The sequence below is a fragment of the Gluconacetobacter asukensis genome, assembly GCF_014174375.1.
Taxonomy (GTDB): Bacteria; Pseudomonadota; Alphaproteobacteria; order Acetobacterales; family Acetobacteraceae; genus Gluconacetobacter; species Gluconacetobacter asukensis.
In genome coordinates, this window is sequence record NZ_JABEQE010000001.1 from 460,542 (window position 1) to 518,212 (window position 57,671).

General features: G+C 67.1%; 44 protein-coding genes (2 of these 44 cut by a window edge). 17 read left to right on the forward strand and 27 right to left on the reverse strand.

Annotated features, from left to right (window positions below; genetic code table 11):
* Positions 1 to 1,403: the 5' portion of a glutamate--cysteine ligase gene (locus HLH35_RS02090; protein ID WP_182977528.1), read on the reverse strand. The gene continues 10 nt to the left of window position 1, outside the view; 1,403 of the gene's 1,413 nt are visible here — the first part of the coding sequence; its start codon is at positions 1,401 to 1,403; its stop codon lies off the left edge, out of view.
* 75 nt (positions 1,404 to 1,478) lie between these two features.
* Positions 1,479 to 2,231 carry a 16S rRNA (uracil(1498)-N(3))-methyltransferase gene (locus tag HLH35_RS02095; RefSeq protein ID WP_182977529.1) on the reverse strand — a complete coding sequence of 251 codons (753 nt, stop codon included), beginning with the start codon at positions 2,229 to 2,231 and terminating at the stop codon, positions 1,479 to 1,481.
* A 166-nt stretch (positions 2,232 to 2,397) separates the two neighbouring features.
* Here HLH35_RS02095 and ubiA point away from each other — a divergent pair, with 166 nt between their 5' ends.
* Both ubiA and HLH35_RS02105 read left to right on the forward strand, forming a co-directional pair.
* On the forward strand, positions 2,398 to 3,312 hold the full coding sequence (gene ubiA / locus HLH35_RS02100; RefSeq protein ID WP_182977530.1) for a 4-hydroxybenzoate octaprenyltransferase: 915 nt from the start codon (positions 2,398 to 2,400) through the stop codon (positions 3,310 to 3,312).
* The gene (locus HLH35_RS02105) at positions 3,309 to 3,959 is read left to right on the forward strand and encodes a class I SAM-dependent methyltransferase (RefSeq protein ID WP_182977531.1); all 651 of its coding nucleotides are present in this window, start codon (positions 3,309 to 3,311) and stop codon (positions 3,957 to 3,959) included. The genes ubiA and HLH35_RS02105 overlap by 4 nt, the downstream gene beginning before the upstream one ends.
* Before the next feature lie 375 nt (positions 3,960 to 4,334).
* Here HLH35_RS02105 and HLH35_RS20130 read toward each other — a convergent pair whose 3' ends face one another.
* The 4 genes from HLH35_RS20130 to HLH35_RS02125 form a co-directional block, all read right to left on the reverse strand.
* A complete protein-coding gene (locus HLH35_RS20130; protein WP_182977532.1) occupies positions 4,335 to 8,405 on the reverse strand; it encodes a GAF domain-containing protein in 4,071 nt (1,356 codons plus the stop codon).
* A gap of 243 nt (positions 8,406 to 8,648) precedes the next feature.
* The gene (locus HLH35_RS02115; protein ID WP_182977623.1) at positions 8,649 to 9,962 is read right to left on the reverse strand and encodes an MFS transporter; all 1,314 of its coding nucleotides are present in this window, start codon (positions 9,960 to 9,962) and stop codon (positions 8,649 to 8,651) included.
* A 66-nt stretch (positions 9,963 to 10,028) separates the two neighbouring features.
* The gene (locus HLH35_RS02120) at positions 10,029 to 10,775 is read right to left on the reverse strand and encodes a dienelactone hydrolase family protein (RefSeq protein ID WP_182977533.1); all 747 of its coding nucleotides are present in this window, start codon (positions 10,773 to 10,775) and stop codon (positions 10,029 to 10,031) included.
* A gap of 9 nt (positions 10,776 to 10,784) precedes the next feature.
* Positions 10,785 to 12,212 carry a sugar porter family MFS transporter gene (locus HLH35_RS02125; RefSeq protein WP_182977534.1) on the reverse strand — a complete coding sequence of 476 codons (1,428 nt, stop codon included), beginning with the start codon at positions 12,210 to 12,212 and terminating at the stop codon, positions 10,785 to 10,787.
* 307 nt (positions 12,213 to 12,519) lie between these two features.
* Between HLH35_RS02125 and HLH35_RS02130 the strand changes: the two genes are divergently transcribed.
* The 4 genes from HLH35_RS02130 to HLH35_RS02145 all read left to right on the forward strand — a co-directional run bounded on the left by HLH35_RS02130 (position 12,520) and on the right by HLH35_RS02145 (position 16,319).
* Complete coding sequence (locus HLH35_RS02130) at positions 12,520 to 13,863, forward strand: GntT/GntP/DsdX family permease (protein ID WP_182966875.1); 1,344 nt, start codon at positions 12,520 to 12,522, stop codon at positions 13,861 to 13,863.
* Positions 13,864 to 13,969: 106 nt separating this feature from the next.
* Positions 13,970 to 14,728: a MerR family transcriptional regulator gene (locus HLH35_RS02135; protein WP_182977535.1), complete on the forward strand. Its 759-nt coding sequence runs from the start codon at positions 13,970 to 13,972 to the stop codon at positions 14,726 to 14,728.
* A gap of 14 nt (positions 14,729 to 14,742) precedes the next feature.
* Positions 14,743 to 15,336 (forward strand): DUF3159 domain-containing protein, encoded by a 594-nt coding sequence (locus HLH35_RS02140; RefSeq protein WP_182977536.1) that lies wholly within the window; start codon positions 14,743 to 14,745, stop codon positions 15,334 to 15,336.
* A complete protein-coding gene (locus HLH35_RS02145) occupies positions 15,333 to 16,319 on the forward strand; it encodes an aromatic ring-hydroxylating dioxygenase subunit alpha (protein ID WP_182977537.1) in 987 nt (328 codons plus the stop codon). The genes HLH35_RS02140 and HLH35_RS02145 overlap by 4 nt, the downstream gene beginning before the upstream one ends.
* Positions 16,320 to 16,394: 75 nt before the next feature.
* Here the strand turns inward: HLH35_RS02145 and der are convergent, their stop codons facing one another.
* The 5 genes from der to HLH35_RS02170 all read right to left on the reverse strand — a co-directional run bounded on the left by der (position 16,395) and on the right by HLH35_RS02170 (position 22,001).
* Positions 16,395 to 17,813, reverse strand: a complete 1,419-nt coding sequence (der, locus tag HLH35_RS02150; RefSeq protein WP_182977538.1) for a ribosome biogenesis GTPase Der — start codon at positions 17,811 to 17,813, stop codon at positions 16,395 to 16,397.
* Positions 17,814 to 17,930: 117 nt separating this feature from the next.
* Entirely contained in the window at positions 17,931 to 19,301 is a 1,371-nt protein-coding gene (locus tag HLH35_RS02155) for a PQQ-binding-like beta-propeller repeat protein (RefSeq protein ID WP_182977539.1), read from the reverse strand.
* An 87-nt stretch (positions 19,302 to 19,388) separates the two neighbouring features.
* Positions 19,389 to 20,078, reverse strand: coding sequence for a tetratricopeptide repeat protein (locus HLH35_RS02160; protein WP_182977540.1), 690 nt, complete (start codon positions 20,076 to 20,078; stop codon positions 19,389 to 19,391).
* A 130-nt stretch (positions 20,079 to 20,208) separates the two neighbouring features.
* Positions 20,209 to 20,589: a hypothetical protein gene (locus tag HLH35_RS02165; protein WP_182977624.1), complete on the reverse strand. Its 381-nt coding sequence runs from the start codon at positions 20,587 to 20,589 to the stop codon at positions 20,209 to 20,211.
* Positions 20,590 to 20,681: 92 nt separating this feature from the next.
* On the reverse strand, positions 20,682 to 22,001 hold the full coding sequence (locus tag HLH35_RS02170) for a dihydroorotase (RefSeq protein WP_182977541.1): 1,320 nt from the start codon (positions 21,999 to 22,001) through the stop codon (positions 20,682 to 20,684).
* Between the two features lie 205 nt (positions 22,002 to 22,206).
* On the opposite strand from HLH35_RS02170, the gene HLH35_RS02175 reads away from it, so the two are divergent.
* Positions 22,207 to 23,100 carry a LysR family transcriptional regulator gene (locus tag HLH35_RS02175; RefSeq protein WP_182977542.1) on the forward strand — a complete coding sequence of 298 codons (894 nt, stop codon included), beginning with the start codon at positions 22,207 to 22,209 and terminating at the stop codon, positions 23,098 to 23,100.
* On the opposite strand, the gene HLH35_RS02180 is transcribed toward HLH35_RS02175, so the two are convergent.
* From HLH35_RS02180 to HLH35_RS02195, 4 genes are all read right to left on the reverse strand, one after another.
* A complete protein-coding gene (locus HLH35_RS02180) occupies positions 23,082 to 24,854 on the reverse strand; it encodes a gamma-glutamyltransferase family protein (protein ID WP_182977543.1) in 1,773 nt (590 codons plus the stop codon). The genes HLH35_RS02175 and HLH35_RS02180 overlap by 19 nt on opposite strands.
* Positions 24,851 to 26,140, reverse strand: coding sequence for an MFS transporter (locus HLH35_RS02185; protein ID WP_182977544.1), 1,290 nt, complete (start codon positions 26,138 to 26,140; stop codon positions 24,851 to 24,853). Before HLH35_RS02185 ends, HLH35_RS02180 begins: the two co-directional genes overlap by 4 nt.
* 10 nt (positions 26,141 to 26,150) lie before the next feature.
* Entirely contained in the window at positions 26,151 to 28,448 is a 2,298-nt protein-coding gene (locus tag HLH35_RS02190; protein WP_182977545.1) for a TonB-dependent receptor, read from the reverse strand.
* Between the two features lie 499 nt (positions 28,449 to 28,947).
* The gene (locus tag HLH35_RS02195; protein ID WP_246384765.1) at positions 28,948 to 30,330 is read right to left on the reverse strand and encodes an FAD-binding oxidoreductase; all 1,383 of its coding nucleotides are present in this window, start codon (positions 30,328 to 30,330) and stop codon (positions 28,948 to 28,950) included.
* Between the two features lie 369 nt (positions 30,331 to 30,699).
* Here HLH35_RS02195 and HLH35_RS02200 point away from each other — a divergent pair, with 369 nt between their 5' ends.
* Positions 30,700 to 31,725 (forward strand): MBL fold metallo-hydrolase, encoded by a 1,026-nt coding sequence (locus tag HLH35_RS02200; protein ID WP_182977547.1) that lies wholly within the window; start codon positions 30,700 to 30,702, stop codon positions 31,723 to 31,725.
* Positions 31,726 to 31,793: 68 nt separating this feature from the next.
* Here HLH35_RS02200 and HLH35_RS02205 read toward each other — a convergent pair whose 3' ends face one another.
* Complete coding sequence (locus tag HLH35_RS02205) at positions 31,794 to 32,888, reverse strand: glycosyltransferase (protein ID WP_182977548.1); 1,095 nt, start codon at positions 32,886 to 32,888, stop codon at positions 31,794 to 31,796.
* Positions 32,885 to 33,817: a glycosyltransferase family 9 protein gene (locus tag HLH35_RS02210; protein WP_182977549.1), complete on the reverse strand. Its 933-nt coding sequence runs from the start codon at positions 33,815 to 33,817 to the stop codon at positions 32,885 to 32,887. Before HLH35_RS02210 ends, HLH35_RS02205 begins: the two co-directional genes overlap by 4 nt.
* A gap of 297 nt (positions 33,818 to 34,114) precedes the next feature.
* Between HLH35_RS02210 and ygfZ the strand changes: the two genes are divergently transcribed.
* The 4 genes from ygfZ (at position 34,115) to HLH35_RS02230 (ending at position 36,137) form a co-directional block, all read left to right on the forward strand.
* Entirely contained in the window at positions 34,115 to 34,957 is an 843-nt protein-coding gene (ygfZ, locus tag HLH35_RS02215; RefSeq protein WP_182977550.1) for a CAF17-like 4Fe-4S cluster assembly/insertion protein YgfZ, read from the forward strand.
* A 55-nt stretch (positions 34,958 to 35,012) separates the two neighbouring features.
* Positions 35,013 to 35,438, forward strand: coding sequence for a phosphoribosyl-AMP cyclohydrolase (hisI, locus tag HLH35_RS02220; protein WP_182977551.1), 426 nt, complete (start codon positions 35,013 to 35,015; stop codon positions 35,436 to 35,438).
* Between the two features lie 36 nt (positions 35,439 to 35,474).
* Entirely contained in the window at positions 35,475 to 35,654 is a 180-nt protein-coding gene (locus HLH35_RS02225; RefSeq protein WP_182977552.1) for a hypothetical protein, read from the forward strand.
* Positions 35,655 to 35,828: 174 nt separating this feature from the next.
* Positions 35,829 to 36,137: a helix-turn-helix transcriptional regulator gene (locus HLH35_RS02230; RefSeq protein ID WP_246384766.1), complete on the forward strand. Its 309-nt coding sequence runs from the start codon at positions 35,829 to 35,831 to the stop codon at positions 36,135 to 36,137.
* 15 nt (positions 36,138 to 36,152) lie between these two features.
* On the opposite strand, the gene lpxB is transcribed toward HLH35_RS02230, so the two are convergent.
* From lpxB to rpmI, 5 genes are all read right to left on the reverse strand, one after another.
* Positions 36,153 to 37,325 (reverse strand): lipid-A-disaccharide synthase, encoded by a 1,173-nt coding sequence (lpxB, locus tag HLH35_RS02235; protein WP_182977553.1) that lies wholly within the window; start codon positions 37,323 to 37,325, stop codon positions 36,153 to 36,155.
* 5 nt (positions 37,326 to 37,330) lie between these two features.
* On the reverse strand, positions 37,331 to 39,808 hold the full coding sequence (gene pheT, locus HLH35_RS02240) for a phenylalanine--tRNA ligase subunit beta (RefSeq protein ID WP_182977554.1): 2,478 nt from the start codon (positions 39,806 to 39,808) through the stop codon (positions 37,331 to 37,333).
* Positions 39,809 to 39,811: 3 nt separating this feature from the next.
* Complete coding sequence (gene pheS, locus HLH35_RS02245) at positions 39,812 to 40,882, reverse strand: phenylalanine--tRNA ligase subunit alpha (RefSeq protein WP_182977555.1); 1,071 nt, start codon at positions 40,880 to 40,882, stop codon at positions 39,812 to 39,814.
* Between the two features lie 318 nt (positions 40,883 to 41,200).
* Positions 41,201 to 41,560, reverse strand: a complete 360-nt coding sequence (gene rplT / locus HLH35_RS02250; RefSeq protein WP_182977556.1) for a 50S ribosomal protein L20 — start codon at positions 41,558 to 41,560, stop codon at positions 41,201 to 41,203.
* Between the two features lie 14 nt (positions 41,561 to 41,574).
* Positions 41,575 to 41,778 carry a 50S ribosomal protein L35 gene (gene rpmI, locus HLH35_RS02255; protein WP_114729229.1) on the reverse strand — a complete coding sequence of 68 codons (204 nt, stop codon included), beginning with the start codon at positions 41,776 to 41,778 and terminating at the stop codon, positions 41,575 to 41,577.
* 236 nt (positions 41,779 to 42,014) lie between these two features.
* On the opposite strand from rpmI, the gene HLH35_RS02260 reads away from it, so the two are divergent.
* From HLH35_RS02260 to HLH35_RS02280, 5 genes are all read left to right on the forward strand, one after another.
* The gene (locus HLH35_RS02260; protein WP_182977557.1) at positions 42,015 to 43,505 is read left to right on the forward strand and encodes a mannitol dehydrogenase family protein; all 1,491 of its coding nucleotides are present in this window, start codon (positions 42,015 to 42,017) and stop codon (positions 43,503 to 43,505) included.
* A gap of 139 nt (positions 43,506 to 43,644) precedes the next feature.
* The gene (locus tag HLH35_RS02265; RefSeq protein ID WP_182977558.1) at positions 43,645 to 46,032 is read left to right on the forward strand and encodes a glucose/quinate/shikimate family membrane-bound PQQ-dependent dehydrogenase; all 2,388 of its coding nucleotides are present in this window, start codon (positions 43,645 to 43,647) and stop codon (positions 46,030 to 46,032) included.
* A 259-nt stretch (positions 46,033 to 46,291) separates the two neighbouring features.
* Positions 46,292 to 47,638: a c-type cytochrome gene (locus HLH35_RS02270; protein WP_182977559.1), complete on the forward strand. Its 1,347-nt coding sequence runs from the start codon at positions 46,292 to 46,294 to the stop codon at positions 47,636 to 47,638.
* A 28-nt stretch (positions 47,639 to 47,666) separates the two neighbouring features.
* Positions 47,667 to 48,140, forward strand: coding sequence for a (2Fe-2S)-binding protein (locus HLH35_RS02275; protein WP_182977560.1), 474 nt, complete (start codon positions 47,667 to 47,669; stop codon positions 48,138 to 48,140).
* Entirely contained in the window at positions 48,133 to 50,460 is a 2,328-nt protein-coding gene (locus HLH35_RS02280) for a xanthine dehydrogenase family protein molybdopterin-binding subunit (protein ID WP_182977561.1), read from the forward strand. The genes HLH35_RS02275 and HLH35_RS02280 overlap by 8 nt, the downstream gene beginning before the upstream one ends.
* An 83-nt stretch (positions 50,461 to 50,543) precedes the next feature.
* Here HLH35_RS02280 and HLH35_RS02285 read toward each other — a convergent pair whose 3' ends face one another.
* From HLH35_RS02285 to HLH35_RS02305, 5 genes are all read right to left on the reverse strand, one after another.
* Complete coding sequence (locus HLH35_RS02285) at positions 50,544 to 51,569, reverse strand: GNAT family N-acetyltransferase (protein ID WP_182977562.1); 1,026 nt, start codon at positions 51,567 to 51,569, stop codon at positions 50,544 to 50,546.
* A 463-nt stretch (positions 51,570 to 52,032) separates the two neighbouring features.
* Positions 52,033 to 52,524, reverse strand: a complete 492-nt coding sequence (locus HLH35_RS02290) for a hypothetical protein (protein ID WP_182977563.1) — start codon at positions 52,522 to 52,524, stop codon at positions 52,033 to 52,035.
* Entirely contained in the window at positions 52,521 to 54,719 is a 2,199-nt protein-coding gene (locus HLH35_RS02295; RefSeq protein WP_220790488.1) for a GH92 family glycosyl hydrolase, read from the reverse strand. Before HLH35_RS02295 ends, HLH35_RS02290 begins: the two co-directional genes overlap by 4 nt.
* Entirely contained in the window at positions 54,716 to 56,995 is a 2,280-nt protein-coding gene (locus HLH35_RS02300) for a Ca2+-dependent phosphoinositide-specific phospholipase C (protein WP_182977564.1), read from the reverse strand. The genes HLH35_RS02295 and HLH35_RS02300 overlap by 4 nt, the downstream gene beginning before the upstream one ends.
* Positions 56,995 to 57,671 carry the 3' end of a TonB-dependent receptor domain-containing protein gene (locus HLH35_RS02305; RefSeq protein WP_182977565.1) on the reverse strand. The gene runs 2,011 nt beyond the window's last position, so only the last 677 of its 2,688 coding nucleotides appear in the window; the start codon falls outside the window, past its right edge — the gene reads right to left on this strand; it ends in the stop codon at positions 56,995 to 56,997. Before HLH35_RS02305 ends, HLH35_RS02300 begins: the two co-directional genes overlap by 1 nt.

Genomic DNA, 57,671 nt, shown 5'->3' on the forward strand with positions numbered 1-57,671 from the left:
GCTTCGGCGAAGATCTTGCTCACATCGCCCTGCCAGACGCCATGATACCGCTCCAGCCAATACTCGGCCTGGGTCGGCGCGCCGGTCACGATCGCCTGCAACGGGGCCAGCAGATGGCTCTCATCCCGCCCATTATTATCCGTCACCGCGCGCGCCCGCAGCCCGTCGGTCGCAATCGCCACCATGCGGGCGGCCAGATCGCGCGCCGTCCCACCGGCCCACGGCGCATCCAGCCCCTGGCGCGGCACGGCGGCACGCAGCGCCACATACTCCGCCCAGTCCTGCTCGCGCACCAGCGCGTCGGCGGCCGTCAGCGCCGCATCGTCATACAGCAGCCCGACCCACAAGGCCGACTGCGCCAGCATCATCTCCGGCGACCCGGCATCCGCGCCCCGCATTTCCAGGAACCGCTTCAGCCGCACGTCGGTAAAGGCGGTGGTCAGATGGTCCTCGAAATCGCCGACGGTCGGCACCAGCCCGTCCAGCCCGTCCTGCCGCTCGCCCTTCATCCAGGCGCGAAACGACCGCCCGGCCACATCCAGGATCTGCCCGTCGCGCACGATGAAATACATCGGCACGTCCAGCAGCCATTCCACATAGGCCTCGAACCCGAAGGACGGATCGAAGAAGGCCAGCGGCATGCCCGACCGCACATTGTCGGTATCGGTCCAGACATGGGCACGGTTGGAGAGCAGCCCGTTCGGCTTCCCCTCGTAGAAGGGCGAATTGGCGAACAGCGCGGTCGCCACCGGCTGCAACGCCAGCGACACGCGCAACTTGCGCAGCATGTCGCTCTCGGAGGCGAAATCCAGATTGACCTGCACGGTGCAGGTCCGCGTCATCATGTCCAGCCCCAGCGTGCCGACCTTGGGCATGTAGTTGCGCATGATCGCATAGCGGCTCTTGGGCATCCACGGCATGTCCGCGCGGCGCGCCAGCGGGTGGAAGCCCAGCGGCGCGAAACCGATGCCCAGCGAGCGTGTAATGGGGCGGATCGCCTCGAAATGCCGGGCCATCTCATGGCCCGTATCGTGCAGGCTGGCCAGCGGCGCGCCCGACAGTTCGAACTGCCCCGCCGGCTCCAGCGACACCGAGCCACCGCGTTCGGAGCCGATTCCCTTCAGCCCGATCAGCTTGCCCTTGTCCTCGATCGCTTCCCATCTGCCCCCGCCATCCTGGCGGTTCAGGTCGGTCAGGATCTCGCCAATCCCGTCGGGCGCATAGGGCGGCGGCATCCAGGGCGCACGCTCCGGCCCGGCGGCAGCCGGCAGGACAAAACCGAATTTCTCATGCTCGGTGCCGATGCGCCACCGTTCGCGTGGCTTGCCCCCATCCGCCAGCAACCCGGCCAGTTGGCCGATCGATTCAATAGGGGTAATATCTTGCTCGCCGGGGTTCGACATCGTTTCTGAACAAGCCTTCAAACACAGAACGGATCGACGGATGGGTCCGTCGCAGCCATGCGACCGACCGGTCGGTCAGCGGGAATCTGCACCAGACGCGCGCCGGAAGCCAGCCCCCATCAGGGACAGGCCACATGCGGCGGCCGTATCCGCCCGCAGGATCAGTTTTCCCAGCGTGATCATCCTGATAAACGGCCGCGCACGCAACATCCGCCGCTCGGCATCGGAAAAGCCGCCCTCGGGGCCCACCAGCAGCCCGTCCCCGTCGGCAACGATGTCGATCTCCCCCACCCCGTCATCCGGCCCGCTGCGCTCGGCCGCCACAAACAGGGTGCGCCCGGCCGGCCACACCGCCAGATGCTCGGGCAGGCGCGCCGGTTCGCCGATCGCCGGCACATCCAGCCGCTCGCATTGTTCCGCCGCCTCGATGGCAATCGCTTCCAGCCGCGCGACATTCACCCGATGGGTATTGGTGCGCTCGGTCAGCACGGGCAGAAAGCGCGTCACCCCCAGCTCGGTGCCCATGCGCACCACCATGTCGGTGGCATCGCGCTTCAGCGGCGCGAACAGCAGCACCGGCCCACAGGCCGGTTCCGGCGCGCGACGGCGATGCAGCAGCCGCACCTGCGCGCGGTCGCGCCGCACCGCCACCAGGCTGGCCAGCCACTCCCCGTCCTGGGCATTGAACAGCGCGACTTCCGCCCCCGGCGCCATCCGCATCACGGTGCCGAGGTAATGGGCCTGACCCGGCTCCAGATCGCGCACCGCATCCGCCTCCATCGGCGGCCGGCCGGCCGGATCGGCGAACAGGCGGGGACAATCCTTCATGACGACATCACCTCCGACCGGCCGGCAACGCGCCCTCCCGCGTCCGGCCCTTGACCACGTCCCTCCCGCGCCCCATCACACGCGGGCATGAGAGGCTGTTTCAAAAGCCCTCTCAGCTGCACCCGATGCCTTTATTGTGCCCGTGTGTCCAGACGGAGACCCCAGCGTGACCCCGCTCCCCCATACCGACATCCGGACCACAGGCTGGATCAGCCACCTGCCGGCAGCCCTGCGCCCCTACGCGCTGCTGGCCCGGCTGGACCGCCCCATCGGCACCTGGCTGCTGTTCCTGCCCGGCCTGTGGGGCATCCTGCTCCCCGGCGGGGTCGAGGCCGGCGAGCGCCTGCGGCTGGCGCTGCTGTTCGCCATCGGCAGCGTGGTGATGCGGTCGGCCGGCTGCGTGGTCAACGATATGTGGGATCGCGACATCGACCGCATGGTGGCGCGCACGGCAGGCCGTCCGCTGGCCTCGGGCGCGCTGCGCATGCGCCAGGCCGCCTGGTTCCTCGCCCTGCTGCTGGCGATCGGGCTGATTATCCTGCTCCAGCTCAATCCGCTGTGCCGCGTGCTGGGCGTGGGGTCACTGCTGCTGGTGGGGCTGTATCCGCTGGCCAAGCGCTTCACCTGGTGGCCCCAGCTCGTCATGGGCTTCACCTTCGGCTTCGGCGCCCCGATGGGCTACGCGGCGGCGGCCGGGCGCATCGACGCCGCCTGGGCGGCACTCTATGCCGCCACCATCCTGTGGCAGCTCGGCTTCGACACGATCTACGGCTTCCAGGATATGGAGGACGACGCGCGCATCGGCGTCAAATCGACCTCGCGCCTGTGGGCGGGCCAGCCCCGGCTGTTCGTCGGCACGTGCTACGCGCTGGCGGTGCTGGCCCTGCTGCTGGCCGGCTGGCTGGCCGGCTGCACCATCGGCTTCTGGGTGGCGATGGCGCTGCCTTCCATCGCGCTGGGCTGGCAGGTCGCCCATCTCGACAGTACCGATCCGCGCCGCTGCCTGATGCTGTTCCGCTTCAACCGCGAGACGGGGCTGGCGGTCGCCCTGGCCATCCTGGCCGGACTGACCAGCCGATGAACACCCGCCCCGATCCCGAATCCTTCATCCTCGCCAACACCAGCCCCGCCCATGCCCCGCTGGTGCCCGAGATCACGCTGCACCTCGCCACCCAGATCACCCCGATCTGGCAGGCCAGCGAGGACTGGCTGACCCAACAGGATATCGAACCGCCCTTCTGGGCCTTCGCCTGGCCGGGCGGCCAGTTGCTGGCCCGCCATATCCTGGACAATCCCGCCCTGGTCGCCGGGCGCCGGGTACTGGATTTCGCAGCCGGCTGCGGCATCGCCGCCATCGCCTGCGCGCAGGCCGGCGCCAGCATGGTGGAAGCCGCCGAAATCGACCCCCTGGCCGTCGCCGCCATCACGCTCAACGCCCGTGCCAACGGCGTGGCGGTCACCGCCACCGGCGCGGACCTGGTCGGCACCACGCTGCGCTGGGACCTGATCCTGTGCGGCGACGTCTGCTACGAAAACCCGATGACCGAGCATATCCTGCCCTGGCTGCGCGACGCCGCGCGCACCGCCGAGGTCTGGATCGCCGATCCCGGCCGCGCCTACCTGCCCCGCGCCGGCCTGCACCCCATCCTCACCCGCGACGTCCCGACCACGCGCGAACTCGAGGATCGGGATATGCGCCGCACCACCCTCTACCGCATCACCCCCTGAGCCTGTCTGGAAATGCGCCCTGGTGGCGATCCGACGCGCGTTTCCTGCGCGTCGGTGCTCACGGCCATCAAGGCCGCTCCGCTCCGATGCTCAAAAACACACGCCGGGCGCGGCCCGTTCCGGTCCGCTCTCACTCACCAGCCCACATTTCCAGACAGGCTCTGATCAGGAATACGCGCCGATGACGCTCCGACGCGCGTTTCCTGCGCGTCGGTGCTCATGGCCATCAAGGCCGCTCCGCTCCGATGCTCAAAAACACACGCCGGGCGCGCCCCTCACGGGCCGCTCTCGCTCACCAGCCCACATTTCCAGACAGGCTCCGATCAGGAATACACGCCGATGGCGATCCGACGCGCATTCCCCGCCTGAATGGCGTCAGTCACGCCCGGCATTGACCACGCGCTCCACCAGCCAGTCCCGCAGATCCCGGGCCACCTCCTCCGACACGGCGCCAGCCGCCAGGATACGGTACCATCCCGCGGCATCGCCGTCATTCCGGCCGCGCTCTTCCAGCCATCGCGTCAGCAGCCCATCTTCGAAATGAAACCCGCCCTGCGGCGAATTGCCGCGCGTGGCCGTCCACAGACAGGCCAGCGCGCCCAGATCGCTATGGATGCCACTTTCCTGCTCCTGCGCCTGGCCCGAACAGGTGCGATACCAGTCCAGGAAGTCATCGGGGGGCATCGGCCGGGCAATGCCGAATCCCTGCCCGTAGCGACAGCCCAGATGACGCATGGCCTCGATCATGTCGGCATCTTCCAGCCCCTCCACCACCACCTGGCTGTGCATGTCGTTGCCCATTTCCTGCAGCGAGCGAATAACGCTGAAAATCTGCAAGGGCACGTCGCGAATATAATGTAACAGGCCCCGGTCGACCTTGATGCAGTCGAACGGCGTCGCAGACAGCCGCACCAGGTTGCTATGCCCCGACCCGAGATCGTCGATGGCCACCAGCACACCCATCGAACGGAAACTCTGCAGGACCGCCCCCTGCCTGTCCGGATCGAGGTCCTGCGTTTCCAGGACTTCCAGCGTCAACCGGCCGGGGGCAATATCGTGGCATTTCAGCATGTCGTCGACCACGCGCAGGATATTGGCGTTCGACAGGCAGGACGGCGGCAGATTGACCGACATCCCGGTGGAAAGACCCTTTCCGTCCCACGATTGCAGCCATTCCAGGCTCTGCTCAAGCCCCATCTGGAACAGCCGGTCGAGTTCGTCATGCCCCAGCAGCGTCAGGAAGGTCGCGGGCGAAAGGATCGCGCCGTCGGCATCCTTCAGCCTGGCCAGCGCCTCGACCTTCAGCACCTGGCCCGTGTACAAATCGACGATGGGCTGCATGAACATGCGCAGGCCGCCGGAGAACAGGCGCTCGCGCAGACGGGACGAACGCTCGTCGGACATGCCCTGCCCGTTCTGCCACAGCGTTTCCCATGTCGTCTGCAATCCGCCGGCAAATTCCCGCATGCTGGTGGATTCGAACTGGTTGGGGCAGGCCCCGAACAGGGTCAGCACCAGCGCCGTGGTCCCGTCCCGACGCAGGATCGGCACGCTCAGGGACGAATGGATTCGCAAATCCACCATCAGCGTATGCCAGGGTGCCATGCCCCTATCCAGTTCGATGGAGGGGCAGGTCTGCCGTTTGCCCGTGCGCCAGGCCTGGGCACCGACAAAGCCGCCATGGGGTGATCCGGCGGCAATCACGGGCCGCACCTCGCCGCGCAGCAGCGCCTCGTCCAGCGCCGCGGCGCACGGCCCCGCGACCGATTGCGCGACCAGCTCCCCTTTCGTGTTGGGGCGGACCAGAAAAGCGGCCTGGATACCGGGCAATTTCCCCAGGCCGGCCAGCGCCTCGGCACTGACCGGGCCCCACGCGCCGCTGGGCATATCCTCGGATACGGAAGCGGCATAGGCCTTGTGCACGCCCTGCCCGATCAGACGCCGCATCCTGCGATCGTCCCGATAGCGGGCCTCGATGATCTGCTGCACGCGATAGCGGTCGTCGCTGCCGATGCCGTGGGCCGCCATGTCCGCCAGCAGCAGGCGCAGATAGCCGCTCTGCTCGGCGACGAAGATGGCCTGCTCGACGCCGAACAGCGCATACATGACGCCCAACGTGCGCGCGGTCACAAGCACGTCCTTCCGGGTGGTCGCCGGGGCGGCCAGAAACTCCAGATGCCTCGCCTCGCGCTCATTCAGGCGGTCATGCTGTTCCGGCGTCAGATGGGCCAGCACGGTCACACCGCCGCTTTTCTGCCAGATCGCCGGGATCGCACCCTTGCGAATCCTCTCCCCGATCCGCGCGGTAGCCCCGACCGCGGGCGCCATGAACTCCGCAGCCGCCACCCCATAAGGGGAAATGGGAAACAGGTCCGCGCCGTCATCGTCCAGATCCTGCGCTTCCTCGATGGCGGCTGCGAAATGCCAGTTGCCCTCGCGCTTACCCTTGCCCTGCTTGGCCTGGTACATCGCATTGTCGGCCTGACGCAGCAATGCCTCCGGCCGGTCGCCATCCCGCGGAAAAAGCGCGACCCCCATGGCAAGGCCTACCCTGGCGGTGTTCCCGTCATCCAGGACAAACGGCTCCGCCACGACCGAGGACAGGCTGTCCAGCGCCGCCTCGACCTGGTCGTTCGCCATGTCCGTATCGAGGTTTTCCAGAACGACCACGAACTCGTCGCCCCCCAGCCGGGCAACATAACCATTCTCGCGCAGCGCTTCCCACAACCGCCGGCTCAGTTCGGTCAGCACCTTGTCGCCGGCGGCATGGCCGTATGTGTCGTTGACGGATTTGAACCCGTCCAGATCCATCAGCCCGACCGCCATGGACGTGCCGCGCTCGCGGGCCCGTTCCTGCGCCTTGGGCAGATATTCCTCCAGCGCCAGCCGGTTGGGCAGCGCGGTCAGCGCGTCGCGCCGGGCACGCCTTGCCTCCTCCTGCCGCAATTTTTCCATATTGCTGCTGGCATCCAGCCGGTCCAGATTCTGGCCCAGCAAGTCCGCCACCCGCCGGCACAGCGTAATACTCTTCTCGTCGAAACCGTCGGCCCGCTGCGTCGTGAAGGCCAGCACGGCCCAGATCTGCCCGCCCCGCACCACCGGCACCGACAGCACGCCGCGCCACCCCCGCTCCATCAACTGCCAATAGCCCGGGATTCCGGCAAGGTCGGTCGCCGGATCGTTCGTAAAGACCAGCTCCCCGTTCCGCCAGGCCCGCACCGTCATCGGCACGGCGGTGGCATTGGTGTCGACCCGCCAGTTCAACCCGGCGATCAGGTCCGCACCCTTGCCCGCCTGGGCCCGCACGCACATCCGGTCGGACAGATCGGGCTGCACCAGCCAGACGGCGCTGAACAGTGTATTGTCGACCAGCGCCTCGCACACCGCACGGCATTTTTCCGCCTCGTCCTCGGCGGCGAGCATGGCGGACACGGCATTGATCAGCGCGCGATACAGGCGCTGCGCCTCCTCACGCTCGGTCACGTCCTCGATGGTCCACACCGAATCCGTACCCGGCGAATCGTCCAGCATCACAGCGGACAGATCAGCGATCACATCGTGCCCGTCCGGCCGGGCCAGACGCACACCGGACAGCTTGGCCCGGCCGCTGGCGCGCAATTGCGCCTGCGCCTGCGCCAGTTGCACACCATGATCCCTGCCGGCCAGGAGCGTATCCGCCGGGACATTGTGCAGATCGCTCGGCGCGCAGCCCGCAAGGGTGGCAGCAAAGGCGTTCGCGCGCTGGATACGCATGTCGCGCACCAGCACGATTCCCACCTGCGACCGGTCGAGCAGCGCCACCTTCGACCGCCGGTCGTCATACATCCTCAACCCGCGCGAAACGCTGGCCGCCGCCTCCAGCAGGATGGTCCTGATCGCGGGGTCGAACGCATCCTCCCGCCTGTCATACACGCCGAACACAGCCCAGACCCTGCCGGCGCGCCACAGCGGCAGCACCGCGCAGGACCGCACGCCCAGCGCATGCATGCGCGCCTGCCAGGGCAGCAGATCGTCCTCACGCGCGATATCGGCACAAAAGACCGGCTGCCCGTCATGCCAGACGCGCCCGGCAGGGCCGTGCCGCGCCGGCCTGTCCGGCGCGGCCGAAAAGGCCGGATCGTGCAGTTGCGCAACCGGCCCGCTGCACGCCAGCAGCTGGAAATCCCCCGCCTCGTCCGGCCGGGCGACAAAGGCGGCGCGCAGGCGCGCGTTTCGGGTCGCGGCCTCGCACACCGCGTCCAGCAAGGCGCTTTCGCCCAGGGCGGGATCGAGCGCCATGCCGACACGTGCCAGAAACGCGTTGAATCGATTCAGCCGGTGCAACCGCCGGAACCGCTTGCGCACAAACTGGCGCTGCCCGCCTTCGCTCCCCCCGCCGTCCATCGCGGCTTCCGCCAGCGAGGTGAGGCGTCGGGAGGCAGGCAACAGAGAGCGCGGCAGACGCATCAGACAACCCCAGCCACCGGAATAGAGAGAAACATCTACTATAGCATTGGCTAAAAAATAAGCCCTGCACTAGGGTTATATTTATGATTTTATTGAGTAAAAGAATTATTTCTTACAAACATAAGCTTCTCTCAATTTTCCATAAACAGAATAAGAATATAATTTGTTTTCAAAAGAAATTTTCCCTATTCCGTCAGGTATACATTAAATAAAATTCTTTTTATCCAGAAGGGCACAAAATCATTACTCATGCCGCGCGCGCAGCAGTCTGCTGGAACTGATCAGCGCCGCCGCATAGGCACAGGCGGCCGCCAGTTCCAGGCAGCGCAGGGTCGGGTCATGGCGGACGAAGCCGAAGGTCAGGGCAACGAACATCGCCCCCATCGTCTGGCCCCACAGCCGCGCGACCGAGACCATGCCGCTGGCGCTGCCCGAGCGCCCGTGCGGCGCCGCCACCATCATCGCGCGATTGTTCGGCGGCTGGAAAATCCCGAACCCCATCCCCGCGATGGCGATGCGCCAGGCAATGTCCAGGTTCCCCGCATCGGGCGGCAGCAGGCACAGCAGCACGAATCCCGTCCCCGTCACGCACAGCCCGACCGAGGACAGGATACCCGCCGGCACCCGGTCCGCCAGCCGCCCCACCAGCGGCGAGATCGCGACGATGCCCACCGGCCACGGCGTGATCAGCAGCCCGGTCGCCACCGCCGAGCGATGCAGCACCGTCTCCAGCGTGAAGGGCATGGAGATGATGAAGAAATTCGACGCCACGAACGCCATGAACCCTACGCTGAACGCGATCAGGAAATCCGGCACCGCCAGCAGGTCGATCGGCAGCATCGGGTCCGACCGCCCGGTCTGCCGCCGCGCGAGCTGAAAGAACGCCGCTCCGCCGATCAGCAGCAGCCACACCGCCACCACCGGCCCGCTGCGATGCACCAGACTGTCCAGCCCGACCACCAGGCAGCCGATGGCCACCACGTTCAGGGCCGCGCTGGCCAGGTCGAACGAGGACGCGCTACGCGGCGTCGCCGGCAGATAGACCAGCGCCGCCACCATCGCCGCCCCGCCCAGCGGCAGGTTGATCAGGAAGATCCACGGCCAGTCCGCCACCGACAGCACGGCCGCGGCGATGGTCGGCCCCAGCGCCACGCCTGTCGCCACCACCACGCCGTTCAGTGCGATGCCCTTGCCGATTTCACCATGCGGGTAGATGAAGCGGACCAGCGCGATATTCACGCTCATGATGCACGCGCCGCCAATGCCCTGCAGCGCGCGGGCCAGCGCCAGTTCCAGCAGCGTATGCGACATCGCGCACAGCACCGAGGCCACGACGAAGGTCGCCAGCCCGATCCGGCACAGCCGCGCGAATCCCAGAAGCGACCCCAGCGAGGCCAGCGGCAGCAGCGTCGCCAGAGCCGCCATCTGATAGGCGTTGATCACCCAGATCGACGAGGACGGGCTGGCATGGATGTCCTGCGCGATGGTCGGCAGCGCGACATTGGCGATGGCATAATCCAGCACCGACAGCAGGACCGACAGCGCCACGGCAAACATCGCCAGCGCCCTGGGCAGCCCGTAAAGCCCGTCGCCCTCGCGCAGGACCGTCCCGGTCACGGCCGGTCAGCCCGCGCGCAGGGCACGGGCAAACAGCGCCTGGACCCACCCCATGGCCTGCAGGAACAGCGCCGGGTCGAACCGATGCCCCTCATCGCGGAGGAAGGCATGCTGGCCGTTGACCTCATACCATTCATGGCGCACCCTGGCCCCCTCCAGCGCCTCGCGGATCGTCTGGCGCCCGGCAAAGGGCACATGCGGGTCCTGCCGCCCCCAGACCATCATCGCCTCGCCGGAAATCTCGTCCAGCCGGCGCAGCGTATCGTCCGCCCGCCCCGCGCCCAGCGACGCGGAATGGACGTCGGTGGCATAGAAGCACGCCGCCGCCTGCACGGCAGGGTTCATCGCCGCCCGCAACGCCAGATGCCCGCCCAGGCACACGCCCATGGTGCCGATCCGCCCGGTGCAGGCCGGATGCGCCGCCAGCCACGCCACCGCCGCGCGCGCATCCTCGTCATAGGCCGCCAGGGGCTTGGCATATTTCAGTTCGTTGCCGCGATCGGTGCCCGGCGCATCATAGGCCAGCACGCATCCGGCGGGCTCGTATTCGTGATAGACTTCCGGCACCGCCACCACATGGCCCATCCCCGCGACCATCGCGGCCAGCCGGCGGATCGGCGCCGTCACCTGATAGATCTCCGAGAACAGCACCACACCGGGAAAGCGCCCTTCCGCCGCCGGGCGCAGCACATGCAGCCGCATCGGGCCGGTGGCCGTCGCGATATCCTGGGTTTCGTCGCCGCGCAGTATCATCGTCCCGCCCTACCGTCCCAGTTCCCGCAGCTTCCGGCCCGCCATCAGCCGCGCCTCGATCTCCTCCAGCGACACGCCCTTGGTTTCGGGCACGTAGGCGAGGGTGATCACGATGAACAATCCGTTCATGATGGCAAACAGCCAGAAGGTCCAGCTCTGGCCCAGCGCGGCCATGACGGTCAGGAACACGTTGCTGACCAGCCAGTTCGCCGCCCAGTTGGTGAAGGTGGAGCACGCAATGCCGAAATCACGGCCCCGCAGCGGCTGGATTTCCGAACACAGCGTCCACACCATCGGCCCCGCGCCGATGGCGAAGCCGGCAACGAACAGCAGCAGCGCCGCGACCATGCCGCCCAGGATCGGCGTCGAATCGCCACCGACCGCCGCCAGCCCGCCCGCCATCACCATCGCACCCGTCATGATCGCGCAGCTCAGGATCAGCAGCGGCCGCCGCCCCCAGCGGTCGATGAAGGCGATGGCAAAGCCGGTGGCGGCCATGTTGACCAGCCCGATCAGCGCCGTGGCCCAGGTCGCGGCCGACACGCCGAAATGGGCGGCCTGGAAGATCTTCGGCGCGTAATACATCAGCACGTTGATGCCGGTGACCTGCTGCATCACCTGCAACGCCACCCCCAGCAGCACCGACCGGCGGAAATTCGGGCTGCTGCGGAAGAACGCCAGCCCGCTGCCCCCCTCGCGCTTCAGCTCCTGCGCAATGTCGCGGATCTCGGCATCGGCCTCGGCCGGGCTGACGCGCAGCAGGCGCATCACCTGGCTGGCCCGGCTCCGCTCGCCGCGCATCATCAGCCAGCGCGGACTGTCAGGCAGGAACAGGCACGCGGCGCAGAACAGCGCCGCCGGCCCCGCCATCAGCCCCAGCATCCAGCGCCAGTGCCCGCCATAGGAGAGCAGGCTGTCGGTGACATAGGCCAGGAAGATGCCGAGCGTGACCATCAGCTGATAGAACGACACCATCGCCCCACGCACCGATTCCTGCGACACTTCCGAAATGTAGAGCGGTGCCGCAAACGCCGCGATCCCGACCGCAAGGCCCAGCAGGATCCGCCCGACGATCAACACGGCGACCGACGGCGCCAGCGCGCACAGCCCCGCCCCGGCGACGAACAGCAGCGACGCCGCCAGCAGCGCCCGGCGCCGCCCCAGCCGGAACGAGATGCGCCCGGCCACCAGCGAGCCCAGGGCGGCAGCGGCCATCATCGACGAGACGATCCATTCCTGCGTCCGCGCGGCGGCATGGAATTCATCGCCGATAAAGCCCAGCGCCCCGGCGATGACGCCGGTATCCAGCCCGAACATCAGCCCGGCCATCGCGGCCAGAATACCGACCACGACCGCCCGCGCGGCCGCGTGCGACCCGCCATGGGGTCCGGCGGGTCCGGCCGCCGCCTGGCTCGTCTTCGTCTGGTCCGCTGTCATGTCATGGATTCCCTATCCCGGATTCGGCACCCTGCGGCGGGGCGCCCGGGCAGCTTGTCTCCCGCCCCTGTCCTATCCTGTTGCGTTCCATGCAAGTCCGTTCCCGACACCGCGAACCGCGGAAACGGTTCGTTATGGGACCAAATCCCCCATTCTGGCCAGAGACCTTGGTGATCGGGCGCGCGAAGAAAAAAACGACCCGATAGCGAACCAACCCGCCTCTCCCGGATATGAGGCCCCGAGCCATTGACATTCGCGCGCCCGTTCCGCGCTGATACACGTTCCCATTCACTGCAGACGCGGTTCAATGTCCCCAATCCTGGCGATTTCCCTGGCAACCGCGGCGATTGGCGCCGTCGTGCTCCTCATCGGGCGCTACAAGCTCAATCCCTTCATTGTCCTGGTCTGCGTCTCCCTCCTGCTGGCCATCTGCGCCGGCATGCCGCCCGAAAAGGCCGTCGCCTCGTTCGAGGAGGGCGCGGGCCATGTGCTGGGCCATATCGCGACCGTGATCGCGCTGGGCACGATGCTGGGCAAGATGCTGGCCGAATCGGGTGGCGCGGACCAGATCGCCCTCACGATCACCCGCATCGCGGGGAAGAAACGCATCAGTTGGGCCATGATGGTCATCGGCCTGCTGATCGGCCTGCCGGTGTTCTTCGAGGTCGGGTTCGTGCTGCTGATCCCGCTGGCCTTCACGCTCGCGCGGCGCACCTCCACGCCCCTGCTGCTGCTGGCGCTGCCGATGGGGGCGGCGCTCTCCGTCACCCATGCGATGATCCCCCCGCACCCGGCCACCCTGCTGGCCCTGTCGGCGTACCATGCCGATACGGGCCGCACGATCTTCTGGGGCGTGATCATCGGCACCCCCATCGCCGCCCTCGCCGGCCCGGTCTATGCCCGCTTCATCACGCCGCATATCCACACGGAAGGAGAGGCCGCGCTGGCCGAACAGTTCGCCGGCAAGGACACGCCGACCGACATGCCGCCCTTCCTCACCACGGTGCTGACCATCCTCGCACCCGTGCTGCTGATGCTGGTGGGCTCGGCCGCCGACCTGGTCACCCGCCCCGGCGGCCTGCCGAACACCGTCCTGCATTTCATGGGCAATACCGACATCGCCCTGCTGCTGGCGACCGTGCTGTCCTTCTACGTCCTCGGCCTGGCGCGCGGCTTCTCGCGTGAGACGATCCTGCGCTTCACCACCGAATGCCTGGGCCCGACGGCACTGATCATGCTGCTGGTCGGCGCCGGCGGCGGCTTCGGGCGCGAACTGATCGACAGCGGCGTGTCCAAGACCATCACCGATGTCGCGGTGGGGGCGCATGTGCCGCTGCTGGTGCTGGCCTGGTTGCTGGCGGTGGTGGTCCGCGTCGCCGCCGGCTCGGCCACCGTGGCCATGAGCACCGCCTCGGGCATCGTGGGCCCGATCCTGCTGCACAGCCACGGCACGTCGCCCGAACTGATGGTGCTGGCCACCGGCGCCGGCTCGGTGGCGCTGGGCCCGATGAACGATGCCGGCTTCTGGCAGATCAAGGAATATCTGGGCCTCACCGTCGGCCAGGCGATCAAGACCTGGTCGGTCATCGAAACCCTGATCGCCGTCCTGGGCCTGGCCTTCTGTCTTTTAGCCTCACTCTTCATCCACTAAGCCGCCCGCCCGAAATCCCGGAACAAGCGACAACAATCGCAAGAAACAGCTTGCGTCATCCCCAGGGGATGACCTTACCACCGATCGCATGGCAAAAAATCGATCGATGGCTTCACCATTTCCAGACGGAGCGGCAGCTATCGCCCGCCGCTTCGGGGTGACGGTCAAAACCCTCCGTGTCTACGAGGAAGCCGGGCTGATCCGGCCGGTACGGAACGGTCATGGCTGGCGGACCTACGGTCAGGCCGAATGTGAGCGACTTCACCTCGTCCTGCTGCTGCGACGCTTCGGCCTTACGATTGCCCGCATTGCCGAAATGTTTGCCGCGGGGCAGCCGGATCTCGCAGCCATACTGGACCTCCAGGCCGAAGCCTTGGCAGAACAGCAGGCGCACATCACTGAAGCCTTGTCGCTGATCGGCCGCGCCCGCCGGCATCTGCGCGAGCATGGCAGCATCGACCGTGAGACGCTGGCAGCCTTCGCCCGGGCCGAACCGGCGCGGCTGCGCTGGACGCCAGCACTTCAGGCGCTTGCGGCGCGATGCTTCACGCCCGCCCAGCAGCGCCTGCTGGCGGGGGTCGCCCCGTCGATCGAAACGGAATGGGAAGCCGTCCATCAGGAACTGGCGTCAATCATCGACGGGCCACCCGACACGCCCCGCGCGCGCCTGCTGGGTGCGAAAACGGCCGAACTGATCAACCGCTTGACTGGTGGCGATCCCGCCATGCGCACCGCGCTTACACACTTTTGGCAAAACGGTTTTTCCGCCCCCGAAATCGCACGCTCATTGCCGATGGACGAGAAAGGCTGGCAATTCCTCGGCCAGGCCATGGCGGCGCACGCACGCGCGGAGAAAGCCCGATGAACCGGGTCCTGGCCATGCTCCGCAGCCTGTTCCACACCTTTGGCGGGCTGGTGCTCTACTGGGCTGTCCTTCTCGCGTTCGGGGTCAGGCCGGCCATCGCAGCGACCTTGCTGTTCATGCTGCTCGAAGGCGCGTGGCGGCTGCTGACGCATCGCGCATTCCCGCCGCTCTGGCTGCTCGCCAACGGCGCTGCCCTTGTCTTCGGATGCATCGACCTGTGGGCACGCACGCCTTTCATGATCCGCTATGAGGGGGCGATCATCAACCTCCTCACCGCTGCGGCCTTCGCGGTCGGAGCATCGGGCCGCGAACCGATCGTGATGACATTCGCCCGCCGAAGGCGTCCGGACATCCCCGTCGATCGTCCGGAGATCGTCCGCTTCTTTCGCGCCTTTACCTATGCCTGGGCGCTCTACTTCGTCGCACGAGCGGCGGCCTTCCTGTGGATCATGACCGCATTTCCCCTGGTTCAGGCGGCGGCGATCCGAACGGTGATCGCCTGGGCAAGCCTCGGCGCAATGCTGCTGGTCAGCATCAACGGACGGCACGTGTTCGCTCTATGCCAGCGGCTCGGCTTCTTCCACCCCGCGCAGGATTCCTCATCATGACAGAGCTGCCGACCAACACCGCCGCCGACCGTGTACCCCTGCCCCAGGAGGCATGGTATGTCGGCGCGGCCAGCTCGCGCCTCACGGATGCACCGGTCGCGATCGTGATCCACGGGCAGGCCATCGTCCTGTTCCGCGACAGCGAGGGTCGCGCACACGCCATGCACGACCGTTGCCCGCATCGCGGCGTCGCCCTGTCGCTCGGTACGGTCTCGGAGGGTCAGATCGCCTGTGCCTATCATGGCTGGCGGTTCGACGGCACGGGGCGCTGCCGGCACATCCCCTCCCTACGCCCCGAACAGCCGGTCAGGACAGCGCCGGTGCGCGCCTATCCCACCGTGGAGCGCGACTTCTATGTCTGGGTATGGACAGGCAAGGGCGAACCGAATGGACAACCGCTGCCGATCCACGGGTTCGATCGTTATGCCTGGCTGCAGGGCGCAACGGCGCTAGCCTGTGAAGCGATCATGCCGATCGAGAACAATCTCGATATCTGCCACGCGGCATTCACCCATCCGCACATGCACCCGCAATGGTTCCGCGCACAGGCAGCCGGCTTCCAGCCAACCCGGTACGAACTGGCGACCGATCCGGGAGGATTGACAGTGAGCGCGCCCGGCACGCTGCTGCGCTTCGACCTGCCCGACCGGGTGACGGTCGGAAGCAGCGAAACCTTCAGGCTCGTCCTTCACCACGTTCCCACCACGCCCGGCCGATGCATCCAGCATTGGTTGCTGCAACGGGAGCCGACACATGAACCGGCAGCGCCGATCTGGTCGGACAAGGAACCTGAAATACTGGCACAAGACCGCCATGTGCTCGAATCGGCGCAGCGTGCCTACGCGTATGAGGGAGACGCTTTCGAGCAAAGCGTGGAAGCGGACGCGACGACGCTTTCCGCCCGGCGCTCCATCCGCCTTGCATCGCAAGGGCGAATGGAAGAGGCATTTTCAGGCAACAGGAGCATATGCGTGCTGAGTTGAGCAAAGCTGCCTCGCCGCGCCTTACGGCAACAGCGAGACAGTCCCGAGCCCCGAAGCGTTCACCCCCGCCCGGCCCTACGACGAGGCCCCCTCCGCATACGGGTTGCGGGTGCCGCGCAGCAGCAGCCGGATCGGCGTGCCCGGCAGGTCGAATTCCTCGCGCAGGCCATTGACCAGATAACGCTGGTAATCCTCGGGCAGCAGCTCGGCACGGGTGCCGAACAGGATAAAGGTCGGCGGCCGGGCCTTGGCCTGGGTCATGTAGCGCAGCTTCAGCCGGCGTCCGCTCACCAGCGGCGGGCTGTGCCGTTCCAGCATCATCTCGAACCAGCGGTTCAGCGCCCCGGTCGGAATGCGCTTGTTCCACACTTCATGCGCACGCCGCACCACCGGCAGCAGCTTGTGCACGTTCGCCCCGGTCAGCGCCGAGAACGACACGACCGGAATCCCGCGCATCTGCGCCAGCGAGGTCTCGATCCGGTCCGAAATCGCCTGCCTGGTGGCAATCCGGTCCTCGACCGCGTCCCACTTGTTCAGCGCCAGCACGCAGCACCGCCCCTCGCGCTCGATCAGGCGGGCGATCTGCAGATCCTGCTCATGCACGCCCAGCGTGGCATCCAGCGCCAGCACCACCACTTCGGCCATCTTCAGCGCCTCGATGGTGGCCGAGGTCGACATCTTCTCCAGCCCGTCCTCGACCCGCGCCCGGCGGCGCAGGCCGGCCGTGTCCACAAGCTGGATCGGCCCCTGCTCGTCATGCAGCAGCACGGTGACGGAATCGCGGGTCAGGCCCGGCTCCGGGCCGGTAATCATCCGCTCCTCGCCCAGCAGGCGGTTCAGCAGGGTCGATTTCCCGGCATTGGGCCGGCCGACGATCGCCAGGCGCAGCGGCCCGGGCGGCCGCTCGTCCAGCTCTTCCCCGTCCTCGCCATATTCGACGGGCTCCACCGGCTCCGGCGGCGCCTCGGGCGGCATGCGGTCCGCAATCTCGCCCATCAGTTCCGACAGGCCCTCGCCATGCTCGGCCGAAATCGCCAGCGGCGTCCCCAGGCCCAGCGCGAACGCCTCCATGGCCGCGGCCGCACCCTGGCGGCCCTCGGCCTTGTTCGCCACCAGCAGCACCGGCCGCCCCTGGCGGCGGATCCAGGCGGCAAAATGCTCGTCGGCCGGGGTAATGCCCGCCCGCGCGTCGATGCAGAACACGACCAGATCCGCCTGCGCCACCGCCGATTCCGACGAGGCCCGCATCCGCCCGTACAGCGTATCGGGCGCGGCCTCTTCCAGCCCCGCGGTGTCGATCAGCCGCACCCGCCGCCCGCGCACGGTGGCTTCGGCTTCCTTGCGGTCGCGGGTCACGCCCGGCGTGTCGGCCACAAGCGCCTGCCGCCGCCCCACAAGGCGGTTGAACAGCGTCGACTTGCCGACATTCGGACGCCCGGCGATCACGACGATCGGCAGGTCATCCCCGGTCGGAACGGAAGGAAGCTTGGCCAAGGTAGAGATTATCCCTCGAACACGATGCGCTCGCCCATGCGGGCGCACCCTACTCTCTTATATCGTTTTGGAGACTGATTCACGCTTCGGGTCGCTGCGACCCGAAGCGATCAGGCCCTAGCTGTAAGCGTTCAGCCTGCCGTCGTCGGTCACGATCAGCAGCCGGCCATCCACCACGATCGGCGTCACCGTGGCAACCCCCGGCAGCTTTCCGACCGTCAGAAGCGCACCCGTCGCGGGGTCGACCGTGACATAGCCGGTCTCGGGCATGGTGCTGACGCAGACCAGCTTGCTCCCGGCCATGATCGGCCCGGTCCAGGTCACGCCATTCTTCTGCGCGTCGACCCGGCGATAGCGCCGCAGTTGGGTGATCCAGCGCACATGCCCGTTCACACGGTCGAGGCAGGCCAGCTGCTGGTCCAGCGACAGCACATACAGCCAGTTATCGATCACCAGCAGCGTATCCTGGCCGGCAACGGTCCGCTCCCACAGCCGGCGGCCCGACCGCAGGTCGATCGCCACCAGGACCGAGCCCGCACTGATGGCATAGACCGTCTGGTCCACGATCACCGGCATCCCGCGCACGCAGGAGAAATCGACCGTCGAATCCTGGCCGTTGGTGCTGCCCAGCGTGTCGCTCCACACCACCTCGCCACTGGCCGCCCGCAGCGCGACCAGATCGCCCGAACCGAACCCGGCCACCACCACATCCCCCACCACGGCGGGCGCGGGCTGGCCGAAGATCACGGTCACGGCCTCGGTGGCGGCATAGGTCCACAGCACGCGCCCCGTCGCCGCATCCAGCGCCAGCAGCCGCTCGTCGATGGTGCCGAAGAACAGCCTGCCATCCACCACCGTCGGCGCCGAGCGGCCCGGCGCCTCGGTATCGACCCGCCACTTCACCTTGCCGGTCGCGGCTTCCACCGCCAGGGCCTGTCCCACGCCGTCGACGATATACAGCGTGTCGCCGGCGATGCTGAACCCGCCGCCGAGATTGCTGGAGCGCATCTTCTTCGGCTTGGGCGTGAAGTGCCACAGCTCGCGCATGCGCGGCCATTCATAGGCCCGGATCACCCCCTGCGCGTCACTGACGAAGATCCGGCCATTCGCCACGATCGGCGTCGCCTGCAACACGCCGCGCCCGCTATCGCCCAGCGCGGCGTAGGACAGCAGCTCGGGCTCCGACACGCCGGCACCGATCCCGTGCGACCATTCGCGCCGCATCTGGCCGCCCCAGGCCATGTTGACCCCGCCATGGGTCGGCACGCGCCCCGGCTGCAGCCACTCGCCGATCGCGGTCTGGGCGGGAATGGCGATCGGCGCCTTGTCGTCAGGATCGACCATCAGGCCGGCACCCGTCGCCAGCACGTCGACACGCTTGCCCGCCAGCAACGGCTTTTCGTCATCATCGAACAGGCTGCATCCGGCCAGGACCGGCACCATCGCACCACCCAGGAGCGCATGCCGGCGGGTCAGAACTTTGTTCATGGAAATCCTGCGCTACGAAAGGAAAAACGGGGCCATTTCGGTTTCTGTACGCCCGACGGCACGAAAACACTGTCCGCCTGGCACTGCCTAGGACGGTGTGGCATTCAGGGTCTGGAGCATGCCGCCGGCCCGGCTGCGCAGCGCCTCCGGCACGTCGATCTGCGTCGTCAGCTGCCCCAGCCGCCGGCGCGCATCGGCCAGATGCCCCTGGCGCAGGTCCAGCATCGCCTCGCATTCCTCCGCCAGCCCGCGCCACGGCTTGCCCGCGCCGTCCAGCGTGGCCAGGCGCGAACGCAGCACCGCCGGATCGCCATTGTCGATCTGGTGCTGCACCCACAGCAGGCTGGCCAGCCCGCGCAGCAGCGCATCGGCGCCCTGATCGTCCGCTACCTGGCTCCACAGCGCCAGCGCGCCCTTGCTATCGCCGCTCGAGGCCAGCAGCGCCGCGCGTTCCAGCCGCGACAGCGTCCGCAATCCGGAGGGCACGCCGTCCAGCGTCGCCAGACGCGCCAGCGCGTCCTTCTGCTGGGGGGTCAGCGCACTGGTCTCGCCGGGGGCGATGTGGCTGGTATCGGCCGCGCGCAGCGCCGTGAAATAGGTCGTGCCCCAGGCCTGCGCGGCCTGTCGCCCTCGCCAGGCATGATATTGCCAGCCCCCCACGCCGGCAGCGGCCACCACCACCACCGCCACCGCCGCGCCGACATAGCGCCGGGCCATCAGCCGCAGACGCTCCATGCGCATGTCGTCGTCGACTTCCCTGAAGATGTCGTCAGCCACGTCTCAACCGCTCTCCGCATCCAGCCGCGACGGGCCCGGGCCCGTCATTCCAAGGGCGGACCATAGCCGTCCCGGCGCACGCGGGCAACAAACCCGCATGCGCCGGCCCGAAGCGAACCGGGGGAAGCGCTCAGTGGCGCGAGAAGCGCGCGGCCCCGGCCTTGAGGTCGGCGGTCAGCCGCGCGAAATGGCCGGCAATCCGCTGCTGCACGGCCACGCTGGCCTGATGGACCTGATCGATGCGGGCCTTGGCCTGGGCACTGATCGTATTCTCATCGTGCGCAGCGGCACCGGCGACGCAGGCATTATAGGCCCGCGCGGCCTTTTCATACGCCGTCGCGGCATCGACGCTGGCATTGTAGCGCGCGACGCTGCTGGAATCGACCGTGGGCGCGGCCGGCTCCTTTCCACAGGCGGGCGCGGACCACGTCACTTCCGCCGCGCGGGCGACCGTTACCCCCCCGGTCAGGGACAGGGCGGCGGCACAGGCCAGAAACCGGCCCGAGATCATGGCACCCAAGAGACATCCTTCCTTACTACGGTCCCGCCGTCACGATGACGGAGATCGCGGACGATGCCGCCTATGCCGACAAAATGTCGAAATCAGGGCGCAAAGCAGGCCAGCCGGCCGGCCGGTTCGCCCAGGATCGTATCCTCGCGCATCACCGCCCGCCCGCGCACGATGGTCGCCATCGGCCAGCCCGTCACCGCCATGCCGTCGAACGGCGTCCAGCCGGCCGGGGTGGCGATCCAGTCATTGGTGATCCGCCGCTGCGCCGCCATGTCGACCAGCGTGAAATCGGCGTCATAGCCCATGGCGATCCGCCCCTTGGCCTGCAGGCCATAGACCCGCGCGGGCCCGGCGGCCATCAGGTCCACCATCCGGCCCAGCGACAGGCGCCCGGCATTCACATGGTCCAGCATCACCGGCACCAGCGTCTGCACGCCCGTCAGCCCGGCGGGGGTGGCAGGCCAGGGCTTGGCCTTGGCCGCCAGCGAATGCGGCGCGTGGTCCGAGCCGATCGTGTCCACCATGCCGTTGCGCACCGCCTCCCACGAGGCCTCGTAATGCCGCCGGTCGCGGATCGGCGGATTCATCACCGCCAGCGCCCCCAGCGTCTCGTAACAGTCCGGCGCCACCTGGGTCAGATGGTTCACCAGCACCTCGACGGTGGCGACATCCCGATGCGCCGCCAGCCAGTCCAGCTCCTCGGCGGTGGACGTATGCAGGATATGCACCGGCCGCCGCGCCCGCCGCGCCAGCCCCACGATCCGCCGCGTGCCCAGGAAGGCGCATTCCTCATCGCGCCAGAACGGATGCCTGTCGTACGACATCTCCTCGGTCAGCAGCTTCTTGCGCTCCTGTAGCCGATATTCATCCTCGGAATGGAAGGCCACGCGCCGGTGCCCATGCTCCAGCACCTGGCGGATGCCCTCATCATCCTCGATCATCAGGTCGCCGGTCGAAGACCCGGCAAAGACCTTGATCGCACACACACCGTCAAACTGCTCATATTCGCCCAGCCGCGGCGTATTGCCCCGCGTGGCGCCGACATACATCGCAAAATCGACCCAGCTCTCGCGTGAGGCATATTCCTGCTTCCAGCGCAGCATGTCCCCATCGGTAATCGAGGGCGCGGTGTTGGGCATGTCGAACACGGTGGTCACGCCCCCCAGCGCCGCCGCCCGCGTGCCGGTCGGAATACTCTCCACGGTGGCATCGCCCGGATCGCGCAGATGCACATGCGGGTCGATCAGCCCCGGCAGCACATGCAGGCCGGCGGCATCGATCACCTCGTCCGCCTCGTCCGCCACGCCCACCGACAGGCTGGCAATCCGCCCCGCCCGCACGCCGATATCGGCCCGCGCCTCGCCCCACGGCAGAACGCAAATCCCGTTCCGGATGATCAGGTCGTAATGCATCGGTCCCTCGCAGCCTGTCGTTCCCCGCGACGTACTCCTTTCGGCCCACACGCGGCAAGACCGCACGATGGTCCCCGGCCCGGATCGCCTGCCGATATGAAGTCCGGGAACGAGTGTGCTACGGAAACCGTCCTGCGAACACGAATACACCGAATAGGCTGAAAGACGACTGCGTATGTCCCGCGACCACGACCTGGATCCTCAGTTGCTTCGGTCTTTCCTGGCTGTAGCGGACACGCTCCACTTCACGACGGCGGCCCATATGCGTGGGGTCAGCCAGTCCACGATCAGCCAGCACATCAACAGGCTGGAAAAGATCCTCGGCCGCTCCCTTCTGGAGCGGAGCACCAAGGACACGAGGTTGACCGAGGACGGGCAGATACTCGTTCCCCATGCCAAGCAGATCCTCGCCGCATGCGAGGCCGCATTTGACGAGTTCGAGCCGGACTTCCTCTCGGGCCATATCCGCTTCGGGGTATCGGACGACCTGGTCCTGTCCCACCTGCCCGAAGTCCTGCGGGAATTCCGCACCATGTATCCAAGCGTCCATGTCTCCATGGTCGTCGGGCTGAGTTCGGAACTGAACAGCCGCCTGCAGTCCGGGGAGCTGGACGTGGCCTGCACAAAGCGCTTCCTGCCGTCGAGCGAGGCATTCGAGGGAGAATGCGTGCTGTGGCGCGAACGGCTGCGGTGGCTGGGCGCCAGAGGGTTCAGCCTGCAGGCGGGAAAGCCCGTGCCGCTGGTGGCGTACGAGAAGGAAAGCCTGAACCGCCGCCGGACGATCGAGGCGCTGAACCAGGCGGGCCTGGCCTGGCAGCTCTCCTTCGTCAGTGACCATCTCAGTGCGCTGATAGCCGGCGTCAGGGCCGGCTACGGGGTCTTCATGCAGTCCGCGCTGCTGATCGACGACAGCATCGTTCCGGTGGAAGCGGCAGAGCTGCCACCGCTTCCGGACATGGAGTTCCTTCTGGTGCCCGGGCGCTCGACGCGGGCGGTCAAGGCCCTGATGCGCACGCTGGTGGAAAATGTTTCGCGGGTTGCGCCGCACGGGGGCGAGATCCCGGCGACGCTTGCCGCTCCTCAGCGGGCGACGGCATAGCCCTGCATGCCGCGCGGATTGGCACCCGCGTAAAGCCTGCCGTCCGCCTCGCGGCGGATGGCAGAGAGCCGCCCTTCGCTCCAGTCGCCGCCGACCACGACATCATGGCCACGGTTACGGAGATCCTCCACGACATCCGCGCCGAAACGGCCCTCGACGACGAGACGTGCGGGATGTGCGTCATGGGGCCAGAAACTGCCTGGCCAGTGTTCGCTATGAAAGCTCGGGGCCTCGATGGCCTGCTGGATGTTCATACCGAAGCGGGTCATGCGCATGTAGAAGGTGAACGACCATTGGTCCTGCTGGTCGCCGCCGGGGGTGCCAAAGGCCATCCAGGGCTTTCCGTCCTTGAGCGCGAAGCTGGGCGTCAGGGTGGTCCTGGGGCGTTTACGCGGCGCCAGCATATTCGGATGCCCCGCCCGCAGCGAGAACATCTGGGCGCGCGAGCCCAGGCCGAAACCAAGCTCCGGTATGACGGGCGCCGACTGCAGCCACCCGCCCGACGGCGTGGCACTGACCATGTTGCCCTCGGCATCGACGACATCGACGTGGCAGGTATCGCCTTTCGTGACGCCCATGTTCGAGACGGTCGGTTCGCCCACGCCGCTCGCAACGCGACCGTCCCCCTGGGCAGGAGGCAGGAATCCGGGCTCCGGCACCCTGCCGTCCGGCCGGCCGGGACGTAGCTCCAGCGAGGCCCGCTCTCCAACCAGGCTCCGCCTGGCATCGTTATAGGACGCAGACAGAAGCGTCGCGAGCGGAACGTCCGGCGTATCGCCGTAGAAGGCTTCACGGTCGGCATAGGCCAGCTTGGCGCATTCGGTGACGGTGTGGAGAAAATCGGCGCCACACGGGTCCATGCCGGCAACATCGAATCCCCGCATCAGGGCAAGCTGCTGGAGAAACACCGGCCCCTGGCTCCACGGGCCGCATTTCAGGACGGTATACCGGCCATCCTGCAACGAGACGGGATCTTCCAGGGTCGCCCGCCATGCGGCAAGGTCGGCCGATCTCAGCAACCCGGCATGGGGCGTTCCGCTACTGTCCATCATCGGAACCCGGCAGAAGCGGTCGATGGCTTCCGCGACGAAGCCGTCATACCACGCATGCCGCACGGCATCGATGCGGTCCTCGCGTGTCGCGCCGGCGGCGGCGTCCTTCAGGCGTTTCAGGGTCTCCGCCAGAACCGGCCGCCGCAGGAGCGTGCCCGCGGCCGGAACCACACCGTCGGGCATGAAGGTCTTCGCGTTCTCGGGCCAATGGTCGCGGAAGAGGCTCTCCACGCTGGCGATGGTCGCAACCATCTGGGGCATGACGGGCACACCCTGCACGGCATAGAAGATCGCATATTCGATGACATCGGCGAAATCCCATGTCCCGAAGTCGCGCAGCATCAGGCACCAGGCATCGAAGGCACCGGGCACGACGGCGGCCAGATGCCCGGTTCCGGGAATCTCATCCAGATCCAGGGCATGATAGGCGTCGATGCTCGCGCCGGCGGGCGAAACGCCCTGCCCGCAGATCACATGCTGCTTTCCAGTCCTGGCATGACTGACGATGATGGGGGCATCTCCGGCCGGCCCGTTCAAATGCGGCTCCGCAACCCAGAGGGTGAACCCGGCGGCGACGGCAGCGTCGAACGCATTCCCGCCCCGTTCCAGTACGGCTTGTCCGACGCCGCTGGCCAGCCAGTGCGTCGAGGCGACGGCACCAAAGGAGCCGCAGAGTTCCGGGCGTGTCAGGAAGGGAGTCATACTGCTCTTGCTTTCTTCTTGCTTGCAATGTGCACATTCGTGACGCGCTGCGCGGTCATGAGGATCACGGCGGAAAGGACGCAGATAGCGATAACGTATCCGATCCAGGACAATCTGCCGCCCGTCACGCCGATGATCCACGCAAAGACCAGTTGCGCGGTGGAACCGAACAGGGTGACGCCGATGGAATAGGACAGGCCGATGCCGAAGGCCCGCTGGTCCCTGGGGAACAGCGAGGCAAGGAACGCCATTCCGGCACCACCCGAGATGGCGTTTCCGATCATGAGGACGGCGCAGGCAAGGGTCAGACTCTCCAGGGAGGGCGCCTGGAGCATGAGCCAGAAAACGGGAAAATAGAGTGCGGCATTGACCAGTCGGGAGATGACGATCACCCGGCGCGCACCGTATCTGTCGGCAAGCAGCCCGCCGGCGACCGAACCCGCGAACCCGACAAGCCCATTGCTGATATTGATGAGCAGCGCCTTGCGGATCGGCATGTGCAGCGTATGGACGGCATAGGTGACGACGAACTGGAAGAAATATTGCTGGATCGTGCTTCCGGCCTCATAGACGATTCCGATGGGCAGGCGCCTGAACGCATGGCTGTGGAACTGCCGCAGGAAATCGGCAAACGACAGGCGCTCCTCTTCCGATGGCACGGTTTCTTCCAGCGTTTTCCGAAGATAGATCCCGACCGGGGCGATCAGCATCCCGAAGACGAAGGGGAGTCTCCACGCCCAGTCGCGGATCGTATGCTCGTCGAAACCAAGGAAGAGGATCAGCCCCAGAAGGCCGGAGATCAGCGCGCCGAGATGCTGCCCGGTGGTCTGCCAGCTTCCGGCAAGGCCCATCCGCTCTGCGCGGGCGCTTTCCACCAGGATCGACGTGGCGGCACCCAGTTCCCCACCCGCGGCAAACCCCTGCAACAACCGGGCGACAACAAGGGCGAGCGGGGCGAGGACGCCGATCGATGCGTATCCGGGCAGAAAGGCGATGATCGCACTGCCGGCGGCCATGACCCAGACAGTCAGGGTCATGGCGGCACGGCGGCCATACCGGTCCGCATAGGCACCGATGAGAAAGGCACCGAGAGGACGGACCAGGAAACCGATGCCGAAGGTAGCCAGCGTGAGCAGCAGCGCCGTATCGCTGTGCCCTGCGGGGAAGAAAATATGCGAAATGACGGTCGCGAACGTGGCATAGGCCGTGAAGTCGAACAGTTCAAAGGCGTTTCCGACGGCGGCGCCAACGATATTCCTGCGGGACGATGCGGATGTCGGGTTCATGCAGCCGGCCTCAATATGTCAGCGACATGCGGCCGCCGATGAAACGGGGTGGTCCGGGAATGTAGAAATAGGTGGTGGAGGCATTCCCGGCGGTGTCCGCATATTGCCGGTTGAGAATGTTGCTTGCATAGGCCGTGACCGACCACGGACCGTTTTTCGGCCGGAACGTGACATGGGCTCCGAGCAGGAAATAGGTCGGCAGGCGATAGACGCCGACGCCGCCAGGGGTGATGGCCTGGCTGTCGCGATACATCCAGTCCACGCCCCCTTCCATATTGTAGCGCGTGAAGACGTCGCTGCGATAATCGGCCTCGCCGTTCAGGGTCAGTTTGGGAATACCGGAATCGACACCGGCAAAGCTGTCGTAGAAACCCTGCCAGATCCCGGTCTTCGCGAAATAGGCATTGGTCTGCCCACGGTCGATATTGTTGAAGACCTGGTAGGTGCCGCGCTCCCAGCCGAGATTCTGCGTCAGGAAGACATGCGGAAGGGGGTGCGCCTCGATGGAGGTCTCGAAGCCCCAGATATCCGATTTCGGCGCATTGACGATCTGCGACAGCGGTCCGTAACTCGGCACCAGGAAGGTGCCGACGACCTGCTGCCCATGATAATCATCATAGAACGCAGCAGCATTCAGGCGCAGACGGTTGGGAATGAGGTCGCTCTTGAAACCCGCTTCGAACGCCAGGACGGTTTCAGGCTCGAACGGGGCGAGCTGTGCCTGCGATACGGTATTGTTGGCCGTGAAACCGCCCGGTTTGAACCCCTTGCTGGTCTTGAAGTAGAGCAATGTTCCCTTCGTCGCCTGCCACTGCACCCCCAGAACGCCCGAAACCTGCGCCGAGAGGGTCGATTCGTTGTTGAACTGCTTGTCGTTGATGCCGAAATGCCGGGTGCTGAGGCCAAGCAGGGCGCGCTGGTCCAATGTATGATTGAGCCCCCCGAACAGCGTAATATGATACGGCAGCCTGTAACTGACATGGCCGTATTCGGAAATGCTTTGCTGGGTGGACTGGAAGGCCGTCTCGCTGAGGTAACCGCGCTGCGGCAGATAGTCCGTAAAATCGAAATAATAGTTCTGCAGCATGCGCGTACGGTTATAGAACGCGCCGACATCCCATTGCAGGCGGTCGCCGGGGCTTGAATTGCGAAGCCGCACTTCCTGCGAGAAGACATTGGCGACGATATTGCGATAGGTATCGCCGGTCGAAAGCGCCGTCGCATCCTGATCCGTGTATTCTGCGACACGTTCCGTCTCATAGGCGCTGATGGTCGAGAGCGTCACCTTCCCGAAATCATGGCTCATGTTGAGGTCGGCGCCCCAGAGCGTATTGTGTTCGCTGGGCATCAGGCTGGCAGAACGCCCGATCATCTGCGCGAACTGGGGGCGGAGACTCCACTCGGCCTGCTGATATCCGAGCTGCGGAATGGGCTGGGACGCGACGAGGCCGAGCGCGGGGCGCCCGGTCACCACCTGATCGTCATCCTGCATCCAGTGGCCGGTCAGCTTGATGGTGGTGTGCTCGTCCGGCGTCCATTTCAGCTTGGCGCGCAGCGCGCCGTCATTGGCGTTCCCCAGATGGCTGCCGTTCTGCGGGTCATATTGCCACCCGCCACCATGAACGGTCTGGCCGGCAATACGGAACGACAGATTGCGGGCAATGGGTCCGGAAATGAACAGATCCGTCCTCGATCGGGCATAACTGGCGATATCTTCCGTGACGCCGCCATGCCAGTCGGGCGTGGGGTCGTTGGTATGGATCGAAACCTCGCCGCCCGTATCCGCCATGCCGTGGGTAAATCCGACCGGACCGGGTGTGACATCGACGTTGGAGAGGTCGAACATCTGGCCGCCCATCATGGTACTGAGCGGAAAGGCGACGTCATCGACGTAGGTCATCACCGAAGACATGTTGTTCTGCGTGAAATCGTTGAAGCCGATGCCACGGATGAAGAAGTTGGTGGTGCCGGTTCCGTTCATGCTCTGGATGGTGACGTTCGGCGCAACGCGCTGGAGGCCCTTGACGTCGAACACGCCCCTGTTGAGCAGCGTGTCGGCGGAAATATGGGTGACGGAATTCGCTTCGTGCTGGGCCTTCGAAAAACTGAAGGCGCGGCGCGCCGAGTTCACGGTGATGGCTTCCGCCTCGTCGCTACCGGCCTGACCGGCCGGGGCACGGGCCGCACCCTGCCTGGCACGCGGAGCATGGCCGTGGCTGCTGTTCCTGGGATGAGGCGCAGTGCCCTCCGCGCGGGCTCCGGACAAGGGTGCTCCAACGGTCAGCGTGATGCCAAGGGCAGACAGCATCAGGTGCAGCCTGCGCGTTTGCGCTGTGCGAGCAGTTCTATGACCGGCCATGCATCCCATCCTATTCGATTATTCAATATCGATATGACATGGATATTTCGATAGTCGATAAAATCCGGTCGTGCAATGAATTTTTTTGGCCTGGGAAATCGATAGGAATCATCAAATAATTGATTTTTATTGCTTTTATACCCACCCAGGAAGACGATCCCTGCTGCCCGGCGACGCGTGAACGCCATCCAGGCGCGATGCGAAGCGCAAGCGCGGATCGGTGTGGACAGACGGTATGGGAATGCCGGGCGCCAGTTCCGGGTCAGTATTCCGGCATCGGCCCTGTCGAAGGCGGCGCAACCTGCCTGCGGCGCGATCTCGCGCGCGGCGTGCTCACGCCCGCCATTTCGCGATCATGTTGGCGCCCCGAAGCATCGGCAGGCGCACATGACGAACGGTGAAAGGTCAAGACAAGCGAGGACGGAAGCCCCGGCCGGGGTCGCCGCGCCTATCGGCTCTCCCCCGGGAGCATCTTCCCCGGATTGAGAATCCCGTTCGGGTCCAGCGTGCGCTTGAGCACACGCATCACATCCAGCGCCACCGGATCATGCTCGTCGGTCAGGAATTCGCGCTTGCCCAGCCCGACCCCATGCTCGCCGCTGCACGACCCGCCCAGCGCCAGCGCGCGCCGGACGATCTTCCGGTCCAGCGCCCAGGCCCGCTCCAGCCCGTCCGGCGTGGGCGGCACGAGGATGATCGTATGGAAATTGCCGTCCCCCACATGCCCGACGATGGGCGCCGTCAGGCCGGACTCCGCAATATCCGCCTTCACCCCCACGATCAGCTCCCCCAGGGCCGAGATCGGCACGATCGCATCGGTCGTCATGGCGCTGTAACCCGGCCGGTAGGCCAGACACGCCCAATAGGCATGATGCCGCGCACGCCAGAGCGCCGCACGCTGGTTCGGATCGGTCTGCCAGTCGAAGCCCAGCCCGCCGCGATCCTCCACGATGCCCTCCACCACCCCGATCTGTTCGCGCACCGATTCCGGCCCGCCCACGAATTCCAGGAACAGCGTGGGCAGCGCCCGCAGCCCGCTCAGCAGGGAATAGCGGATGCTGGCATCCATCTGCACGTCGTCGAGCAGTTCCAGTCGCCCGATCGGCACGCCGAACTGCAGGATGTCGATGGCCGTCGCCACCGCCTCCGACAGGGTCTCGAACTGCACGACAGCCGCCGCAATGCTTTCGGGAATAGGGTGCAGCCGCAACTGGACTTCCGTAATCACCCCCAGCGTGCCTTCCGACCCGATCAGCAGATGCGTCAGATCATACCCGGTCGCGGATTTGCGCACCCGCCCGCCGGTGCGCATCACCCGCCCGTCGGCCAGCACCGCCGTCAGCCCCAGCACATTCTCGCGGATCGTGCCGTAGCGCACCGCCGCCGTGCCCGAGGCCCGCGTGGCGCACATGCCGCCGATGGTGGCCTCGCCACCCGGATCGACGGGGAAGAACAGCCCGGTATCGCGCAGCGTGTGGTTCAGAAGCTGCCGGGTAATGCCGGCCTGCACCCGGCAATCCATGTCCTTCGGATTGACCGACAGCACATCCGTCATCCGCGACAGATCGAGGCTGATCCCACCCTCCGGCGGATTGACATGCCCTTCCAGCGACGTCCCGGCACCGAAGGCGGCCAGCGGCACGCGATGCGCATTGCACAGCGCCAGGGTCTGCGCCACGTCATCCGTGCTCCGCGCGAACACCACCGCACCGGGCATGCTGGGCGCGTGATGGCCTTCGCCATGGCTGTGCTGCTCGCGCACGGCATCGGTGGTCGAAACCTGCTCCTCCCCCAGCCGCGCGCGCAGGGCCGCAATCAGGTCGATATCCATGCGTTCCGCTTCCCTTCGCATCCGTCCATCGGGTCAGGGCCCTGGTCGATCGCCCGAATATAACGGCATATTCAACGCTTATCTGTCATTACCCGTCACGCAATCGGCCCCGGATGGACAATTCAACAAACCGTACGCCTGCCTTCAGCCCGGCAGACGATCTCCTGGTTTCAGATTCGGACGGTCTATCGCGTATAATTGTCTTCACTGCTGAAGGGGCGACACGTGCCCGCCGCCACACCGGGCACCTTGAACGGTCATTCTTCATCGCGTCGGCATATTCTCCCCGATGATACGTCGCGCCCGGGCTCTCTGGCTGAAAGCACATCACGAATGGGCCGCATGCGTTACCCGTTGAAAGCCTCACCGATGACGTCAGGGATATTCTTCTTCCTTCTGCTCTCTGTCCTGCTTCTTTCGTACCCCTCCCCTGTGCCGGCAGCCACGGCACGCTCCGGATTCGTCATTACGGTGCTGGGTGCGCGTGGGGGCGTGCTGGACGGCAACCTCAGTGCCTACATGGTCCGACCCGCAGGCGACGACCGCGCGGTCCTGTGCGACGCCGGGACCGCGACAGCCGGGCTCGTGGCGGCCGATCGGGCCGGGGCGCTGGATGACATTTCGCTCCCCCCCGGCACCGGCCTGACCCGCCCGGGCTATGTGCTGACGCACACCATTCGCGCCTATCTGATCAGCCACGCGCATCTTGACCACGTCGCGGGCCTGGTCGTCGCCTCACCCGATGACAGCGCCAAGCCGATCTACGCACTGCCGGCCACTCTACATGATGTGTCGGAGCATCTGTTCAACTGGCGGATCTGGCCGAATTTCGGCGACGCGGGGCAGGCCCCCACGCTGGGAAAATACCACTATCGCGCCCTGGTACCGGGCCGGACGGCACCGCTGCCCGACACCGCGATGACCGTCACAGCCTGGCCGCTGAGCCATGGCGGCATCGAGTCGACCGCCTTCCTGATTGCGGCGAACGGGGCCTCGGTCCTGTATCTGGGGGATACCGGGCCCGATGCCGTCGAGGGTGGGCACCGCCTGGACGATCTGTGGCGTGCGGTCGGGCCGCTGGTCAGCGCGCACCGATTGAAGGCCATCGTCATCGAAGCCTCGTACGACGACACCCGACCGGACCGGCTGCTGTTCGGTCACATGACCCCGGCCTGGGTGGCGGGCACGCTGCGGGACCTGGCGCGCCGGGCTGGCGGTCCAAGCCCCCTGCGCGGGCTGACAGTGCTGATCAGCCACGTCAAAGCCAGCCTGGCCGAGGGTCCCGCGCCGCAGGAGGCCATCCGGCGGGACCTGCTCCGGGACGCAGCGCGCGACGGACTGCAGGACGTCCGCTTCGTCATCGCCGAACAAGGACTGCGCCTGAACCTGGACTGAGAACCCGCCCGCCTGGAAACACGCGCCGGATCTTCACAGCCCCAAACGCGGCTGATGTTCAGCGGCCCCTACAACAGCGACAGCAACCGCGCCTCCAGCCGGGCAGACTGTGCGGGCGCGCTGAGCGACTCCCGCACGACCTTCAGCGCGGCATCCGCCATCCCGTTCCGCGCACCGGGGGCCAGCATCGCCTGCATGGCATCCGCCAGCGCCACCGGGTCGGCGGCTGGCACCACCATCCCCGCCCCCGAGCGCCCCAGCACCCCGTCCAGTCCCGACTGGTCGGAGCCGATCACCGGCACCCCGCGCGCCAGCGCCTCCACCGCCACGCTGGGCAAGCCTTCCCGGTCGCCGCCCGCCGACACCACGCTGGGCACCAGCAGCGCGATCGCCCGGTCCACCCGCGCCGCCAGTTCCGCCGCCGCCAGCCACCCGGTGAAGCGCAGATTGTCCAGCCCCGCCGCATAATTCCGCATGGCGGGCAGCAGCGGCCCCTCCCCCGCCAGCACCACCGGCGGCGCCAGTCCCCGCCCCGCCAGCACCCGCAGCGCATCGATCAGGGTCGCCACCCCCTTCTTCTCCACAAACCGCCCGGCGAACACGAACTGCTCCGCCGGCCCGGCGGCAGGGGCCGCCGGCTCCACCCCGATCGGGATCACCTCCAGCAGGCCGGGCGCCACCCCCCGCTCCAGCAGCTTGTCCCGCACCCCTTCCGAGACACAGACGAACAGCGACGCATAATCCTGCAACGCCCGCCACCGCCGGCGAAAGATGGCAGGCGGCACCCCCCAGCGATAATGCCGGTCCTTGAAGGCATCGCCGCCATGAAACGTCACCACCAGCGGCACCCCCAGCGCGCGCGCCATCGGCAACGCCAGCGCCCCGCCCCGCCCGAACTGCGCATGCACCAGCACCGGCGACAGATCCGCGACATCCCGCGCCGCCCCCCAGCCGACCTGCCTGAACGCCGCCTGACGCAACGGCCGCAACGGCCCGCTGCCGCCTAGAAACCGCAGATCGCCCGGCAGATCGGGCGCCGACGCATCCCGCCGACACCCCACCCAGCAGGGGCGCAAGGTCTGGAACCCGATATATTGCCGCCGCATGAAGGCCTGCTCCGAAGCCGGCAGCAGCCGGTCGCGATAGACCAGCACGGTCTTCACGCGGGCACCCCCCGCCCGCCGCGCACGGCAGCCCCCCGCTCCAGCAGAGCGACCGCCGCCTCCACCACCGGCGCCACCTCCAGCCCCGCGATCGGGGCACTGCCTTCCGGCCCCGGCGCCGCGATGCCAAGCGCACAGCGCCCCACCGGCCCATATTCCGACATCCGGCTGGGCCCGAACAGCCCCAGAGTCGGCGTGCCGACCGCCGCCGACAGATGCATCAGCCCCGAATCATTGCCGACAAATCCCCCGCACCGCGCCAGCAGCGCCGCCACCTGCGGCAGGGCTAAGCCGCCGCCCGCATCGACGGCATCGGGCAGCGCTTCCAGCACCGGCGCGGCCATCAGGCGTTCCCCCTCGCCGGGGCCATACAGAATGACGGGGCGCATGCCCGGCCTTTGTGCCTTCAAGGCGCGGGCCAGCGCGATGAAACGCTCGGCCGGCCACACCTTGCCCGCCCAGTTCGCCGTCGGCGCCAGCGCCAGCCAGAACGGCCCGTCCGGCAGCATCGCCGCCGCCCGCGCCCGATCGGCCGGCGCCGTCCACATCACCGGCAAAGGCGGCGGCGACAGGCCCAGCACCTGGCCCAGATGCGCGATCCGCGCCCCCGGCCGCCGCCCGCCCCGCATGATCGCCCGCCGCCGCGCGGCCAGAAACAGCGTGACCGCCGAGCCCCGCAGGTCCACGCACAGATCCCACCGAATCCCGACGCACGCGCGCCACAATGCCAGCCAGTGCAGATCGTATTTCCGCTTCGTCACCACGATGGTGCGCTCGCGCCGGGGCATCGCTTCGAACAGCCCCGCCGCCACGGGCCCGCAGGCAATGGTAAAGCGCGCCTGCGGATAGCGGGCGAGCAGGACATCCAGCAATCCGGTGGACAGCACCGCATCGCCCAGGCGGGTGGAGGTAATGAACAGGATACGCATGCGGGCCGAGCCTACCCCATCGCCCGCCCCGGCGAAATCGCCGCCTCTCCCGCAACCGCATGACAGACCCCACATCAGCCCGATCGAACGCGATATATCCTTCGAAGGTCTCGGAGGCTGCTTCAAAAGCCTCGATGGAGAGCGGAAGCGCGGCACCAGCCGCGCATCTGGCGGTGATTTTCGAGCATCGGAGCGGAGCGGCCTTGATGGCCGTGAGCACCGAAGCGCAGAAAACCGCCGTCAGGCCGCCGCCAGCGGGGCTTTTGAAGCAGCCTCTCAGCTTGTAGGATCGGCACCATGGTTGACCCGACACACCTCGCCCATCTTCCGGACCGGTCCGTGCTGGCCCTCTCCGGCCTCGACCGGCACAGTTTCCTCCAGGGGCTGGTCTCCAACGACGTCACCGAAGTCGCCCCCGGCCACGCGGTCTGGGCCGCGCTGCTGACGGCGCAGGGGCGCTGGGTGGCCGATTTCTTCCTCTTCGCCGACCCGGACGGCGCGCGCCTGCTGCTGGATTGCGAGGCCGCACAGGCCGACATGCTGCGCCAGCGCCTGCTGCGCTACCGCCTGCGCTCCGACGTCTCGATCGACCAGACCGGCTTTGCCGTCCACGCCGCCTGGGGCGCGGTGCCGCCGATGATCGATTCCGCCATCGGCGCGCCCGACCCGCGCCTGGCCGAGGCCGGCTGGCGGCTGCTGCTGCCGCGTCCGGCGGAAGACGCGGCCGACCACGCCGCCTACGACGCCCACCGCCTGTCCCTGGGCCTGCCCGACGGCTCGCGCGACTGCGAGGACGGCAAGACCCTGCTTCTGGAAGCCAATTTCGAGGTCCTGAACGGCATTTCCTGGACCAAGGGCTGCTATATGGGCCAGGAACTCACCGCCCGCACCCGCTATCGCGGCCTGGTCAAGCGCAAGCTGCTGCCGGTCTCCGGCGCGGCCCTGCCGCCCCCTGGCACGCCCCTGCTCCAGGCGGGAAGGGAAGCCGGGCACATGGCCTCCTCCCGCGACGGCCACGGGCTGGCGATGGTGCGCCTGGCCCATCGCAGCGGCGAACTGACGACCGAAGCCGGCCATTCGGTGCAGGTCCACATCCCCGACTGGCTGGCCCTGCCGGAAGCCGACGCGCCGAAGGACTGAGCCTATCGCGCGGCACCTGCTGGACAGGTGCCGCGCCATGGAGTGTTGTGCCGCCATGACCGACACCACCTACACCGCCCCCGACGAGGCCGCCCGCGCCTCCATGCTCGACAGTGTGCGCTTCGACGGCGCGGGCCTGATCGCCGCCATCGCCCAGCAGCACGACACCGGCGAAATCCTGATGCTGGCGTGGATGAACCGCGAGGCGCTGGACGAGACGCTCCGCACCGGCCGCGTCTGCTACTATTCGCGCAGCCGTGGCGGCCTGTGGCGCAAGGGCGAGACCTCGGGCCAGGTGCAGCATCTGGTCGATGCCCGCCTGGATTGCGACCGCGACGCGGTGCTGCTGCTGGTCGACCAGACCGGGGTGGCCTGCCACACCGGCCGGCGAAGCTGCTTCTTCAACGCCATGCGCCCCGAAGGGCTGGTCGAAACCAGCACGCCGCTGATCGCGGCCGACACGCTGTACGGGCGCGGCTGACCGCCTCCGCCCGCCCCTCTCACGCAGGTTTACCCGATGACCAAGCCCGACCCCTCGCCCGCCGGCAAGCTCGCCTTTCTCGCCATCCTGCTCGCCATGACAATCGGGCTCGGCGTCTACACGATCCACTCGGCCTTCACGGCCCTGCACAGCACGGTCGAAGGCGGCACCCCCACCACCCCGCCCCCCGCACCGGCCGATTCGGCAAAACAGTAACGCGCGCACCTCATCTTGACGCGCCGCCCGGCCCGTCCGGTTCCGGACAGTCCGTCCGCAACCGGACAGGCAAAACCGACGCCCCATAAAAACCATTACTATACAACAAGATAACACCAGACCCGCATGGTCTAGACTTGTCTGCGCAGAAAAGCAGAACAGGGACAGCAGATCATGGACCGACCGATTTCGTCGCCCGCCCCAGCCGCGCGCCGTCATCGCCCGCATCCAACCCCATGCATGGGCATGTTCAACCGGATCGGCATGTTCAGGGCCGAACGGGGATGGACGCGCAAGGCCCTCGCGGAACGGGTGGAGGTCAATCCCCAGACGATCGGCTTCCTGGAACGGGGCGACTACACGCCCAGCCTGGAACTGGCGATGAAGATCGCCCGGGTCTTCGACGTCCCGATCGAAATCATCTTCTCTCTCGAACCGTTCGAAAACATCGCCACCATGCTGCATGCCAGGCAGAGGCGATGACGGAAGAGCCGTCTTCTACGCGGCGGAATGCCCGTCCAGTACCGCCATCAGCTCCGCCGCCGCCGCATCGTCCGGATCGCCCTTGGGCGCGGCCAGCTTCTCCATGACGGCGCGGAAGCCCGCGCGCTGCAACGCGGCGCTGTGCTCATCGGTCAGCAGCCGATGCACCGTCTCCGCCAGCAAGCCCGGCCGGCAGCGTTCCTGCAACAGCTCGGGCACCAGCCGATGCCCGGCCAGCAGATTGACCATCGCGACATACGGCACCCGGATCAGCCGCCGCGCCAGCGCCGCCGTAATCGGATTGACCCGATAGGTCACCGCCATCGGCACCCCGGCCAGCGCCAGTTCCAGCGTCGAGGTCCCCGATTTGGTCAGCGCCGCCCCCGCCGCGGCAAAGGCATCGTGCTTTTCCGCCAGATCGGTCACCACGATCGGCCGCACCGGCCAGTCGGCTACCCCACGCCGCACCACATCCGCCACCACGGGCGAGACCGGCACCACCGGCACGATACCGGGACAGGTCGCCATCAGGATGCGCAAGGTCCGCCCCAACACCGGCAACAGGCGCGGCGCCTCCGACCGGCGGCTGCCCGGCATCAGGATCAGCACGGGCGTGGTCGGCGCAATGCCATGCCGCGCCCGAAACGCCGCCCCATCCCCCCGATCGACCCCCGATTGCAGCACCGGATGCCCGACAAACCGCGCATCGAGTCCATGCCGACCGAAAAAATCGGGCTCGAACGGCAGCAGGCACAGCAGCCGGTCCCACAGGCCCGGAAACTCCCGCACCCGATGCTCCCGCCACGCCCAGACCTGCGGCGCGACATAATGCACGCGCGGAATGCCCAGCTCCGCGACGCGGCGCAGCAGCCGCAGCGCAAAACCGGGACTGTCGATGGTCACCACCAGATCGGGCCGCGTCGCCGCGATATCCGCCACCGCCTGGTCCAGCCGCCGCGACAGATGCCGCAGCCGGGGCAGCACTTCCACCAGCCCCATCACCGCCAGGTCGCGCAGCGGAAACAGGCTGCGCAATCCCGCCTCCTCCATCCGCGTGCCGCCGACCCCGGCAAAACGCAGCGTCGGGTCGCGTCGGCGCAGCGCCGCCATCAGGCGCGCCCCCAGCACATCGCCGCTGGCCTCGCCGGCCAGAATCCAGACGGTTCGCCCCGGTGCGGCCTCCGCCATGCGGACTAGCCTTCCCCCCGCAGCGTCGCCCCACTGGCCTTCTGCACCGCCGCCACAACCGCGCCGCATATGGCCTCGATCTCGGCATCGGTCAGGCTGGCCTTGACCGGCTGCAACGTCACCTCGACACCCAGCGACTTGCTGCCCTCCGGCACCTTGTCGCCCTCATAGACATCGAACAGCCGCACGCCGGAAATCAGCGTCCGCTCAGCCCCCCGCGCCGCACGCAGCACGGTCTCCGCCGCCACATCCCGCCCGACGACAAACGCGAAATCGCGATGCACCGGCTGGAACGCCGAAAGCTCGGGCGCCGCCCGCCGCCGCCGCTTGGGGTCGGGGATTGCATCGAGGAACAGCTCGAACCCCACCACCGGCCGATCCAGCCCACGCCCGGCCAGCAGCGCCGGATGCAACTGCCCGAACACGCCCAGCACGATCTTCGGCCCCTGCCGCAGCACACCCGAACGGCCGGGATGATAATGGCCCGGCGCATCCGCCGTCACGCTGATCCCCTCGACGGGCGCACCCAGCGCCGCCAGCACCGCCAGCACCGCCAGCGCGTCCGCCTTGGCATCCCACAGCTCGACCGGCTCGGCCGCCCGGCCGGGGAAGCGCGGCGCATGCCCGCTACGCAGCGCCGCCGCGATCTGGCTCTGCCCGGCTTCCGAGAAGCCCGGCCCGACCTCGAACAGGCCCAGATCCGGATAACCCCGTGCGGTATTACGCTCGATGGCCGCCAGCAGGTTCACCAGCGGCGTCGGCCGCATCTGGTCCAGATCGGCGGCAATCGGGTTCAGCAGACGCAGGCTCTCCGGCACCGCACCAAAGCGCGCACACGCTTCCTGCGCCGCGAAGGAATACGCCACCGTCTCCATCAGCCCCCGCGCCGCCAGCACGCGCCGCGCCGTGGCAGTCCGCGTCTGGCGCGGCGTCAGCGCCGGCAGCGGTACGGCCGAAAGCGCGGGCAATGAGACCGGCGGGATCGAATCCAGCCCGCGCAGACGCAGGATCTCCTCGATCAGGTCGCACTCGGAATCGACCGCCACAGCCCCCTCGGCGGCGGCAAAGGCCCGCTCGGCCGAAAGATCCGGCGCCTGGTCCAGCACCATCTTCATCGCGATGTCATTGCGCCAGGACGGCACATCCACCACCACGCGCGCCTCATCGCGCTCGCGCACCTCGAAGCCCAGCACTTCCAGCGAGGCCACGGCCTCGTCCGCCGGCACATCCAGCCCGCCCAGCCCGGCGATCCGCGCGAAGCGCAGATGCGCCTCCCGCTGCCACGCCGGCGCCTCGCCGGCCGAGACCACCTCACTGGCCTCACCGCCGCACAGTTCGATGATCATCCGCGTCGCCGCTTCCAGCGCCGCCACCGGCAACGCCTGGTCCACGCCACGCTCGAACCGGTGCCGCGCATCGGAATGCAGCCCCAGCCGCCGGCCGCTGAGCGCGATCCGCACCGGGTCGAACAGCGCGCATTCCACGAACACGCTCGTGGTCTCGTCCGTCGCCCCGGTCGCCTCACCGCCCATGATCCCGGCCAGGGACTGCACCCCGGTCGCATCGGCAATCACGCAATCCTCGGGCGACACCACCACATCGCGCCCATCCAGCGCACGGAAGCTCTCGCCCGCACCCCGGCAGATCGTCAGCCGCCCGCCGGTCACCCGGTCGGCATCGAACACATGCAGCGGCCGGCCCAGATCGAAAGCGAAGAAATTGGTGATATCCACCAGTGCGGAGATCGGACGCAGCCCGATCGCCCGCAGCCGCTTCTGCAGCCAGTCCGGGCTGGGCCCATTGCGCACGCCGCGCACGGTCCGCCCCAGCACCCACGGGCAGGCCTCGGGGAAATCGTTGGCCCAGCTGATGGACGAGTCGAAGGTCCCCTCGACAGTCTCGGCCAGCCAGGGGCGCAGATGCCCCAGCCCCGCCGCCGCCAGGTCGCGGGCAATGCCGCGCACCGCCAGCGCATCGCCCCGGTTCGGCGTCACCGCAATCTCGATCACCGGATCGTTCAGCCCCGCGAAATCGGCATAGGAGAGGCCGGTCACCGTGCCCTCGGGCAGTTCGGCGATGCCGTCATGGTCCTCGCCCAGCCCCAGCTCACGCAGCGAGCACAGCATGCCGCCACTGGCCTCGCCACGGATCGACCCGGCCTTGATGGTGATGTCCAGGCCCGGAACCCAGGTGCCCGGCGGCGCGAAGATCACCGACAGGCCGGTGCGCGCATTCGGCGCGCCGCAGACCACCTGCACCTCCTCGAAGCCCGGCCCGGCATCGACGCGACACACGCGCAGCCGGTCGGCATTGGGGTGCTGCACGGCCTCGATGATGCGGGCGGTGCGGAAGGCGGCCAGCCGGGCGCCGGGGTCTTCGACGCCTTCGACCTCCAGCCCGATCGTGTTCAGCTTGGCGCAGATCTCATCGACCGAGGCCGTCGTGTCCAGATGGTCGCGCAGCCAGGACAGGGTGAACTTCATCGATCACAGACCTTCATGCAGCAGGGCCGGCGACAGCGGGCTGGTGCCGTAATGGCGCAGCCAGCGCACGTCGCTCTCATAGAACGAACGCAGGTCCGGGATTCCGTGACGCAGCATGGTCAGGCGCTCGATCCCCATCCCGAAGGCGAAGCCCTGCCATTCGCGCGGGTCCAGCCCGCAATTGGCCAGCACGCGCGGATGCACCATGCCCGAGCCCAGAACCTCCAGCCAGTCGCCGCCGCCGCCGATCTCGCCGGTCTTGCGCGACCAGCCGATATCCACTTCCATCGACGGCTCCGTGAACGGGAAATACGAGGCCCGGAACCGCACCGGCAGGCTCGGCTGGCCGAAATAGGCGCGCAGGAAGTCGGTCAGGCAGCCCTTCAGATGCGCCAGCGTGATCCCCCGGTCGATCACCAGCCCCTCGCACTGATGGAACATCGGCGAATGGGTGGCGTCATGGTCGGCGCGATAGGTCCGCCCCGGCGCAATGATGCGGATCGGCGGCTCCTGACCGAGCATGGTGCGGATCTGCACGCCCGATGTCTGGGTGCGCAGCACGCGCTCCCGCCCGCTGCCCGCTTCGGCCGGCAGGTAGAACGTGTCCTGGTCGGTGCGCGCCGGATGATGGTCGGGCGTATTGAGCGCCGAGAAATTATGCCAGTCGGTCTCGATATCCGGCCCCTCGGCGACCTTGAAGCCCATCGCGCCGAAAATGGCGGCCATCTCCTCCATCGTCCGGCTGATCGGATGGATCATGCCCTGCGATTCGGGCCGCACCGGCAGCGTCACATCCACCCGCTCCGAGGCCAGGCGCGCATTCAGGATCGCCGCCTCGATCTCCGCCCCGCGCTCCTCGATGGCGCGCGACAGATCGTCGCGCAGCCGGTTCAGCGCTCCGCCGCGCAGCTTGCGCTCCTCGGGCGACATCCGGCCCAGTTCCTTCAGCAGCCCGGTCAGCCGGCCAGACTTACCCAGCGTGCCCACACGCACGGCATCCCATTCCCGCCGGTCGCCGGCCCCAGCCAGCGCGGCCAGCGTCTCCTGCCGCAGGATTTCGAGATCGTCGCTCATGGCACCTCGCTGGAAACAGACACGCAATAATAGGGGCAGAGGCTGTTTCAAAGCCCCGATGGTGAGGGGAAGCGCGGCGTCAGCCGCGCGGCTGGCGGTGATTTTCGAGCATCGGAGCGGAGCGGCCTTATCGGCCGCCCGCCGCGAAGCGCAGAGAATCGCCGTCAGGCCGCCACCAGCGGGGTTTTGAAACAGCCTCTGAAGAACCCGAGACCTGCGCGGATACAGGCTCCGACGACGGGAATAAACCCCCCAAATGCAGAACGGGCCGCCCCTTGCGGGGCGGCCCGTTCCAGACCACTAACCGTAAAGGAGCAATCAGGCAGCCAGAGCCGCCTGCGCCTTCTTCACGATCTCGGCAAAGGACGCGGCATCGTCGAACGCGATGGCGGCCAGCACCTTGCGGTCGATCTCGATCCCGGCCTTGTCCAGCGCGAAGATGAACTTGCTGTAGGTCAGGCCATGCTCGCGCACCGCGGCATTGATACGCTGGATCCACAGGGCGCGGAATTCGCGCTTCTTGTTCCGGCGGTCGCGATACGCATACTGCAGCGACTTCTCGAGGCGCTCGAGAGCGATGCGGTAGTTGGTCGAAGACCGGCCGCGGAAGCCCTTGGACTGCGCAAGGACCTTCTTGTGACGGGCGTGCGTCGTGACGCCCCGCTTAACACGTGCCATGTTTCAGGTGCTCCTTATGCCAGCCCGTAGGGCGCCCACTGCTTCACAGTCTTCCCGTCCATTTCGGTCAGGGTCTGCGAGCCGCGGTTGGTGCGCTTCATCTTCTGCGAGCGGTTGATCAGGCCGTGGCGCTTGTTGCCCGGCCCAGCCAGCACCTTGCCGGTCGCGGTGATCTTGAACCGCTTCTTGACCGACGACTTGGTCTTCATCTTGGGCATTTTCATCTCCTTCAATTCTGCGGGCTGCGACCGCACAAGGCGATCAGGCAGCGATCACGGCCGGGCATGCCCATTTCAGGCCCGGACGCGCGAACAGGCCGCTGCCTATAGACAAACCCGCCCCCGCAATCAAGCCTTGCCTTCCCTCTTTCGACCCGCAATGACGGGATTCCCCTCGAAGCCGCCGGCCGACACGCATCCAGCCTGCCGGCCTGCCCTCAACCAGGGATCATCCCATGCCCATCCTTCCCCCCTTCGGCCCGGTGCCCCCTTCCGTGCTGATCCCGCCCTACGACCGGGCGGCGGTCCGCCCCGGCATCGCGCATCTCAGCGTGGGCAATTTCCACCGCGCGCACCAGGCGGTCTATCTCGACCGCGTGCTGGCGCGGCCGGGCAACGCACAATGGGGCATCCTGGGCATCGGCGTGATGGACGACGCGCACGAACGCGCCAAGGCCGAGGCGCTGCTGGCGCAGAACGGCCTCTACACCCTGACCGAATGCCCCGCCGACGCACCCGACACGGTGCGCTTCGTCGGCTCGATCGTGGAGTATCTGCACGCGCCCGACGACCGGGCGGCCGCCATCCGCCGCCTGGCCGACCCGGCGATCCGCATCGTCAGCCTCACCGTCACCGAAGGCGGCTATTATGTGGACGCGGCCGGCCATTTCCAGCTCGACCACCCCGCCATCGCCGAGGATTTGGCCCGCAAGGTGCCGCACACCGTCTTCGGCCTGGTGACCGAGGCCCTGCGCCTGCGCCGCGATGCCGGCACCGGCCCGTTCACTATCCTGTCCTGCGACAATCTGCCGCATAACGGCCGCGTCGCCCGCACCGCCTTCCTCGCCTGGGCCCGCGCCCGCGACGCCGACCTGGCCGACTGGATCGAAGCCCAAGTCACCTTCCCCAGCACCATGGTCGACCGCATCACGCCCGCGGTGGGCCCGCTGGACATCACGCGGCTCGATGCCGGCAGCGGGGTCGAGGACCGCGTGCCCGTCTTCTGCGAGGATTTCATCCAGTGGGTGATCGAGGATCATTTCTGCGCCGGCCGCCCCCCACTGGAGGATGTCGGCGTCCTGTTCACCGGCGACGTCACGCCCTACGAGCAGGTCAAGCTGCGCATGCTCAACGCCTCGCATTCCATGCTGGGCCTGCCGGGCATGCTGATGGGCTACCGCATCGTCAGCGACATCATGCACAATCCAGACGTGGTGGCGCTGCTGGAGCATTACCTCGCCCAGGATGCCGAGCCGCTGCTCCAGGCCCCGCCGGGCATGGAACTGCACGAATACGCGGCACAGCTCCTGCGCCGCTTCAGCAACGTGGCCATCAGCGACCAGCTTCCCCGCATCGCCTCCGACAGCGCCTCGAAACTGCCGGTCTTCGTCCGCCCCACGGCCGAGGGCACGCTGGCACGGGGCGCGGATGCGTCGCGCATCGCCTTCCTGCTGTCCTGCTTCGCCGAATATCTGCGCGGCCACGACGATAACGGCGCCACGTACGAGATCCACGAACCCCATCTGGGCCCCGACGACCTGGCCCTGGCGGCGGACGCGGACCCGACAAAGGCGCTGGACATGTCGGTCTTCGCCGGCTGGGGCCTGCGCGACCATCCGGCCTTCGTGGAATTGTTCGCCCAGACCCTTACCGCACTGCGCACCGGGGGCACCCGCGCCTGCCTCCGCCAGCTCGTCAGCCCCCCGGATTCCGCCCCGTCCTCCTGACCGCCCAATGACACGAAAACTTGATATCGTTTCACATAGGGCCGAAACGTTGTTACGGACCGCATGGCCGCCGCGATCGCGACGCTTCGACACCGCGTCGCGCAGTCGCAATCCGTTTTTAACAGTTATCGGATAGCTCATGAAAAATCGAAACGGGACGCCTCCCGTACTGACCATTACCGCCGGGATCTTCATCCTGATCGGCCTCTATCTGCTGGCCGGGGGCGCCTGGCTCGCCACGCTCGGCGGGTCGCCTTATTACGTCATCGCCGGCCTGGCGATGCTGGTCACGGCGGGGCTGCTGTTCCGTGGACGGCGCGAGGCCCTGTGGGTCTACGCGCTGCTGCTGATCGGCACGATGGTCTGGGCGGTAAAGGAAGTCGGCTTCGATTTCTGGGCCCTCGCTCCGCGCGGCGACGTGCTGGTGCCGCTGGGCATCTGGCTGCTGCTGCCGCCGGTCACGCGCCACCTCACCCCTGCCGGCGTGGCGACCGTCCTGCCGCTGCGCGCCTCCGTGGTCGCCGCGATCGCGGTCGTCGCCGGCGCCCTGCTCCAGGACCCGCAGGACAAGGCGGGCTCCCTGCCCCAACTCGCCAGCAACGCGCCCACGCCGGGCGACGCCACCGCGATGCCCGATGAAGACTGGCAGGCCTATGGCCGCACCCAGTTCGGCGACCGTTTCAGCCCGCTGAAGCAGATCACCCCGGCCAACGCGCACGACCTGAAAGTCGCCTGGACCTTCCGCACCGGCGACGTGAAGCGGCCCGACGATCCGGGCGAATTCACCGACGAGGTCACGCCGATCAAGATCCGCGACACGGTCTATCTGTGCTCGCCGCACCAGATCCTGTTCGCGCTGGACGCCGCGACCGGCAAGCTGAAGTGGAAATTCGATCCCAAGATCACGTACAACGCCACCTTCCAGCACATGACCTGCCGTGGCGTCTCTTATCATGAGACCCAGCCGGGCGCCGAGACGATCGACGGCGCGCAGGCCCCGAACGACTGCCCGCGCCGCATCTTCCTGCCGACCAATGACGGCCATCTCTACGCACTGGACGCCGAGACCGGCGAACGCTGCGCCCATTTCGGCGATAACGGCGTGATCGACCTCCAGGAACACATGACGGTCCAGACGCCGGGCTTCTACGAGGCCACGTCGCCGCCGGTCGTGACCGACAAGGCCGTCATCGTCTCGGGCGCGGTGATGGACAATTACTCGACGCATGAACCCTCGGGCGTCACCCGCGGCTTCGACGTCTATACCGGCCAGCTGATCTGGGCCTTCGACCCCAGCAACCCCGACCCGAACGAAATGCCGTCCGAGACGCATCATTTCGTCCCCAACTCGCCCAATTCCTGGATCGTGTCGTCCTACGACCCGAAACTGAACCTGATCTACATCCCCATGGGCGTGCAGACCCCCGACATCTGGGGCGGCAACCGCACCCCGGACGCCGAGCGCTATGCCAGTGCGATCGTGGCGCTGAACGCCGATACCGGCAAGCTGGCCTGGTCCTACCAGACCGTCCATCATGATCTGTGGGACATGGATATCCCCGCCCAGCCCAGCCTGGTCGATATCCGCACCGCGTCGGGTGACATCGTGCCGGCGCTCTACGCCCCGGCCAAGACCGGCAACATCTTCGTGCTCGACCGCCGCACCGGCACGCTGATCGTCCCCGCGCCGGAGACCAAGGTGCCGCAGGGCCCGGCCCCGGGCGACCATCTCTCCCCCACCCAGCCCTTCTCGGAGCTGACCTTCCGTCCCAAGAACAACCTGACGGATGCCGACATGTGGGGCGGCACCATGTTCGACCAGCTCATGTGCCGCATCATGTTCCACCAGTTGCGCTATGACGGCCCCTTCACCCCGCCGTCGCTGCAGGGCACGCTGGTGTTCCCGGGCAATCTGGGCATGTTCGAATGGGGCGGCCTGGCGGTCGATCCGCAGCGGCAGATCGCCATCGCCAACCCGATCGCCATCCCCTTCGTCTCGCGCCTGATCCCCCGTGGCCCCAACAACCCGGCCTCGCCGGACGGCTCCAAGCCCTCGGGCTCGGAAACCGGGGTCCAGCCGCAGTTCGGCGTGCCCTATGGCGTGACGCTCAACCCGTTCCTGTCGCCGCTGGGCCTGCCCTGCAAGCAGCCGGGCTGGGGCTATCTGGCCGGCATCGACCTGGCGACGAACAAGATCGTGTGGATGCACCGCAACGGCACGATCCGCGACAGCGCCCCGGTCCCCCTGCCCTTCAAGGTGGGCATCCCCAGCCTGGGCGGTCCGCTGACCACGGCGGGCGGCGTCGCCTTCCTGACCTCGACGGCCGATTATTATATCCGCGCCTATGACGTCACCACCGGCCGCCAGCTCTGGCAGGACCGCCTGCCCGCAGGCGGCCAGTCGACCCCGATGAGCTATGCGGTCAATGGGCGTCAGTTCATCGTCACGGCCGATGGCGGCCACGGCTCGTTCGGTACCAAGCTGGGCGATTACGTGGTGGCCTACGCCCTGCCGGAGGCCCACTGACCGTCAACCCTCTGCCTGTGGCGAAATTATCAATAATTTGTGATTGTTAAAATTCACGGTTTATTGATTAAGATTTTGTCACAATGCTTCCGACAGGTTGCAGGCTGCCGGGCGGCTCCATAAGAGGGGGCCGCCCGGCACAAGACGGACAGGGATGGAAACCCGCTTTTCATGCCCGGAGGTCCGCACATACGGCGACCTGCCACCGCGCATGACAGAGGGGTGACACCATGCGGCTTCCATCCACCAGAGATCCTTCATGATCGGCCGCACCGCCATCCTGCGCCTCGCCGCCGGCGCGGTCGGCCTCGGCGCGATCGCCGGCGTCGGCTTCCTGGCCTATGCGCTGCATCCCGCCATCGCCCCGATCGCGCCACCAGCCGCCACCAGCTTCTCCGCCGAGAGCATCGAGCGCGGACGCGTCCTCGCCGCCGGCGGCTATTGCGCGGAATGCCATACAAGGCGCGACGGGCAGCCGGGCATCCCCCTGGCCGGCGACTACGCCATGGCCACACCGTTCGGCACCATCTATTCCAGCAACATCACGCCAGACGCCCAGACCGGCATCGGGCGCTGGTCGCTGGCCGCCTTCACCCGCGCCATGCGCTACGGCGTGTCGCGTGACGGCGCCAACCTGTTCCCAGCCTTCCCGTTCGATCATTTCACGCACATGACCGACGGCGACATCTCCGACGTCTATGCGTATCTGATGGCGCAGAAGCCGGTGCATTCGGTCAAGCGCGAGAACACGCTCCCCTTCCCGTTCAACATGCGCATCCTCCAGGCCGGCTGGAAGCTGATGTTCCTCCATCCGGGCGCCTACCAGAACGACCCGGCGCATGACGCGCAGTGGAATCGCGGTGCCTACCTCGCCGAGGGGCTGAGCCATTGCAGCGCCTGCCACACCCCGCGCAACGCGATGGGTGCGGAAAAGGCCGGCGCCCCCTATGACGGCGCCCCGGTCGATAACTGGATCGCCCCGCCGCTCAACGCCACCAACCCCACCCCCGTCACCTGGACGGAAGACGAATTCTTCCAGTATCTGCGCTACGGCGTCGCCCCGCTGCACGGCAGCGCCGCCGGCCCGATGTCCCCCGTGGTCCATGGCGGCCTGAGCGAGATGCCGGAAGCCGACGTGCGGGCCATCGCCCACTACCTGGCCAATATCGACCACGCCGACGCCCGCCAGCCCGGCGACGCCCAGCACCTGACGGCGGCGATGGCCAGCTCGACCCGCGACCTGACGACGCCGCAGACGTCGGACCCCGACGCACGGCTCTATCAGGCCGCCTGCTCGGCCTGCCACGCCAATACCGGCGCCAAGCCGGTGCTGGGCCGCCCCGAACTGGCCCTGAACAACGCGCTGTGGCTGGATGAGCCGACCAACCTCTATCAGGTCATCCTGCGCGGCATCGGCACCGAGGAAGGACAGGCGGGCATCACCATGCCCAGCTTCTACCATGCGCTGACCGATGCCGACCTGGCGCGCCTCGCCGCCTATCTGCGCCGCACCCGCACCACCCTGCCGCCCTGGACCGACCTGGAGAAGAAAGCCGCCGCCGTCCGCGCGACGCTTCCCGCCCCGCCGGTCGCCGCGTCCCATTGAGAACCCCATTGAGAAACGGAGTCCCGACATGACGAGTTTTCGGCTCAATGGCCAAGACGTATCGGTCGACGTTCCCGACGACACCCCGCTCCTGTGGGTGATCCGTGACGAAGTCGGCCTCACCGGCACCAAGTTCGGCTGCGGCATCGGCATGTGCGGCGCGTGCACCGTGCATGTGGGCGGCCGCGCCACCCGCTCCTGCATCACGCCGGTCTCGGCCGTACAGGGCGCGGAGATCACGACCATCGAGGGTCTGGACCCGGCGGGCAACCACCCGGTGCAGGAAGCCTGGAAGGATCTCCAGGTCCCGCAATGCGGCTACTGCCAGTCCGGCCAGATCATGCAGGCCGCCAGCCTGCTGCACGACTACCCGCAGCCGACCGACGAGGATATCGACGCCGTCATGGGCGGCTCGCTGTGCCGCTGCATGACCTATATCCGCATTCGCGACGCCATCAAGAAGGCCGCTGCGGCCACGCGGGGAGAACCGTCCAATGGGTAAGCTCGGTCGGATGGGACTCGGCCAGCGGGCCGGCAACGAGGCCGCGAACGGCCTCTCGCGGCGCGGTTTCCTGATGGCGGCCGTGGGCGCGGGCGTCATGTTCGGCTTCCCCGCCGCCCGCGCCGCCCAGCAGTTCGTCACACCCGGCCTGCCCGGCGACGGCGCGTTCGAGCCCACCATCTGGTGCGCCATCGCGCCCGACGGCACCATCACCGTCAACATCATCCGCGCCGAAATGGGCCAGCATGTCGGCACCGCCCTGGCCCGCATCATCGCCGACGAGATGAACGCGGACTGGGACCGCGTGAAGATCAATTACGTGGACAGCGACCCGAAATGGGGCCTGATGGTCACCGGCGGAAGCTGGTCGGTGTGGATGACATGGGACGTCTTCCGCCAGGCCGGCGCCGCCGCCCGCCTCGCCCTGACCGATGCCGGCGCCACCCTGCTCGGCGTCCCCGCCGCCCAGTGCACCACCCGCGACGGCATGGTGATCGCCGGCACCAAGAGCATCAGCTACGGCGACATCGTGGCCCGCGCCCACCCCACGCGCAGCTTCACGCCCGATGAGCTGGCCAAGCTGCCGCTGAAACCGGCCAGCGAACGCCACCTGATCGGCAACGAGGCGCTGAAGGCGCTGGATATCCCGGCCAAGACCAACGGCACCGCCATCTACGGCATCGACGCCAAGGTCGAAGGCATGGTCTATGCCCGCCCCAAGATGCCGCCCACCCGCTACGGCTCGCGCGTGCGTTCGGTCGATGACAGCGCCGCCCGCACCATCAAGGGCTACCAGCGCTATCTGGTGATCGAGGACCCGTCGGAGGTCGTACAGGGCTGGGTGGTCGCCATCGCCAGCACCTACAGCGCCGCGATCCGCGCCGCCGACCTGCTGAAGGTCGACTGGACGCCCGGCGAGACGATCAACGTCTCCGAAAAGGACATTATCGACCACGGCCGCACCCAGATCGACCGCAAGGATGGCGGCGTGATGGTGTTCGACGACAAGGGCGTGGATTCCACCTTCGCCGCCGCCGCCTCCACCTTCTCGCAGGATTACACCTGCGCCTCGGTGATGCACTACCAGCTCGAACCCACCAACGCGCTGGCGTTCGAGAAAGACGGCATCTTCGAAATCCACGCCGGCAACCAGTGGCAGTCGCTGATCCTGCCGACACTGGCCAAGGCGCTCGACCGGCCGGAGAAGAGCATCGTCCTGCGCAGCTACCTGCTGGGCGGCGGTTTCGGCCGCCGGCTGAACGGCGACTACATGATCCCGGCGGCCCTGGCGTCGAAGGCACTGGGCAAGCCCGTCAAGCTGATCCTGACGCGCTCGGACGACATGCAGTTCGATTCCTTCCGCTCGCCCTCGATCCAGCGCATCCGCGTCGCCTTCGACGGCCAGAAGGCGATCACGGCCATGGAGTACCACGCCTCCGCCGGCTGGCCGACGCAGGTGATGGCGGCCGCCTTCATGTCCAAGGGCGTGGACGGCAAGCCGTACGACCCGTTCGCCATCGCCGGCGGCGATCATTGGTACGAGGTCGGGCCGCTGCGCGTCCGCGCGCTGTCCAACGATCTCGCCAACCGCACCTTCCGCCCCGGCTGGCTGCGCTCGGTCAGCCCCGGCTGGGTGAGCTGGGGTCTGGAATCCTCATGGGATGAAATCGCCCATATCCAGGGCAAGGACCCGGTCCAGTTCCGGCTGGAGCACCTCACCGGCGCCGGCCGCAACAAGGGCGAGGCGCCCGATTCCACCGGCGGCGCCCTGCGCCAGGCCGCCGTCGTCCGCCGCGTGGCGGAAAAGGCGGGCTGGGGCCGCACCCTGCCCAAGGACACCGCCCTGGGCATCGCCACCACCTTCGGCCAGGAACGCGGCATGCCGACCTGGATCGCCTGCGCCGCCCAGGTCCATGTCGACCGCGCCACCGGCATCGTGCGCTGCCAGAAACTGACGATCGTGGTCGATGCCGGCACCATCGTCGATCCCGACGGCGCCCGCGCCCAGACCGAGGGCGCGGCCCTGTGGGGCCTGAGCATGGCATTGTTCGAGGGTTCGGAGATCGTCGGCGGCCTGCCCCGCGACCGCAACCTCAACACCTACACCCCGCTGCGCATCGCCGACGTGCCGGAGATGGAAATCGAATTCCTCCCCAGCACCGAAAAACCGACCGGCCTGGGCGAACCCGGCACCACGGTCGTCGCCCCCGCCATCGGCAATGCGATCTTCAACGCCGTGGGCGTGCGCATGCGCCACCTGCCGATCCGCCCGGCAGACGTGCTGCGCGCATTGAAGGAAAAGGGTAGCGCCGCCACCTGACGCCGCCCCGGTTCGAACAGAGCCGTTCGAACCGGGCCCCTCGGGAGACGCGCGCCGGGAGGATTGCCCGCGCGCGTCTCCGCTCAGGCCCTCAGCTCGGCCCCGGCCTTCGCCCGCTTCAGCATCATTCCATTAGCCAGCTTGAACAATTTATACGGAACGATCTGCCGCGACACTTCCGTCCGGACCAGCGGCGACAGGCCGAAACCGGCCAGAAACTTCGCGCTGCTGACCGATCCATAGCTGTCGAAATCGAATGTCAGCCCCATCCGGTCGGCCAGTTCGATGGATTTCCAGAGCAGCAGCGCATTCACCCCGCCGACCCCGCAGGACAGATCGCGCGCCGACTGCCAGAAATACGCGTTGACCGCCCCCCAGACGATAATAACGGCCGCGACGCTTTTCCCATCCCGGTTCCGCGCCGTTACGATGACGGCCTGATTTCTCGCCCTGGCGGCATTGAAGATGCGCTCCATCGTCTGGAAGTCATTTTTGTTTTCCTTCTCCGACTTGTTCAACAGCGACAGCCGCACAAAATCGGAAAAATCATACCCGTACTCGACCGAAACCTGCTGCTGCGCCGACCGTATGACATTTCTCGTCTTCTGGTCGCAGTTCTTCCATATCGCCTGAATATCAGAAGGATATGGAACACGAAATGTAAACTGCTCCTCGCAGCTGAAATCCTGCAACGAAAAGCCGAAGGTGGATTCGTCACCGGGCGGAAGCCTGATCCGGATACTGTCATGCCGGGGCAGGCGCCCGACAAGTTCCTCGATCAGGTTTCGGACATTCTGCGCATGCTTGAAAGGCTTCGATGGCGGAAGATAAAAGGTCGGCCCCAGGGTCCGCGTATAGATCGGCATGCCGATACACGTAAAACCCATCCTTTTCGACAGGAACAGCGGCATGCTCAGCCGCAGGACCCCAGCGTGCCGGATCTCCAGAATTTCAAAATTTCCATTGGTGGCGGCATCCATCCACCATTCTTCGTTGAACGGATCGGGATGCTTCGCATTCCTGGGCCCAAGACATACCGAAAACAGGATATCAGGATCAGTATTTTCTTTATTTCCATTAAACAGAGCACGAGGCAGGTTAATTGACATTTTTGCCACTCATTAGTTAATATTTTGATTATTATTAGTTATAATAAACAAAAAGACACAATCAATTGATGGTTATATTCCCGTTATATTTTCATCCATCATACAGTCCTGTTACAAATACCCACCTGTTACAAATACCCCTCAGCCCCTCCCTGCCCCGACGGACAAAAAGCTTGTTTGAAAAATGCGCGCCGGATCACCACCAGCGCGCATGTCCAGACGGGCCCTTACAAAGGAACGACGCCATCCCCCCATTGGTTGCCGCTCCCGCATCCCCACGAAGGTGATTTGTGGGCGGTCAGATCCCATCATCACGCGATGATGATCGCCGGCCTGCAGAGGCTGTTTCAAAAGCTCCGATGGTGAGTGGAAGCGTGGCGCCAGCCACGCGTCTGGCGGTGGTTTTTGAACATCGGGGCGGAGCGCAGGAAACCGCCACCAGCGGGGCTTTTGCAACAGCCTCCTATCGCGACGGCACCACGCGCCCGAAGACCAACACCCCCACCACACGCCGCCCATCCTCCGACAGAACGGTCATGACCAGCCGCGCCCGGTCCGCGGACAGCGCCCAGCGCGTCACGACGACCCGCGCCGTATCGCCGGCCCTGACCCCGTGCGTCACCACCAGCACCGGCCCCTCCCGCCGTGCCGCGACGGTGCGCAGCGTGCTGGTCCCCAGCACGGTCCGCTCCGGAAGCGTCACAACGCGGCCATCGGTCGGCAGTTCGAGCGTCAGATGCTGCACCCGCCCCCGCGCCGTCGCGACGATGACATCCGTGATACGCTCCCCCCGGTCGATGATCGTATCCGTCCGCGCCTCCGGCTCCTGAAGATCGCGATAATCGCTTTCTTCTTCGTCCAGGCACCATATTCCCGAAAACCCGTCCGGCTCCCGCCCATAAGAAGGCAGGCCGAGGCAAGCGACGAACAGGACAATCAGAACGCTTTTCATCATCGGGCACCCGGCGCCACCCAGGACGCCCCCCACCGGCTCGGCTTCGCCCCCATGACAAGATACAGGGTGCGGCCATCCACCATGTCCCGATACGTCACCATGGGCGATGCCAGCGCCACGCCATCCAGGGTCGCCGACCGGATATAGGGCGCCTCCGCCGCTCCACGGTCCGCCACGACGCTGAACACCCGCCCATCCCCCATCCGCAAACGCGCGCGAGAGACCAGGGGCGAACCGATCATGTAGATGCCGGACGCCGGATTCACCGGATAGAATCCCAGGGCCGAAAACACATACCAGGCCGACATCTGCCCGCAATCATCGTCGCCATCCAGCCCGGACACGCGGTCGGCATATTCCGTCCGCATGATCGCGCGCACCCGCTCCTGCGTCTTCCAAGGCTGCCCGACGAAATCGTAAAGATAAGGCACATGATGCGACGGTTCGTTGCTGTGCCAGTTGTAATCACCGTCGAAATAGCGATCCAGCCGCGCGGCCAGGGCATCCCGCCCGCCCATCAACCCGATCAGCCCGCCGACATCATGCAGCACGTCGAACGTGTAGACCCACTTCCCGCCCTCGGTCCATCCAACATCCGGCCCCGCCCACGATCCGTCGAGATTGCGCGCCTGCATAAACCGCGTGGCCGGATTGAAGATGGTCCGGTAATCGCCCGACCGGCGCAGGAACTGTTCATAATCCGCCTGCCTGCCGACCGCCCTGGCAACCTGCGCCACACACCAATCATCATAGGCATCGTCCAGCGTGCCGGACGCCGCCTCCGCCGTACGGTCGGCCGGCACATAGCCCAGTCGCAGCGCATAGCTCAGCCCGCCCCGCGCCTCGTACGGCGTGCCCGGCTTGCGGTCGCGCCAGTCATTCGTCGCATCGCCATCGGGCGGCACCGTCGCATCCTTGCGCACCGCCTCCCAGGCCAGCGCCCGGTCGAACCCCGTAAACCCCTTGCCGATCGCCTCCGCCACCAGCGCATCCGCATGGGTGCCGATCATGATGTTGGTATAGGACGGGTTGGGCCATTTCGGCATCCAACCCCCCTGTTGGTAATCCTGCAACAGGGCCTGGATCATCCCCCCGATGCGCTCGGGCGCCACCAGCGTCAGCAGGCTGAATTCGGCTCGGAACACATCCCAGGTCGCGAAATCGGTATAGCTGTCGCCCTCATGCACACGGTCGTCAAATGCACTGTAATAGCGCCCATATTCCGAAAGCGACCGTGGATAGAGCAGCGCATGGTACAGCGCCGTATAGAAGATATGCCGCTGCTCCCCGTTCAACCCCTCGACCGCAATCCTGTCCAGCTTCTCCTGCCAGACATCATGCAGCGCCCTGCGAACAGTCTCGAAATCCCACCCCGGAATCTCCCGCCGCAGATTCTCCCGCGCCTGCTCCACGCTGATGAAGGAGGTACCCACCCGCACCTCAACCTCATCCGTCCCCGCATCGAAGGTCGCAAACGCCCCCGTCGGCCGATCCGGCGCCGGCATGGCCGGATAGGTGCTCATCCGCGCCGGCCGGCTGAACTGAACGACGAAATAGCCCCGAAAGCGCGGCAGCGTCAGCGGGCCGAGATCGGCATCCGAACGGCGGGGATTATATCCCGCAATCTCGCCCTTCGCCTCGTCCACCCGCACACCACCCGCCACGCCCGCGCGGCTCGCCTCCACCAGCACCCGCCGCGCCGCCCCGGCGGGAAAGCGGAAGCGGAACAGCGCCGAATGCGCCGCCGCCGTCATCTCGGCACGGATCGCCTGCCCGCCCTCCCCCATGACGACCCGATAATAATCGGGCCGCGCCACCTCGTCCCGATGGCTGAACGGCAATGCCCGCTCGGCAGGCAGGGTCCGGGCCTCGCCGCTCTCGGGCATGATCACCACTTCACCATAATCCCCCATCCACAACGCCGCCTGATGGGTGCCGACAAAACCGGAAATGGACCGGTCCTTGTAATAGTAGGACAGGCCAGGGTGGCCGCTCTGCCGCGTCTGCGCCACCCACCCCGTCATGCCGAAGGGCGGCGTCACCACCGGCATGGTGCGCCCATAGCCGATCGGGCCGCCACCGGTCCCGATCAGCGGATGCACCAGATCGACCAGATCCTCCGCGCAGGCCGCACGCCCCACGACCGATCCGGAAACCGCCAGAAGAACAGAGGCAAGAACGGCACAGCGTCTCACGGTGACGACACCCCCAGCAGACGGGTAAAGGTCGCAAGCGGGCACACAGCCCCGCCCCCACAGCCCGGCACGGCCAGATAGGCCATATCCGGCGGATCGCGCTCATCCCCCGCCCGGTGCCGGCCGGGCGCCTGCGACTGGAACAGCACCTGCACAACCGGATGCCCGCCCCGCGCATCCGTCAGCAGGGCAAAGCCCAGCGCACTGCCCACCGGCACATCATCCATCGCATAGCCCGGCGCATGCACATGCAGCCCAAGCTGCGCCAGCAGCGGCACGATCGTGCTGTCATGCCCCAGCCACACCGCCACAGCCGGGCCATCGGCACGGGTCAGGCCCGCCGCAATCGCCGGGCGCAGCTTCTGGCTGAGCACGGGCGCCAGCGCCGGCAATCCCGTCATCACATGCAGCATCGCCGCATGCAGTCCGGACAGGCCGGCAAAATCCTCATCGCGCACGGCCCCCCACGCCACCGCAGCGGCAGGCCGGCCGGACAAGGAGCCCAGCATGATCGCCTCCGCCGCCGACGACGCCGGCAGCAACGATCCCGAAAGGGTCAGATGCCGGCCCGACGCATCGACATCCAGCACCGCCGGCGCCCCGTCATCGACGCAAAGCGCCCCCCGTCCCGGACAGCCCATCAGCCGCCGCAGCACCGCAAGCCCCTCGTGCGGCGGCCCCGCCAGCAACCCGGCAGCGGCGGCTTCTTCCCGCAGGCGCGGCAGCAGCGCCCGCAAATCCACCTGGCCCGCATCCGCTTCAACCGGCGCAAACATCGGGTCCGGCACACCAATCGGCTCATGACGCACCGCAACCGGGCAACCCGGCGCCAGGCCCATGGCAAAAACCTCGGCACTGGCCACCGTCCGCCGGCTGGAATTTGCCCGCAGCCGCAGCGCATCGGGCGCCGGGCACCCGTCGGCCGCAAACCCCGGCACGTCATTGCCCGCCAGCAGCACCCGCTCCCACGCCCCCAGCAGGCGCATCTGTGCGGCCCCCTCCGGCGTCAGGTCACCCGGCGTTCCCGTCCACACCGGCCATGCATGATCGACCAGCGCGCGCGACGGCACCTGGTCGGCCAGCGGCGAGCGCAGACCATGCCGCACCACCAGCACCAGCCGGCGCAGGCGCAGCGCGTCGGCCGCACGCGGCGCGATCGCCGCATCCCGGCAGGATGCCGGCGCGGTCACCGGGTTGCAGCGCGCCGCCAGCCCGGTCCCGAACCCCACGCGATAGCCCGTCCAGCGCGCCGGCTCGAAATCCGGGTAATCGGTGCTGACAAGCTGGGCACCGCTGGCCAGCGCCGCATCGCGCCGTGCCGGGTCGCCGCTGCGCCCCTCCCGCGTATCCGCATCGGCGCGCGTACGCACCAGCATGTGCCGGCGCACCAGTTCCGCAATCGCCTCCGGCGGCCCGTCATTCAGCTCGGTGAAGGCCGCATCCTCGGCATCGGGCGGCGCATTGGTAAAGGCAACCCGCCCCCGCAGCCCCGGATGATCCTTCAGATACAGGTCACGATTCGACCGCTGATCCAGCAGAAAGACCATTTTCCCCCGCGCGGCATCCACACCCGGCCAGCCACGCGCCGCAACGGCATCCCGCAGGCTCGCCGCCTCACCCCGCACCTGATCGGGCGTCAGCACCTCCCCCGGCGCGAAGACGGAACGGATCTCCCCGTCCAGCGCATCGAAGCTCCGCGCGGTAAAATGCTCGGGCTCGGTCAGCGGCGGCCGCGATCCCTGCTCGATCTCCAGCAGCACGAACAGCGGCAGATGCCCCGGATGCGCCCGCGACCACGCCCGTACCTGCCCCAGACAGGCCAGCAGCGGCTGGCAGGTCGCCCGCTGGTCGATATCGGGGATATGCATCACCTTGAAGCCGGGGCGCCGCATGACGGCCCCATCGCCCGTATCGGCGGGCGGCAACCCCGCCTCCGCCAGCCAGCGCGCCGATTGCGGATGCGCGAACCGCCCGCCCGCACTGTCCGCATAGACATCCAGCTCGATCTGCCGGATCCCCCGGTCGAACTGCGCCGGCAGGTCCGCATGCGCGTACTCCAGCCCCTGCGCCGCCTTCGGATCGCGTCGCGCCAGCAGCGCCGCGATCGGGGGCGCCAGCCCGGCATGATAGCTGTTATGCGACCCGATCACCTGGATCTGGTCCAGCCGCACCTCCTCCGCCGCCCCGGATGCCGGCGCCACCCCCGGCAGCAGCAACAGGGCCAGCAAACAACCCCCCGCCACGCGCCCGGCGCGACGGGGGAACCGGACGGCCATCAGAACTGGCCCATCAGTGACAGGCGGAAATTCCGCCCCAGGATCGGCCGCGCCAGGAACACATTCTGCCCCGCCTGCGAACTCAGCACCTCACCCGCACGCGGATTGCCCTCCGTCAGGCCAAGCGAGTTGTTGAGGTTCTGACCGGAAAGATTGAAGGTCAGATAAGGCGTGATCGCATAGGTCGCACCAAAGTTGATCACCGTATAGGCCGGCAGGCGCTGGGTATTGGCCACATCGGCATAGCGCAGCCCGTAATGCTCGATATCGGCCTGCAACAGCAGCCTGCCGTCCAGAAGATGCAGGCGCGGCGTCACGCGAAACATGACCGGCGGCGTCCGCAGCAGATGGTTGCCGGTATAATCCAGCAGATTGGGCGACCCGTTGCTCAGCACCAGATAGCGCATCTTGCCGAACCGCGCATTCTGCGCGGTGCCGGAGAACACCACGTCGAAATACTTGCTGGGGCGGATCGTCCCCTCGAATTCCAGCCCATACGTATGGGTGGTCGCCGTGATCGCCTGCTGGTTGTACGACCCCGTCTTCACGTCGAAGACCAGATTGTTGATCCCGTAGCTGGGATAGTCGGTATTGAACCCGGTCAGGAAAAGATCCGCATAGCGCGACTGATATTTCACACCGCCTTCATACATGAAGATCTTCTGCGTGATCGGCA

Excerpts from the sequence above, each read along its gene's own strand:
- HLH35_RS02290 (WP_182977563.1), bottom strand. The coding sequence starts at position 52,524 with ATGATGAAAAGCGTTCTGATTGTCCTGTTCGTCGCTTGCCTCGGCCTG.
- hisI (WP_182977551.1), top strand. The coding sequence starts at position 35,013 with ATGACCGACACCACCTACACCGCCCCCGACGAGGCCGCCCGCGCCTCC.
- HLH35_RS02165 (WP_182977624.1), bottom strand. The coding sequence starts at position 20,589 with ATGATCTCGGGCCGGTTTCTGGCCTGTGCCGCCGCCCTGTCCCTGACC.
- HLH35_RS02280 (WP_182977561.1), top strand. The coding sequence starts at position 48,133 with ATGGGTAAGCTCGGTCGGATGGGACTCGGCCAGCGGGCCGGCAACGAG.
- rpmI (WP_114729229.1), bottom strand. The coding sequence starts at position 41,778 with ATGCCCAAGATGAAGACCAAGTCGTCGGTCAAGAAGCGGTTCAAGATC.
- HLH35_RS02155 (WP_182977539.1), bottom strand. The coding sequence starts at position 19,301 with ATGAACAAAGTTCTGACCCGCCGGCATGCGCTCCTGGGTGGTGCGATG.
- HLH35_RS02125 (WP_182977534.1), bottom strand. The coding sequence starts at position 12,212 with ATGACAGCGGACCAGACGAAGACGAGCCAGGCGGCGGCCGGACCCGCC.
- HLH35_RS02265 (WP_182977558.1), top strand. The coding sequence starts at position 43,645 with ATGAAAAATCGAAACGGGACGCCTCCCGTACTGACCATTACCGCCGGG.
- HLH35_RS02190 (WP_182977545.1), bottom strand. The coding sequence starts at position 28,448 with ATGCTGTCTGCCCTTGGCATCACGCTGACCGTTGGAGCACCCTTGTCC.
- HLH35_RS02120 (WP_182977533.1), bottom strand. The coding sequence starts at position 10,775 with ATGATACTGCGCGGCGACGAAACCCAGGATATCGCGACGGCCACCGGC.
- HLH35_RS02270 (WP_182977559.1), top strand. The coding sequence starts at position 46,292 with ATGATCGGCCGCACCGCCATCCTGCGCCTCGCCGCCGGCGCGGTCGGC.
- HLH35_RS02130 (WP_182966875.1), top strand. The coding sequence starts at position 12,520 with ATGTCCCCAATCCTGGCGATTTCCCTGGCAACCGCGGCGATTGGCGCC.
- HLH35_RS20130 (WP_182977532.1), bottom strand. The coding sequence starts at position 8,405 with ATGCGTCTGCCGCGCTCTCTGTTGCCTGCCTCCCGACGCCTCACCTCG.
- HLH35_RS02140 (WP_182977536.1), top strand. The coding sequence starts at position 14,743 with ATGCTCCGCAGCCTGTTCCACACCTTTGGCGGGCTGGTGCTCTACTGG.
- HLH35_RS02200 (WP_182977547.1), top strand. The coding sequence starts at position 30,700 with ATGACGTCAGGGATATTCTTCTTCCTTCTGCTCTCTGTCCTGCTTCTT.
- HLH35_RS02185 (WP_182977544.1), bottom strand. The coding sequence starts at position 26,140 with ATGAACCCGACATCCGCATCGTCCCGCAGGAATATCGTTGGCGCCGCC.
- HLH35_RS02180 (WP_182977543.1), bottom strand. The coding sequence starts at position 24,854 with ATGACTCCCTTCCTGACACGCCCGGAACTCTGCGGCTCCTTTGGTGCC.
- pheT (WP_182977554.1), bottom strand. The coding sequence starts at position 39,808 with ATGAAGTTCACCCTGTCCTGGCTGCGCGACCATCTGGACACGACGGCC.
- HLH35_RS02225 (WP_182977552.1), top strand. The coding sequence starts at position 35,475 with ATGACCAAGCCCGACCCCTCGCCCGCCGGCAAGCTCGCCTTTCTCGCC.
- HLH35_RS02105 (WP_182977531.1), top strand. The coding sequence starts at position 3,309 with ATGAACACCCGCCCCGATCCCGAATCCTTCATCCTCGCCAACACCAGC.
- ygfZ (WP_182977550.1), top strand. The coding sequence starts at position 34,115 with ATGGTTGACCCGACACACCTCGCCCATCTTCCGGACCGGTCCGTGCTG.
- HLH35_RS02285 (WP_182977562.1), bottom strand. The coding sequence starts at position 51,569 with ATGTCAATTAACCTGCCTCGTGCTCTGTTTAATGGAAATAAAGAAAAT.
- HLH35_RS02300 (WP_182977564.1), bottom strand. The coding sequence starts at position 56,995 with ATGGCCGTCCGGTTCCCCCGTCGCGCCGGGCGCGTGGCGGGGGGTTGT.
- HLH35_RS02195 (WP_246384765.1), bottom strand. The coding sequence starts at position 30,330 with ATGGATATCGACCTGATTGCGGCCCTGCGCGCGCGGCTGGGGGAGGAG.
- HLH35_RS02170 (WP_182977541.1), bottom strand. The coding sequence starts at position 22,001 with ATGCATTACGACCTGATCATCCGGAACGGGATTTGCGTTCTGCCGTGG.
- HLH35_RS02230 (WP_246384766.1), top strand. The coding sequence starts at position 35,829 with ATGGACCGACCGATTTCGTCGCCCGCCCCAGCCGCGCGCCGTCATCGC.
- HLH35_RS02145 (WP_182977537.1), top strand. The coding sequence starts at position 15,333 with ATGACAGAGCTGCCGACCAACACCGCCGCCGACCGTGTACCCCTGCCC.
- lpxB (WP_182977553.1), bottom strand. The coding sequence starts at position 37,325 with ATGGCGGAGGCCGCACCGGGGCGAACCGTCTGGATTCTGGCCGGCGAG.
- HLH35_RS02210 (WP_182977549.1), bottom strand. The coding sequence starts at position 33,817 with ATGCGTATCCTGTTCATTACCTCCACCCGCCTGGGCGATGCGGTGCTG.
- HLH35_RS02260 (WP_182977557.1), top strand. The coding sequence starts at position 42,015 with ATGCCCATCCTTCCCCCCTTCGGCCCGGTGCCCCCTTCCGTGCTGATC.
- HLH35_RS02095 (WP_182977529.1), bottom strand. The coding sequence starts at position 2,231 with ATGAAGGATTGTCCCCGCCTGTTCGCCGATCCGGCCGGCCGGCCGCCG.
- rplT (WP_182977556.1), bottom strand. The coding sequence starts at position 41,560 with ATGGCACGTGTTAAGCGGGGCGTCACGACGCACGCCCGTCACAAGAAG.
- HLH35_RS02135 (WP_182977535.1), top strand. The coding sequence starts at position 13,970 with ATGGCTTCACCATTTCCAGACGGAGCGGCAGCTATCGCCCGCCGCTTC.
- HLH35_RS02115 (WP_182977623.1), bottom strand. The coding sequence starts at position 9,962 with ATGTTTGCCGTGGCGCTGTCGGTCCTGCTGTCGGTGCTGGATTATGCC.
- pheS (WP_182977555.1), bottom strand. The coding sequence starts at position 40,882 with ATGAGCGACGATCTCGAAATCCTGCGGCAGGAGACGCTGGCCGCGCTG.
- HLH35_RS02275 (WP_182977560.1), top strand. The coding sequence starts at position 47,667 with ATGACGAGTTTTCGGCTCAATGGCCAAGACGTATCGGTCGACGTTCCC.